At 62.6% G+C, this 56490-nt stretch carries 51 protein-coding genes and 2 pseudogenes (1 of these 53 only partly in view); 26 read left to right on the forward strand and 27 right to left on the reverse strand.

Annotated features, from left to right (window positions below; translation table 11 throughout):
* Both BLX42_RS19090 and BLX42_RS19095 read left to right on the forward strand, forming a co-directional pair.
* A partial coding sequence (locus tag BLX42_RS19090) for a hypothetical protein (protein WP_161872395.1) occupies nucleotides 1-246 on the forward strand: 246 nt, incomplete at its 5' end.
* A gap of 4 nt (nucleotides 247-250) precedes the next feature.
* A complete protein-coding gene (locus BLX42_RS19095; protein WP_119688056.1) occupies nucleotides 251-523 on the forward strand; it encodes a DUF3077 domain-containing protein in 273 nt (90 codons plus the stop codon).
* A gap of 159 nt (nucleotides 524-682) precedes the next feature.
* On the opposite strand, the gene BLX42_RS19100 is transcribed toward BLX42_RS19095, so the two are convergent.
* The 4 genes from BLX42_RS19100 to ycaC form a co-directional block, all read right to left on the reverse strand.
* Nucleotides 683-2524, reverse strand: a complete 1842-nt coding sequence (locus tag BLX42_RS19100; protein ID WP_161872432.1) for an amidohydrolase — start codon at nucleotides 2522-2524, stop codon at nucleotides 683-685.
* 306 nt (nucleotides 2525-2830) lie between these two features.
* Complete coding sequence (locus tag BLX42_RS19105; RefSeq protein WP_161872396.1) at nucleotides 2831-3649, reverse strand: alpha/beta fold hydrolase; 819 nt, start codon at nucleotides 3647-3649, stop codon at nucleotides 2831-2833.
* Between the two features lie 38 nt (nucleotides 3650-3687).
* A complete protein-coding gene (locus BLX42_RS19110) occupies nucleotides 3688-4254 on the reverse strand; it encodes an antibiotic biosynthesis monooxygenase (RefSeq protein ID WP_012312167.1) in 567 nt (188 codons plus the stop codon).
* A 115-nt stretch (nucleotides 4255-4369) separates the two neighbouring features.
* The gene (gene ycaC, locus BLX42_RS19115) at nucleotides 4370-4999 is read right to left on the reverse strand and encodes an isochorismate family cysteine hydrolase YcaC (protein ID WP_012312166.1); all 630 of its coding nucleotides are present in this window, start codon (nucleotides 4997-4999) and stop codon (nucleotides 4370-4372) included.
* A gap of 304 nt (nucleotides 5000-5303) precedes the next feature.
* On the opposite strand from ycaC, the gene BLX42_RS19120 reads away from it, so the two are divergent.
* Together BLX42_RS19120 and BLX42_RS19125 are read left to right on the forward strand one after the other, a co-directional pair.
* On the forward strand, nucleotides 5304-6701 hold the full coding sequence (locus tag BLX42_RS19120) for a PAAR domain-containing protein (protein WP_161872397.1): 1398 nt from the start codon (nucleotides 5304-5306) through the stop codon (nucleotides 6699-6701).
* Nucleotides 6702-7226: 525 nt separating this feature from the next.
* On the forward strand, nucleotides 7227-8654 hold the full coding sequence (locus BLX42_RS19125) for a mechanosensitive ion channel family protein (protein WP_125924383.1): 1428 nt from the start codon (nucleotides 7227-7229) through the stop codon (nucleotides 8652-8654).
* 155 nt (nucleotides 8655-8809) lie between these two features.
* Here BLX42_RS19125 and BLX42_RS19130 read toward each other — a convergent pair whose 3' ends face one another.
* On the reverse strand, nucleotides 8810-10096 hold the full coding sequence (locus BLX42_RS19130; protein WP_161872398.1) for an FAD-binding oxidoreductase: 1287 nt from the start codon (nucleotides 10094-10096) through the stop codon (nucleotides 8810-8812).
* A gap of 141 nt (nucleotides 10097-10237) precedes the next feature.
* Nucleotides 10238-11728: an aldehyde dehydrogenase family protein gene (locus BLX42_RS19135; RefSeq protein WP_039603927.1), complete on the reverse strand. Its 1491-nt coding sequence runs from the start codon at nucleotides 11726-11728 to the stop codon at nucleotides 10238-10240.
* A gap of 135 nt (nucleotides 11729-11863) precedes the next feature.
* Here BLX42_RS19135 and BLX42_RS19140 point away from each other — a divergent pair, with 135 nt between their 5' ends.
* Both BLX42_RS19140 and BLX42_RS19145 read left to right on the forward strand, forming a co-directional pair.
* Nucleotides 11864-12754 (forward strand): LysR family transcriptional regulator, encoded by an 891-nt coding sequence (locus tag BLX42_RS19140; protein ID WP_046786894.1) that lies wholly within the window; start codon nucleotides 11864-11866, stop codon nucleotides 12752-12754.
* 188 nt (nucleotides 12755-12942) lie between these two features.
* Nucleotides 12943-14337, forward strand: coding sequence for a VOC family protein (locus BLX42_RS19145; protein ID WP_161872399.1), 1395 nt, complete (start codon nucleotides 12943-12945; stop codon nucleotides 14335-14337).
* Nucleotides 14338-14424: 87 nt separating this feature from the next.
* Here BLX42_RS19145 and BLX42_RS27250 read toward each other — a convergent pair whose 3' ends face one another.
* The 3 genes and pseudogenes from BLX42_RS27250 to BLX42_RS19155 form a co-directional block, all read right to left on the reverse strand.
* Nucleotides 14425-15285 (reverse strand): methyl-accepting chemotaxis protein, encoded by an 861-nt coding sequence (locus BLX42_RS27250; RefSeq protein WP_371316822.1) that lies wholly within the window; start codon nucleotides 15283-15285, stop codon nucleotides 14425-14427.
* A pseudogene (locus tag BLX42_RS27255) lies at nucleotides 15283-16353 on the reverse strand (Cache 3/Cache 2 fusion domain-containing protein); the annotation flags it as partial. The pseudogene BLX42_RS27255 and the gene BLX42_RS27250, both read right to left, overlap by 3 nt.
* Nucleotides 16354-16541: 188 nt before the next feature.
* Nucleotides 16542-17468: a LysR substrate-binding domain-containing protein gene (locus BLX42_RS19155; RefSeq protein WP_161872400.1), complete on the reverse strand. Its 927-nt coding sequence runs from the start codon at nucleotides 17466-17468 to the stop codon at nucleotides 16542-16544.
* Between the two features lie 150 nt (nucleotides 17469-17618).
* On the opposite strand from BLX42_RS19155, the gene BLX42_RS19160 reads away from it, so the two are divergent.
* Nucleotides 17619-19007, forward strand: a complete 1389-nt coding sequence (locus BLX42_RS19160) for a NorM family multidrug efflux MATE transporter (RefSeq protein WP_161872401.1) — start codon at nucleotides 17619-17621, stop codon at nucleotides 19005-19007.
* A gap of 74 nt (nucleotides 19008-19081) precedes the next feature.
* Here BLX42_RS19160 and BLX42_RS19165 read toward each other — a convergent pair whose 3' ends face one another.
* Complete coding sequence (locus BLX42_RS19165; RefSeq protein ID WP_115273291.1) at nucleotides 19082-20746, reverse strand: bifunctional diguanylate cyclase/phosphodiesterase; 1665 nt, start codon at nucleotides 20744-20746, stop codon at nucleotides 19082-19084.
* Nucleotides 20747-21043: 297 nt separating this feature from the next.
* On the opposite strand from BLX42_RS19165, the gene rep reads away from it, so the two are divergent.
* Both rep and BLX42_RS19175 read left to right on the forward strand, forming a co-directional pair.
* On the forward strand, nucleotides 21044-23053 hold the full coding sequence (rep, locus tag BLX42_RS19170; protein ID WP_012312154.1) for a DNA helicase Rep: 2010 nt from the start codon (nucleotides 21044-21046) through the stop codon (nucleotides 23051-23053).
* 63 nt (nucleotides 23054-23116) lie between these two features.
* Nucleotides 23117-23689, forward strand: a complete 573-nt coding sequence (locus BLX42_RS19175) for a xanthine phosphoribosyltransferase (protein WP_012312153.1) — start codon at nucleotides 23117-23119, stop codon at nucleotides 23687-23689.
* Nucleotides 23690-23803: 114 nt separating this feature from the next.
* Here the strand turns inward: BLX42_RS19175 and BLX42_RS19180 are convergent, their stop codons facing one another.
* From BLX42_RS19180 to dadA, 5 genes are all read right to left on the reverse strand, one after another.
* Nucleotides 23804-25663: an acetyl-CoA hydrolase/transferase family protein gene (locus tag BLX42_RS19180; protein WP_161872402.1), complete on the reverse strand. Its 1860-nt coding sequence runs from the start codon at nucleotides 25661-25663 to the stop codon at nucleotides 23804-23806.
* Between the two features lie 118 nt (nucleotides 25664-25781).
* Nucleotides 25782-26186 carry a cytochrome c5 family protein gene (locus BLX42_RS19185; protein ID WP_046787067.1) on the reverse strand — a complete coding sequence of 135 codons (405 nt, stop codon included), beginning with the start codon at nucleotides 26184-26186 and terminating at the stop codon, nucleotides 25782-25784.
* 154 nt (nucleotides 26187-26340) lie between these two features.
* Nucleotides 26341-26889, reverse strand: a complete 549-nt coding sequence (locus BLX42_RS19190) for a cupin domain-containing protein (protein WP_039603621.1) — start codon at nucleotides 26887-26889, stop codon at nucleotides 26341-26343.
* A gap of 110 nt (nucleotides 26890-26999) precedes the next feature.
* Nucleotides 27000-28073: an alanine racemase gene (gene alr / locus BLX42_RS19195; RefSeq protein ID WP_161872403.1), complete on the reverse strand. Its 1074-nt coding sequence runs from the start codon at nucleotides 28071-28073 to the stop codon at nucleotides 27000-27002.
* Nucleotides 28074-28194: 121 nt separating this feature from the next.
* A complete protein-coding gene (gene dadA, locus BLX42_RS19200; RefSeq protein WP_046786885.1) occupies nucleotides 28195-29496 on the reverse strand; it encodes a D-amino acid dehydrogenase in 1302 nt (433 codons plus the stop codon).
* Nucleotides 29497-29649: 153 nt separating this feature from the next.
* Between dadA and dadR the strand changes: the two genes are divergently transcribed.
* A complete protein-coding gene (gene dadR, locus BLX42_RS19205) occupies nucleotides 29650-30138 on the forward strand; it encodes a transcriptional regulator DadR (protein WP_003258963.1) in 489 nt (162 codons plus the stop codon).
* A gap of 2 nt (nucleotides 30139-30140) precedes the next feature.
* Here dadR and BLX42_RS19210 read toward each other — a convergent pair whose 3' ends face one another.
* Nucleotides 30141-30494 (reverse strand): YkgJ family cysteine cluster protein, encoded by a 354-nt coding sequence (locus BLX42_RS19210; protein ID WP_125924395.1) that lies wholly within the window; start codon nucleotides 30492-30494, stop codon nucleotides 30141-30143.
* A 132-nt stretch (nucleotides 30495-30626) separates the two neighbouring features.
* Between BLX42_RS19210 and BLX42_RS19215 the strand changes: the two genes are divergently transcribed.
* Nucleotides 30627-31919 carry an FAD-binding oxidoreductase gene (locus BLX42_RS19215; protein ID WP_161872404.1) on the forward strand — a complete coding sequence of 431 codons (1293 nt, stop codon included), beginning with the start codon at nucleotides 30627-30629 and terminating at the stop codon, nucleotides 31917-31919.
* 41 nt (nucleotides 31920-31960) lie between these two features.
* Here the strand turns inward: BLX42_RS19215 and BLX42_RS19220 are convergent, their stop codons facing one another.
* Nucleotides 31961-32191: a DUF1127 domain-containing protein gene (locus tag BLX42_RS19220; RefSeq protein ID WP_046786882.1), complete on the reverse strand. Its 231-nt coding sequence runs from the start codon at nucleotides 32189-32191 to the stop codon at nucleotides 31961-31963.
* A gap of 178 nt (nucleotides 32192-32369) precedes the next feature.
* On the opposite strand from BLX42_RS19220, the gene BLX42_RS19225 reads away from it, so the two are divergent.
* Nucleotides 32370-33800: a PLP-dependent aminotransferase family protein gene (locus BLX42_RS19225; protein ID WP_161872405.1), complete on the forward strand. Its 1431-nt coding sequence runs from the start codon at nucleotides 32370-32372 to the stop codon at nucleotides 33798-33800.
* 60 nt (nucleotides 33801-33860) lie between these two features.
* Complete coding sequence (locus tag BLX42_RS19230) at nucleotides 33861-35411, forward strand: phospholipase D family protein (protein ID WP_046786880.1); 1551 nt, start codon at nucleotides 33861-33863, stop codon at nucleotides 35409-35411.
* A gap of 9 nt (nucleotides 35412-35420) precedes the next feature.
* Here the strand turns inward: BLX42_RS19230 and BLX42_RS19235 are convergent, their stop codons facing one another.
* Together BLX42_RS19235 and BLX42_RS19240 are read right to left on the reverse strand one after the other, a co-directional pair.
* Complete coding sequence (locus tag BLX42_RS19235) at nucleotides 35421-36560, reverse strand: MFS transporter (RefSeq protein WP_161872406.1); 1140 nt, start codon at nucleotides 36558-36560, stop codon at nucleotides 35421-35423.
* Between the two features lie 101 nt (nucleotides 36561-36661).
* A complete protein-coding gene (locus BLX42_RS19240) occupies nucleotides 36662-38155 on the reverse strand; it encodes an aldehyde dehydrogenase (protein WP_046786878.1) in 1494 nt (497 codons plus the stop codon).
* A gap of 196 nt (nucleotides 38156-38351) precedes the next feature.
* On the opposite strand from BLX42_RS19240, the gene BLX42_RS19245 reads away from it, so the two are divergent.
* The gene (locus BLX42_RS19245; protein WP_046786877.1) at nucleotides 38352-38711 is read left to right on the forward strand and encodes a cupin domain-containing protein; all 360 of its coding nucleotides are present in this window, start codon (nucleotides 38352-38354) and stop codon (nucleotides 38709-38711) included.
* A gap of 96 nt (nucleotides 38712-38807) precedes the next feature.
* Nucleotides 38808-39008, forward strand: a complete 201-nt coding sequence (locus BLX42_RS19250) for a hypothetical protein (protein WP_125924397.1) — start codon at nucleotides 38808-38810, stop codon at nucleotides 39006-39008.
* Between the two features lie 118 nt (nucleotides 39009-39126).
* On the opposite strand, the gene rpmG is transcribed toward BLX42_RS19250, so the two are convergent.
* Both rpmG and rpmB read right to left on the reverse strand, forming a co-directional pair.
* Nucleotides 39127-39282 carry a 50S ribosomal protein L33 gene (gene rpmG, locus BLX42_RS19255; RefSeq protein WP_003253507.1) on the reverse strand — a complete coding sequence of 52 codons (156 nt, stop codon included), beginning with the start codon at nucleotides 39280-39282 and terminating at the stop codon, nucleotides 39127-39129.
* Between the two features lie 10 nt (nucleotides 39283-39292).
* Nucleotides 39293-39529: a 50S ribosomal protein L28 gene (gene rpmB / locus BLX42_RS19260; RefSeq protein ID WP_012312138.1), complete on the reverse strand. Its 237-nt coding sequence runs from the start codon at nucleotides 39527-39529 to the stop codon at nucleotides 39293-39295.
* 360 nt (nucleotides 39530-39889) lie between these two features.
* Between rpmB and BLX42_RS19265 the strand changes: the two genes are divergently transcribed.
* A complete protein-coding gene (locus BLX42_RS19265) occupies nucleotides 39890-41479 on the forward strand; it encodes an ABC transporter substrate-binding protein (protein ID WP_161872407.1) in 1590 nt (529 codons plus the stop codon).
* 70 nt (nucleotides 41480-41549) lie between these two features.
* Here BLX42_RS19265 and radC read toward each other — a convergent pair whose 3' ends face one another.
* Nucleotides 41550-42230, reverse strand: a complete 681-nt coding sequence (gene radC, locus BLX42_RS19270; RefSeq protein ID WP_119688048.1) for a DNA repair protein RadC — start codon at nucleotides 42228-42230, stop codon at nucleotides 41550-41552.
* 130 nt (nucleotides 42231-42360) lie between these two features.
* Between radC and coaBC the strand changes: the two genes are divergently transcribed.
* From coaBC to argB, 4 genes and pseudogenes are all read left to right on the forward strand, one after another.
* Complete coding sequence (gene coaBC / locus BLX42_RS19275; protein ID WP_012312135.1) at nucleotides 42361-43572, forward strand: bifunctional phosphopantothenoylcysteine decarboxylase/phosphopantothenate--cysteine ligase CoaBC; 1212 nt, start codon at nucleotides 42361-42363, stop codon at nucleotides 43570-43572.
* A 5-nt stretch (nucleotides 43573-43577) separates the two neighbouring features.
* Nucleotides 43578-44033, forward strand: coding sequence for a dUTP diphosphatase (dut, locus tag BLX42_RS19280; RefSeq protein ID WP_012312134.1), 456 nt, complete (start codon nucleotides 43578-43580; stop codon nucleotides 44031-44033).
* Between the two features lie 135 nt (nucleotides 44034-44168).
* Nucleotides 44169-45542, forward strand: a pseudogene (locus BLX42_RS19285) (phosphomannomutase/phosphoglucomutase); the annotation flags it as partial.
* 30 nt (nucleotides 45543-45572) lie between these two features.
* Nucleotides 45573-46478, forward strand: coding sequence for an acetylglutamate kinase (gene argB, locus BLX42_RS19290; RefSeq protein ID WP_046786869.1), 906 nt, complete (start codon nucleotides 45573-45575; stop codon nucleotides 46476-46478).
* A gap of 104 nt (nucleotides 46479-46582) precedes the next feature.
* On the opposite strand, the gene pyrE is transcribed toward argB, so the two are convergent.
* On the reverse strand, nucleotides 46583-47224 hold the full coding sequence (gene pyrE, locus BLX42_RS19295) for an orotate phosphoribosyltransferase (RefSeq protein ID WP_161872409.1): 642 nt from the start codon (nucleotides 47222-47224) through the stop codon (nucleotides 46583-46585).
* A gap of 80 nt (nucleotides 47225-47304) precedes the next feature.
* Between pyrE and BLX42_RS19300 the strand changes: the two genes are divergently transcribed.
* Nucleotides 47305-48084 carry an exodeoxyribonuclease III gene (locus tag BLX42_RS19300; RefSeq protein ID WP_012312131.1) on the forward strand — a complete coding sequence of 260 codons (780 nt, stop codon included), beginning with the start codon at nucleotides 47305-47307 and terminating at the stop codon, nucleotides 48082-48084.
* 61 nt (nucleotides 48085-48145) lie between these two features.
* On the opposite strand, the gene rph is transcribed toward BLX42_RS19300, so the two are convergent.
* Nucleotides 48146-48868 carry a ribonuclease PH gene (rph, locus tag BLX42_RS19305; RefSeq protein ID WP_046786868.1) on the reverse strand — a complete coding sequence of 241 codons (723 nt, stop codon included), beginning with the start codon at nucleotides 48866-48868 and terminating at the stop codon, nucleotides 48146-48148.
* Nucleotides 48869-49095: 227 nt separating this feature from the next.
* Here rph and BLX42_RS19310 point away from each other — a divergent pair, with 227 nt between their 5' ends.
* Complete coding sequence (locus BLX42_RS19310) at nucleotides 49096-49959, forward strand: YicC/YloC family endoribonuclease (RefSeq protein ID WP_039604571.1); 864 nt, start codon at nucleotides 49096-49098, stop codon at nucleotides 49957-49959.
* Between the two features lie 13 nt (nucleotides 49960-49972).
* The gene (gene gmk, locus BLX42_RS19315) at nucleotides 49973-50593 is read left to right on the forward strand and encodes a guanylate kinase (RefSeq protein WP_161872410.1); all 621 of its coding nucleotides are present in this window, start codon (nucleotides 49973-49975) and stop codon (nucleotides 50591-50593) included.
* Between the two features lie 94 nt (nucleotides 50594-50687).
* Here gmk and BLX42_RS19320 read toward each other — a convergent pair whose 3' ends face one another.
* The 3 genes from BLX42_RS19320 to BLX42_RS19330 form a co-directional block, all read right to left on the reverse strand.
* Nucleotides 50688-52226 carry an APC family permease gene (locus tag BLX42_RS19320; protein WP_046786866.1) on the reverse strand — a complete coding sequence of 513 codons (1539 nt, stop codon included), beginning with the start codon at nucleotides 52224-52226 and terminating at the stop codon, nucleotides 50688-50690.
* 114 nt (nucleotides 52227-52340) lie between these two features.
* Entirely contained in the window at nucleotides 52341-53090 is a 750-nt protein-coding gene (locus tag BLX42_RS19325) for a gamma-glutamyl-gamma-aminobutyrate hydrolase family protein (protein WP_115273276.1), read from the reverse strand.
* A 4-nt stretch (nucleotides 53091-53094) separates the two neighbouring features.
* The gene (locus BLX42_RS19330; RefSeq protein WP_371316823.1) at nucleotides 53095-54438 is read right to left on the reverse strand and encodes a glutamine synthetase family protein; all 1344 of its coding nucleotides are present in this window, start codon (nucleotides 54436-54438) and stop codon (nucleotides 53095-53097) included.
* A 244-nt stretch (nucleotides 54439-54682) separates the two neighbouring features.
* Here BLX42_RS19330 and BLX42_RS19335 point away from each other — a divergent pair, with 244 nt between their 5' ends.
* The 3 genes from BLX42_RS19335 to spoT all read left to right on the forward strand — a co-directional run.
* Complete coding sequence (locus tag BLX42_RS19335; protein WP_046786863.1) at nucleotides 54683-55555, forward strand: LysR family transcriptional regulator; 873 nt, start codon at nucleotides 54683-54685, stop codon at nucleotides 55553-55555.
* A gap of 203 nt (nucleotides 55556-55758) precedes the next feature.
* Nucleotides 55759-56022 carry a DNA-directed RNA polymerase subunit omega gene (rpoZ, locus tag BLX42_RS19340; protein ID WP_012312123.1) on the forward strand — a complete coding sequence of 88 codons (264 nt, stop codon included), beginning with the start codon at nucleotides 55759-55761 and terminating at the stop codon, nucleotides 56020-56022.
* A gap of 59 nt (nucleotides 56023-56081) precedes the next feature.
* A protein-coding gene (gene spoT, locus BLX42_RS19345) for a bifunctional GTP diphosphokinase/guanosine-3',5'-bis pyrophosphate 3'-pyrophosphohydrolase (protein ID WP_046786862.1) crosses the window boundary here: on the forward strand, nucleotides 56082-56490 show its start. 1700 nt of this gene lie beyond the right edge of the window; the window shows 409 of its 2109 coding nt (coding positions 1-409); it begins with the start codon at nucleotides 56082-56084; its stop codon lies off the right edge, out of view.

Here is a 56490-nt window from a genome sequence, read left to right on the forward strand (position 1 = left end):
CCCAGCCGTAAACCCGTCACTACCCCATTCTTCACCGTCCAGTCCGACATGTACCCGCCCGACGCCCTGGCCCACGCCAGCGAGCTGTTGCGCGGCGTCATCGAAACCATCGACGAACACTGCCGCGCCCGCGCAGACGAACCTGGCCTGAACATGCTGAGCAATGCCATGCATGCCAGCGAGATCGCCCATTCGCTGGTCGAGCACGTGCACGCTCGGCTGTTTGGCCAACGGACCGAGGAGTGAAGCCATGGCAGACGAACCCAAGGTCCTGACCACCGTTGGCGTGGCGACCTTCCTCGATGTGGGTAACCCTCCGGTCGATCTGCTGCGTGTGCAGCCCGGCATTCCCATAGACGATGCCTACGAACAGGTGTCCGTGCTGCTCAGCTACATCAAGCACCTGGTGCGTGAAGGCGACATGGAGGATGACCACAAGCTGCTGGCAGCAGCCGACTATCTGAGCCTGTTGGCCAAAGCGCTGATGGACGATATCGAGATCGCCAAGAACAGACAGCGTTGATACCCGTCAGGTAAGCGATTGGAGGCCGCTTTGCGGCTCATCGCCGGCAAGCCAGCTCCTACAGGCCCTGTGGGAGTCGGCTTGCCGGCGATGGGCTGCGTAGCAGCCCTGATAACTAACTGACTGGCATTACCGCAGAGCGCCCTTTCTTACATCAGCTCAAAACGCAAAGCACGAACACCCCAAGGCTCCCCAGAAGCCCTGGAAGTCATTCACCGGCACACTCGAATGCCGCGCCTTTTCATGGCTGTGCGCATGCACCCCGCAAGGCCCGCTGCACTGGTGCACCGTTGCAGCCAGTGATGGCGTACCCACGCGCCAGTGCCCAGGCACCTTGGCCACCGGCGACCACTCCGGCAGCACCGGCACCTGTGGCGGGCCAAGCCTGTCGAATTCGCCAGCGCCGTACACCACCTTGCCGTCAACGATAGTCAGTACCGACTCGATGCCCTTGATCGCCTCTTCATCAACGCTGAAGAAATCCAGCGACAGGGCCGCCAGGTCCGCCAGCTGGCCAACCTTGATCTGGCCTTTCTTGCCCTGCTCGCTGGAGAACCAGGCGCTGCCCTGGGTGAACAGTTGCAGTGCGGTGTCGCGGCTCAGGCCTTCCGGGTACAGCTCCATACCGCCTACGGTCTTGCCGCTGACCAACCAGTACAGCGAAGTCCACGGGTTGTAGCTGGAGACCCGGGTGGCGTCGGTACCGGCGCCCACAGGCACACCCATTTCGAGCATGCGCTTGATCGGCGGGGTCTGCTCGGCGGCTTTCGCACCATAGCGATCGACGAAGTACTCACCCTGGAAGGCCATACGGTCCTGGATGGCAATACCACCGCCCAACGCACGCACGCGCTCGATGTTCTGCGGGGTAATGGTCTCGGCGTGGTCGAAGAACCATGGCAGCCCGTTGAAAGGGATGTCGCGGTTGACCTTCTCGAACACGTCGAGCATGCGCGTGATCGATTCGTTGTACGTAGCGTGCAGGCGGAACGGCCAGCGCTGCTCGACCAGGTGGCGCACCACCGGTTCCAGCTCTTCTTCCATGGTTTGCGGCAGGTCCGGGCGCGGTTCGAGGAAGTCCTCGAAGTCGGCTGCGGAGAACACCAGCATCTCACCGGCGCCGTTATGGCGCAGGAAGTCGGTGCCGCTGTGCAGCTTGACGCTGGAGGTCCACTTCCTGAAGTCGTCCAGCTCTTCCTTGGGCTTTTGGGTGAACAGGTTGTAGGCGATGCGCACGGTCAGCTGGTTATTGTCGGCCAGCTCCTGAATCACCGAGTAGTCGTCAGGGAAGTTCTGGTAGCCGCCACCTGCGTCAATGGCGCTGGTCAGCCCCAGGCGGTTGAGCTCACGCATGAACTGGCGGGTCGAGTTGACCTGGTATTCCAGCGGCAGCTTCGGCCCTTTGGCCAATGTTGCGTAAAGGATCATCGCGTTGGGGCGGGCGATGAGCATGCCGGTCGGGTTGCCGAACTTGTCGCGCTGAATTTCACCGCCCGGCGGGTTTGGCGTGTCCTTGCTGTAGCCCACGGCCTTGAGCGCGGCGCGGTTGAGCAGTGCGCGGTCGTACAGGTGCAGCAGGAACACCGGGGTATCGGGCGCAGCCTGGTTGATTTCTTCCAGCGTGGGCATGCGTTTTTCGGCGAACTGGAATTCGTTCCAGCCACCGACCACGCGCACCCACTGCGGGGTTGGCGTACGCGCCGCCTGGTCCTTGAGCATGCGCAGGGCATCGGCCACCGACGGCACACCTTCCCAGCGCAGTTCAAGGTTGTAGTTCAGGCCGCCGCGGATCAGGTGCAGGTGCGAGTCGTTCAGGCCCGGGATAACCGTGCGCTGCTTCAGGTCGATGATCTGCGTGGCAGCACCCTTGTGGGCCATGGCCTCGGCGTCGTTGCCCACGGCAATGAAGCGGCCATCCTTGATGGCTACGGCGGTGGCTGTGGGCTTTTCACGGTCGACTGTATGCAGCTTGCCGTTGAACAGGATCAGGTCGGCGGTCATGGAACCTCCTTGGATGGATGCGTGGGCGGAGCCGGCGGCGCCGGTGAAGGGCAATGCGGACCAGAGCGCGCCGGCGGCACCGAGCACGGTACTGGTGGCGAGGAACTGGCGACGGGTCTTGTCGTTGGGGGCCTGGGACATCTTCTTCTCCGTCTGGGTGCGGCGGTGGCTGAAGCAACTGCGGAGCATGCCGGTTCAAGCCTGGCCAGGGATTGCAGGGGTGTGCGGTGGGTTGATGAAGGTTAGCCCTGTTCACATTTTGTGCTGCCGGGGCCGGCGATGGGCCGCAACGCGGCCCCCGCTTATTCAGCGGCTCAGGAACGCCAACAGGTCTTCATTGAGCTGCTGCGCATGGGTCACTGCAAACCCGTGCGGCGCCCCGCTGTACACCTTCAGATCAGCCCCGCGAATCAACTCCGCAGCCCGCTTGCCGGTGGTCTCGAACGGTACGATCTGATCGTCGTCACCGTGGATCACCAAGGTCGGCACATCGATCTTGGCCATGTCCGGGCGAAAGTCGGTCTCGGAGAACGCACTCACACAATCCAGCGTGCCCTTGATCGAAGCCATCAGGGCAATGTTCAGGGTCTGCGTCTGCACACCCTGAGACACCTGCTGCCCATGGTTCAGCCCATAGAACGGCGTGGCGAAATCGGCGATGAACTGCGCCCGATCCGCCCGCAGTCCAGCCTTGATGCCGTCGAATACCGAGGTATCGACACCGTCCGGGTTGTCGTCACGCTTGCCGAACACCGGCGTCACCGCGCCCAGCAGCACCAAGCCGGCAACGCGTTCGCTGCCGTGGCGGGTAATGTAGCGGCTGACATCGCCGCCACCCATGGAGAAGCCCACCAGGGTCACGTCGCGCAGGTCGAGGTGCTCGATCAGCTGGGCGATGTCGTCAGCGAACGTGTCGTAGTCATAACCGTTCCACGGCTGGCTCGAACGGCCGAAACCACGACGGTCGAAGGCAATGGCGCGGTAGCCGCGGCTAGCCAGGTACTCCATCTGCGAGTCCCACATGTCGGCATCCAACGGCCAGCCATGGCTGAACAACACGGGCTTGCCGCTGCCCCAGTCCTTGTAATAGATCGAAGTGCCATCGCGGGTAACGAGCGTAGTCATGTCGGTATCTCCTTGAAAGTGTCGAGGTCAAAAACTGATCAGCTGCGCAGCCAGTTGGCGCAGCGACGGGTTACCCACGGCATGATGAAAAACACCACGGGCAGGATGACGAAAAGGTTGACGATCAGGTTGCCGGTGATCACCCCGCCCAGTTGTGGGAAGCGTGCGAAAAACGGCGCCAGCAGTTGCGGGATGATCATGGTCATCGGGCAGATCACCAGGTAGGTCAGCAGCGCCTGCTTCCAGCGCGGTGGTTGCGCGGAGGTAGTGCTGGGCGGTGTGAACCAGAACTCCGGGTCTTCGTGCACCTGGGTGTGGTCGCCGCCTTCGAGCAGCGGCAGTACTTCGTTGACCAGTGTCTGGCGCTCGCTGGAGTTGACCCAGGCCTGCAGCAGGCTGGCATCTGCGAAGCGCACCACGGTGGTGAAGTGCAGCCCGCCGTCGTCCGGGCGGATCACATTGACATCCAGGTGCCCCGGCTGCCGCCGTGCGGTGCTGACCGTACGCTTGAGCCAAGCCTCGTAGCTGGCCAGCGCCTGGGCGCGGACCTTGTGCTGGATGACCAGGGTCACCACGTTGCGGTTGTCTTGGAGTGCGGTGTTCATCGGCGTTCCTTGGGATGAGCTTGCCCGCATCCACTGTGCAACAACGGACGGGCGGAGGATTGGATGGGTGTGCTGCCCTGCGGGGGCACCGCTGTCGGTGCCCGGGGCGGTCGGCTTACTTGCCGGCGTTGAAGGCGTTGTAGCTGGTCATCAGGTTGCGGTAATCCGGGATGTGGTTGGAGCACAGCGCGGCCAGGCCTTCGACGTCGTTGCGCCAGTCGCGGTGCAGCTCACATGCCACGCCGAACCAGGTCATCAGCTGTGCGCCAGCCTGGCTCATGCGGTCGTGGGCGGCGTCGCGGGTCATGGCATTGAAGGTGCCGGAGGCATCGGTCACCACGAACACCTCGAACTCTTCTTCAAGTGCCGACAGCGCCGGGAACGCCACACACACCTCGGTCACTACACCGGCGATGATCAGCTGCTTCTTGCCGGTGGCCTTCACTGCCTTGACGAAGTCTTCGTTGTCCCAGGCGTTGATCTGGCCAGGGCGGGCGATGTATGGGGCGTCCGGGAACAGTGCTTTGAGTTCTGGTACCAGCGGGCCGTTAGGGCCTTGTTCGAAGCTGGTGGTGAGGATGGTCGGCAGGTTGAAGAACTTGGCCAGGTCAGCCAGGGCCAGCACGTTGTTCTTGAACGCATCCGGCTCGATGTCACGGACCAGGGACAGCAGGCCAGCCTGGTGGTCGACCAGCAGAACGGCGGCGTCGTCTTTGTTCAGGCGGTTGTATTTGAAGTTGGTCATGGTCGTGCTCCTAAGGGTTTTGATGTTCAGTAAGTTGGGTGTTTCGCGTTGATGGGAGAAGATTAAAACCATCACCTTTGGAGCGGTAGATAGTGGTTTTTGGCTTTAGCGTTCTATTTTGTGAACGATGATCTGGCCGTGGATTTGCCGGCACATTGAAGACGGGCAAGCTCTCGCAGGACTCCCCGAGAGCCGAAGGCGGAGAGTTTTCTCTAGTTTGCGTAGGACGTTTCCCAAAGCATCTTCAAGTGACCTCTAGGCCTATTGCGGGGTGCTAGCTTCCAGGTTTGCCTAGGACCTGGATATGAGTCGCATCAAGATGAATGGCAGAGGCCAAGCACTGGAGGGTGATCGCACCACGACGGGCGCTACCTGCCTTGCCAGCATCGGCAGCTTCCGCGTTGGTGGTCGCCGGGTACTGCGCGAAGGCGACATGACTACCCCTTGTCCGGCCTGCGACAAGAGCGGCACCATCGTGGAAGGGATGCCAGGGTTCGTGGTTGCTGGCCGGCTGGCCGCAATGGATGGAGCTCGAGTAGCCTGCGGTTGTCCGGATGGATGCCGGGTAATCGCGCCCTTGGGGGATTCCTCCCCGTCCAAGCCAACATCCGTGGCCAGGTCTGCTGAAGCAAGCCCAACACCACATGAAGCGGATTCACTGCCTACTCGCTTCAGACGAAATGTTGCAAGCTCCCCGGTGGATACCTTAGAGCCAGGTTTCTTCATCGTCCCGCGCTGCATGACCTACCAGGAAGTCCTGGTTGAACTCGGCGCTCCACAGGCCAATCTGCCGCGCTCCCTCCTGGAGCGCCTGAATCCTACCTATCAACAGGGTTTCAAAGCGGGCGAACTATTCATCATTGGCGACGGCCTCAGCCGACCGGTCTGTACGCGCGAAGAGCTGCATGCGATGAGCGCGGCGAAACAGGCGCGGGAGGCGTTGGCAAGCCTGACGCCGGAAGAGGCGGATTTCATGGTGCGGCATCAGGCTGAAATTGCAGGATGGCTCAGTGAAGTGAGCCTCTCAGTCGGAGTGAGCGAAGCGATGATGGCAAAGTCGGTGAGTGACATAAACCACATCTTGCGAAAGATCGAAGAGTTGCATCAGCAACAATTTGCCAAGCACGGGCACCTGCGCAGTCGTGAGTTTTTCGCTGAACGTATGAAACTCCTCAAGCAATTAGATACGACCCTGAAAGCGACTGTTCTGAATAAGCGCCTGAACCTTGGCAACTATGAAAGACTGCGTCGGGACTTGGGCATCTCATCAAAAAGCCTGGTTCATCATTGGAGCAAAGCAGGGATACCTGGCCAGATCCCCGGATATTCAACGCACCTGGATAAATTGGCAAGCATTTCCAAGTATTTGAAGGCAGGGGGACATATAGGCGTTGCTATTGGAGGTGTTGGCTCGATAGTGAAAATATCCGATGTATGCCGAGCGGGCGATGCCAGGGCCTGCGAAAAAGTCAAAGTCACTGAGGCAGGGAATTTTTCCAGCGGTTTAGCCGGGGGCTGGGTTGGAGGCCAGGCGGGAATTAGAGCTGCTTTAAAAGTTTGCTGGAGAGTCGGACATCCTAAAGGCGTATTCATATGCGGCATAGCCATGACCGGAGCTGGAGCTTACTACGGCAGCACTAAAGGGATGAAGTATGGCGAGGAACTTGCGGACCTGATCTTCGAGACTTTCCACGATGACTGAGACACTCGACGTCAACGTTAGGCTCTTTTTACTGGCAGCTCCATTCTGTCTTGGCTTGATCGGGCTCTCATTAGACCTCTATATTGCTTGCAGCCGGGACTTCAAAGTAATGACTTCAGCACTTCAAAGGAGTGATTGTCTACCCTTTGCGAAAGGCCTATGTGGACAGCAAGGCTTAAAATCCAGAGTTCTCATCGTCTCCGCGATATCGAGCGAACTCATGTTCCCTAACGCCAGAATTCGCCGAGGATCACTGGATGCTCAGGACTATCTAGAGTTCCCCAAAGGCCTGAGAACAAGGATGGTAATCGCCGCTTGGTTTAATATAGTTGGCTTCACTTGGCTGATTGTAAATGGCTTCATCCTATAACCTGTATAAATCGGGAGTGAAAAACATCGAGAACAAGGCAAGCCGTTGTCGAGACCGGTCAACGGCCTGGCACTTCGAATCGAGATCGCCCCATTGCCTGCCACCTCAACCTGCTCTATTACTACGCACAACTCTCCCCCCCCCCCGAGACCTCCATGCTGGCGTTCATCCAGTCGTCCCCGTTGTTGCTCGGCACAATCCTGATCCTGCTCGACCTCGTGCTCTGGCAACTGATCCCCCCACAGCGCCGGGCCTTGCGCATCGGCACGCGGTTGTTGACGTTCGTGCTGTTCAGCTGGGTACTGGTGGCCGCCGGCATGAGCCCGCTGCAGCCCCCACCCTGGGTCGACGATGTGTCGCGCAACCTGATGGCCACGGTGCTGGCGATCGGCTGGTGGCTGTTTGGCGCGCGTACGGTGACGGTGGTGTTCGGCCTGCTGCTAGTGGCGCGCGGCAGCCATGGCGGGCGGTTGCTGCAGGATGTGCTGGGGGCGTTGATCTTCCTCGCGGCCGTGGTGGCCGCTGCGGGCTATGTGATGCAGCTGCCGGTGAAGGGCCTGTTGGCCACCTCGGGGGTCATGGCCATCGTCATCGGCCTGGCGCTGCAAAGCACCTTGGCCGACGTGTTCAGTGGCATCGTGTTGAATACCACGCGGCCCTACCAGATCGGCGACTCGATCTCCATCGACGGTACCGAAGGCAAGGTGCTGGACATCGACTGGCGAGCAACGCGCCTGCTCACGGGCTCAGGCAGCCTGGCGGTGATCCCCAACTCGGTGGCGGCCAAGGCCAAGTTGCTCAACCACAGCCGCCCGGCCGATGTGCATGGGGTGTCGGTCAGTGTGGTGGTGCCGGCCAAAGTGCGGCCTAAACGGGTGTTCGATGCGCTGGAAAAGGCGTTGCAGGGCACCAGCGCCATTCTTGCCTCACCCAAGCCGAAGGTCACGGTGAAGGCCTCCACGCTGGAGTCGGTGGAGTACGAAGCCAGCGGCTTTGTCGCCGACATGGGTGGCAAGACCGAGGCGCGCAACCAGCTGTTCGACCTGGCACATCGGCACCTGGAGGCCAGTGGCGTGATGTGGAACGTTGACCTGGCCATGCCGCCGCGCAGCCGTCAGCGTGAAGTGCTGGACGAGGTACGGGTGTTCCGTTCGCTGACTGACGAGGAGCGCGATGCCTTGAGCCAGCGCATGACTGCCGTCGAGTACCTGGCAGACCAAGTGATTCTGGGCGTTGGCGAGCATTCCGATCATTTGCTGGTGATCGGTAGCGGGGTGGTTTCGGCGGCGATACGCGATGGCGACAAATTGCTGGAAGCCGGGCGCATGGGGCCGGGGGAGGTGCTGGGGATCGAGGGCATCATCGATGAGGATGACTCGTTTGCCGAATTCCGTACCCTGACCAGCTGCGTGCTGTATCGCATCGAAAAGGAGCAGGTGCGTACCTGCCTGGTACAGCGCGGCGAGGTGCAGACGGCGTTGACCAAATTGCAACGGTTCCGACGGCAGAGCCGGGAGTCTTTGTTGCTGCAGAAGCCGACCCTGATCAAGAAAGGTGGCTTCCTCAGCTGGTTGCACAGATAAACTGATTTCCCGCACGGCCTTATTTGGAGCGGCCTTGCGTCGCGAAAGGGCTGCATAGCAGCCCGGGCAATTGCTGCAGCGCCGCTGTATACCTGGGGCCGCTGCGCGACTCTTTCGCGACGCAAGGCCGCTCCAGTCAGTGTCGTGGGACAACCTTACAGCACTACCCGCAAACACTGCCCCGCGTGGTACAGGGAGAACCCGGACTCGTAGAACGCCGTGCGCAACGACGGCGCACTCACCCCGGTCATCGGCGAGAACGGGATCGGCAGGCTATCCGCCTCACCCTTGAGCAGAAACTCGGCGAACGCCCGACCAATCACGGTGCCCGTGGTATTGCCCCGCCCGTTGTAGCCCGTCACCGCGACCAACCCGGGCGCCGGCTCGAACAGGCGCATCAGGTGGTCGGGGGTGAAGTCGATGCAGCCGGTCCAGTGCATCTCCCACTCGACCTTGCCCAGCTCCGGGTAGTAATGGCTCTGGATACGGTCAGCCCAACTGCGCACGAACCACGCAGGCTTGTTGTCGACCCGTCCAAGGCTGCCGAGCAGCAGGCGGCCTCGATCGTCGCGGCGGATGCTGCTGAGCACCGTGCGGGTGTCCCACGAGCCCTGACCATGGGGCAGGACCTTGTCGGCTGCAGCGCCGTGCAGCGGTTTGGAGGCCACCTGATAGTAGTAACCGCGGAAAAACTGCTTTTGCAGGTTGCTCCAGTCGCCCTCGGTGTACGCGCCGGTGGAGATCACGACCTTGTCGGCGCGCACCGAACCGCGTGCAGTCTTGACCCGCCAGGCATCGCCGTCGCGCTCCAGGCCTTCGACGGCCGATTGCTGGAACAGTTTGCCACCCAGGCGCGCAACCGCAGCGGCCAGGCCCTGTGTGTAACCCATGGGGTTGATGGTGCCGGCGCGGCGGTCTAGCAGCGCGGCGGAAATCTTGTCGGTGCCGCAGTATTCCTGGCACTGGGCGCCGGTCAGCAACTCCACATCGGCACCGCGGCGGCGCCACTGTTCATGGCGTGCTTCGAGGTCAGCGATGCCTGTGGCGTTGTGCGCCATGTGCAGGGTGCCTTTGTGCTGTGCCTGGCAGTCGATGCCAAGGCGCTCGATCATGGCGAACACTTCACCAGGGGCCTCACCGAGCACCTTGTTCAGGCGGCTGCCCTGCTTCTGGCCCAGAGTCGCCTCGACATCGTCGGGGCGGATCCAGGTGCCTGCGTTGACCAGGCCGACGTTGCGCCCGGAGCCGCCGTGGCCGATCTTCCAGGCCTCCAGCAGGATCACCGACTTGCCCTGTTCGAGCAGGTGGGTGGCCGCCGACAGGCCGGTAATGCCGCCGCCGATGACGCAGACGTCGGCCTTGTGCTCACCGGCCAGGGCCTGGGCGGCGACGGTCGGTTGGCTGACGTGTTCCCACAAGCATTGTTGACGCAGTTCGGACATGGCCGGCTCCAGCGATATTGTTCTTGTTGGGGCTGCTGCGCAGCCCTGTCGCCGGCAAGCCAGCTCCCACAAGGATCGCACCGAACCCTGTGGGAACCGGCTTGCCGGCGAACCGGGGGCAAAGCCCCCGGCCATGCAGCATCAGTCGAACACGATACCCTGCGCCAGCGGCAGCTCGCGCGAGTAGTTCACGGTGTTGGTCTGGCGACGCATGTAGCCTTTCCAGGCATCGGAACCCGACTCACGACCACCGCCGGTTTCCTTCTCGCCACCGAATGCACCGCCGATCTCGGCACCGCTGGTGCCGATGTTGACGTTGGCGATGCCGCAGTCGCTGCCCGAGGCGCTCTGGAAGCGCTCGGCCTCACGGATGTCAGTAGTGAAGATGCACGACGACAGGCCTTGTGGCACTTCGTTGTTCAGGCGCAGGGCCTCTTCGAAGTCATCGTAGGCCAGCACGTAGAGGATCGGCGCGAAGGTTTCATGGCGCACCACATCGCTCTGCGCGGGCATCTCGGCGATGGCCGGCGAAACGTAATAGGCGTTCGGGAACTGGTCGGCCAGCTGACGCTCGCCACCGAATACCTGGCCACCCTCGTCGCGGGCCTTGGCCAGCGCGCCCTGCATGGCATCGAACGACAGCTTGTCGATCAGCGGGCCCACCAGGTTGTCTTTGCGTGGGTCACCGATGCGCACTTTGCCGTAAGCCGCTTTGATGCGGGCAACCACTTCGTCCTTGATCGAGCGGTGCACGATGAGGCGGCGCAGGGTGGTGCAGCGCTGGCCGGCGGTGCCAACAGCGGAGAACAAGATGCCACGCACGGCCAGGTCCAGGTCAGCGCTCGGCGCCAGGATCATGGCGTTATTGCCGCCCAGTTCCAGGATGCTGCGGCCGAAACGGGCAGCAACGCGCGGGCCGACTTCACGGCCCATGCGGGTGCTGCCAGTAGCGCTGACCAGCGGCACGCGCGGGTCATCCACCAGGGCTTCGCCGGCTTCGCGGCCACCGATGACCAGCTGTGCCAGGCCAGCCGGGGCATCGCCAAAGGCTTTCAGGGCTTTTTCGAACAGCGCCTGGCATGCCAGCGCGGTCAGCGGGGTCTTCTCGGAAGGCTTCCACACCACCGAGTTACCGGCCACCAAGGCCAGCGCGGTGTTCCAGGCCCATACCGCCACCGGGAAGTTGAAAGCGCTGATCACGCCGACCACGCCCAGCGGGTGCCAGCTTTCACGCATGTGGTGGCCAGGGCGCTCGGACGCGATGGTCAGGCCGTACAGCTGACGGGACAGGCCAACGGCGAAATCGCAGATGTCGATCATTTCCTGGACTTCACCCAGGCCTTCCTGAGTGATCTTGCCGGCTTCGATCGACACCAGTTCGCCCAGGTCGGCCTTGTGTTCACGCAGCACTTCACCGAACAGGCGCACCAGTTCGCCACGGCGCGGGGCCGGCACGCTGCGCCAGGCTTCGAAGGCACTCTGCGCCTGGTCGATGCGGGCGGTGGTCTCGGCCTTGCCAAGCAGTTTCACCGAGGCGATCTGGCTACCGTCGATCGGGGTGTGAACAGGGTAGTCGCCCTGGGTGTAAGCCGTGGCGGCAACGCCAAGGCGCTCGAGCAATCCAGCAACCATTGTGCTTCTCCTACATCGGGTGATGGGGTGGAAAAATGATGTGGATCAGTATTAATCCGATCACACCAGCGCAACAAACGACCTTTATTCCGCATATCATTCCGTCAGGTAATGATTTGAGCCGCAGAGACCGCTATGTCCAAACGCCTGGTGCCTTCCATGACCGCCCTGCAGTGCTTCGAAGCTGCAGCCCGCCACCTGAGCTTTACCCGCGCCGCCGAAGAGCTGCACCTGACCCAGAGCGCGGTCAGCAAGCAGGTCGCACAGCTCGAAGAGATGCTGCGCCACCACCTGTTCCTGCGTATCCGCCGGCGCCTGCAATTGACCCCCGCCGGCAGCCTGTACCTGGCCGAGGTCAACAAGATCCTCACGCAGGTGGACATGTCCAGCCGCTACGTTCTGACCTATGGCGAGCAGACCGAGATATTGAAGGTAGCCACTCAACCGAGTTTTGGCGTGCGCTGGTTGATCCCGCACCTCAAAGGCTTCGGCAAGCGCCACACGAATATCCACCTGGACATCCGTAACGAGATGGAGCCGTTTGCCTTGCTGCAGGGCTCGGCGGATGTGGTGTTTTTCTATGGGCAAGGCACCTGGCCGGGGGCGACCTGCGTGGAGCTGTTCCGTGAGGAAGTGGTGCCGGTGTGTGCGCCGGAGCTGCTGGCCGGGCGCACGCTGGGCGATGCTGCAGAACTGGCCGACCTGGTGCTGCTGCAAAGCACCTCGCGGCCGGAGGCCTGGCATGAGTGGTTCCTGGAGCTGGGTTTGCAGAGCGTCAGCGCCTATCACGGGCCGCGCTTCGATACGTTCTATATGGCGTTGAGCGCAGCGCAGTCCGGGTGCGGGGTGGCGCTGGTGCCGCGCTATCTGGCGGCGAAAGAGTTAAGCGAGGGTAGCCTGGTCATTCCTTGGAATCATGCGATGAACAGTGCCGGGGCGCATTACTTGGCGTATGCCGAGCATGCGGCGGAGGTGCCCAAGGTGCGGGCATTGGTGGAATGGATTCATGAGCAGCTTCAGGCTTGAGATTGCCGGGGCCGCTTTGCGGCCCATTCGCGACACAAGGCCGCTCCAAACAGCAGGAGCGGCCTTGTGTCGCGAATGGCCCTGAAGGTCGATCAAAAAAGGAATGACACACCCACTTTTTTTCGCTTGTGGCCATAGTGCATTCCCAGCTTTCATGTAAGCGTCCGAACCCAACCAGGAAGCTAGCGATGCCCGCCCACGATTTCGTCAGCCCCGACAGCATCCGCGCGCAGTTCTCTGCCGCCATGTCGCTCATGTACAAACAGGAAGTGCCGCTGTACGGCACGCTGCTGGAGCTGGTGAGCGAAATCAACCAGCAGGTCATGGCCCAGCAGCCAGAGGTGGCCCAGGCCCTGCGCTGGACCGGCGAGGTCGAGCGCCTGGACCAGGAGCGCCACGGCGCCATACGCGTCGGCACAGCACAAGAGCTGGCCACCATCGCCCGGTTGTTCGCGGTCATGGGCATGCAACCGGTCGGGTATTACGACCTCAGCAGCGCCGGCGTGCCTGTGCACTCCACTGCGTTTCGCGCCGTGCACGAACAGGCACTGCACATCAGCCCGTTCCGCGTATTCACCTCACTGCTGCGCCTGGAACTGATCGACAATCCCACACTGCGTGAGTTGGCACAGACCCTCCTGGCCAAGCGCAAGATTTTCACCGCCCGCGCCCTTGAGCTGATCGCCCAGTGCGAGCGCGATGGCGGCCTGAACGCGGCCGACGCCGAAGCGTTCGTGCAGCAAGCCCTGCATACCTTCCGCTGGCACCAGGATGCAACGGTCACCGCCGAGCAGTACCAGCAGTTGCACGACCAGCACCGCCTGATCGCTGACGTGGTGGCGTTCAAGGGGCCGCACATCAATCACCTGACCCCGCGCACGCTGGACATCGATGCGATCCAGTTGGGCATGCCGGCCAAGGGTATCCCGCCCAAAGCCGTTGTCGAAGGCCCGCCCACTCGCCGCCACCCGATCCTGCTGCGCCAGACCAGCTTCAAGGCACTGCAGGAGAAGGTTGCGTTCAGTGACCAACACGGTAGCGAAGGCAGCCACACCGCACGTTTCGGCGAGATCGAGCAGCGCGGCGCGGCACTCACGCCCAAAGGCCGGCAGCTGTATGACAAGCTGCTCGACGCTACCCGTGCAGCCTTGGGCGGTGCACCGGCCGAGGCCAATGCCGAGCGCTACATGGCACTGCTAAAAGAGCAGTTTGCCGAGTTCCCGGATGACCTGGCGCAGATGCGTGAGCAAGGGCTGGCGTACTTCCGCTATTTCGCGACCGAAAAGGGCCTGGCTGCACGCGAGCAGGCTGATCGCCCGACCACTTTGGAGGGTTTGATCGAGGCGGGCCATGTGCACTTCGAGGCGCTGGTCTACGAGGACTTTCTGCCAGTGAGCGCGGCGGGGATCTTCCAGTCCAACCTGGGTGACGATGCCCAGGCGGAGTATGGCAGCAACGCCAACCGCGAGGCCTTCGAGGCGGCGTTGGGGCTGCAGGTGCAGGATGAGCTGGCGTTGTATGCGCAGAGTGAGCAGCGCTCGTTGCAGGCTTGTGCGCAGGCGTTGAACCTGGCGTTGGGGTAAGGGTCAGGATTGTTGGGGGCGCCTTGCGCCCCTTTCGCGACACGAGGCCGCTCCTACCGGGGGGGTGTAGCAGCGGCCCCTGGGGTTTCAACGAAACCGATCGACTTCCTGGCGCAACTGCGCCGCCAGCCCTTCCAGCTCCTTGGCGGTAAAGGCCAGCTCATTGGCCACGTCGCGCTGTTCGCTATTGGCCTGGGCAATGCTCTGCAGGTTGCGGCTGAGCACGGTTGCGGTGCTGCTTTGTTCCTGGGTGGCAGTGCTGATCACGGTAAACTGCTCACCCGCGACGCGGCTTTGCTCGTCAATACGCGCCAGCGCCTCGGCCACCTTGTCGTTGCGTGCCAGGCCCTCCTGCATCAACTGATTGCCCTGCTCCAGGGTGCTGATGGCATGGCCGGTCTGCTGCTGGATGCTGGCGATCATCACGGAGATTTCATCGGTCGCTTGACGCGTACGGGCTGCCAGGCCACGTACCTCGTCAGCCACCACGGCAAATCCACGGCCCTGCTCCCCTGCGCGCGCCGCTTCGATGGCCGCGTTGAGCGCCAGCAGGTTGGTCTGTTCGGCAATGGCGGTAATCACCCCGACAATGCCGCCAATTTCCTGGGAGCGTGCACCCAGTGTGTCCATCACGGTTGCAGTGCCACCGAGAGCCTCGGCGATCTGGCGCAACGAACTCGACGCTTCATCCATCGCGCTACGGCCAATACGGGTCTGCTGGGCATTGTCACGGGCCATGCGCTCGGTGCCCGCCATGTTGTCAGCGATGTTCATCGAGGTGGCGCTGAACTCCTCTACCGCACCGGCCATGCTGGTGATTTCGCCGGACTGCTGGTCCATGCCTTCGCAGGCACCGGCCGACAGGCCAGACAGCGAGCGGGCGCGGCCGCTGACCTGCTCGGAGGCCCCGCGAATGTGTTCGACCATGGTCGCCAACGCTTCGCCCATCTTGTTGAAGCTGCGTGCCAGTTGGCCGATCTCGTCATGGCTGGTCACGGCCAGGCGGGCGCTCAGGTCGCCTGCGCCCAGCGCCTCGGCCTGGCGCACCAGGTCATCCAGCGGGCGCAACTTGCGGCGCAACAGCCACAGCGTGGCGGCCACTGCCAGCAACATCGCCAGCAAACTGCCGATGGCCAGGCGCAAGCCAACATCCCAGGTCACCGCGCGGATTTCTTCCAAGGGCATGCTGGCGACTACCGTCCAGGGGCCTTCGGCAAAGGGCGCAGAAGCGCTGTACAGAGGCTGGTCGGCATTGGCCGGGGGTACCAGCCACTTGCCCTGCTCGTCGCGCAAGGCCAGCGAGCCGGTATCGCCAATACGGAAGCGCTTGAGGTTGGCGAACTGCGCGTTCTGCGCGTCGGTATAGTCGAAGCCAACGAACAGCACCGCGATCACCCGCCCGCTGCCATCGGTCACCGGCACATAGCGGGTCATGTAATTGCGCTCGAACAGCAGGGCACGGCCGACGTAGGTCTGCCCAGCCATCAGTTTCGCGTAGGCCGGGTGCTGGCGGTCGAGCTGGGTGCCGATGGCCCGGCTGCCATCCTGCTTTTTCAGGTTGGTGCTGATGCGTACAAAGTCGTCGCCGCTGCGTACGAACAGGGTCGCTACCCCTGCGGTCATCTGCTGGAACTCGTCGACCTGCTGGAAGTCGTTGTTGAGCAGGTGATCCCCCAGGTACAGCGCCGGTGTGGCCTGGCCGGCCACCTGCACGGTTTCGCCGGCATGCAGCGACAGCCCCGAAGCGAAGCGGCGCTCGAACAGGCCGCTCAGGCGCTGGGTGTTGTCCTTGAGCGAACCGTGGAAGGTTTCAAGCTGATCGGCCAACAGTCGCGCTTCACTGGCCAGGTGTTCCTGGCGAGTGGTGAGGTTGGCGTCGTCCAGGGAACGCAGGGCGAACAGAGTACTGCCGGTGATCACCAGTGCCAGCACGATGGCGAGGGCGATACCAAGCTGCGAGGCGATTCGGGCACGCGGTTGAGACATGGGAAGCTCCTGGCAGGCGGCCCGGATCATCCTGATCACCCCGACCGACCGCTGTTGTCAACGGAGAATCGCGCCCTCTTCCGGGACGCTGGTGCAACTAGATCGGCGTCGCTGGCAAATACTTGAGTGTCGGACCCGGATATTCGCAAACGTTTTCTTCGTCTGCACCGCCCCACCTGTAGGAGCCGGCTTGCCGGCGATAGGGCCAGTGCAGGCAATCAAATAGCCGGCAGGATCTGCACAGCCGGCAAATTCACCGCCTGCGCCTCTTCCTGCAAAAACACGCTCAACCGCCGCAACCGCTCACCACCCGGCCGGGTCCGCGGCCACACCAGGTAATAATCCATGCCGCTGGGCACCGCCGTCGGCCATGGCAGGCTCAAACGACCATGCGCGACATCTTCGGCGACCATCAGCAGGTCACCCATGGATATCCCGTAACCACGCGCCGCCGCGATCATCCCCAGTTCCAGCGTGTCGAACACCTGCCCACCCTTGAGTGAAACAGTGTCTGCCAGCCCCATGCGCTCCAGCCATTCGCGCCAGTCACGCTTGTCGGGGGTCGGGTGCAACAGTTCGATCCCGGCCAGCCGGCGTTCGTCCAAAGGGCCTTCCTTGAGCAGGTCGGGCGCGCCCACCGGGATCAGTAGCTCGGAAAACAGCCGGCGTACCTCCCAGTCCGGCGGAAAAACGCCGTCACTGAGCAATACCGCGCAGTCGAAAGGTTCCTGGTTGAAGTCCACGTGGTCGACGTCCATCCAGGCGCTGGTCAATTGCACTTCATTGCCCGGCTGCAAGTGCCGGAACTGGCTCAGGCGCGCCAGCAGCCAACGCATGGTCAGCGTCGACGGCGCCTTCATGCGCAATATGTCGTCCTCTCCGCGCAAGGTGTCGCACGCGCGCTCCAGCGCGGCAAAGCCCTCACGCACGCCGGGCAGCAGCACCCGCGCGGCTTCGGTCAATTGCAGGCTGCGGCCGCTGCGGATGAACAGGCGGCAGGCAAAGTGCTCCTCCAGGGTACGGATGTGTCGGCTGACCGCACTCTGGGTGATCGACAGCTCCTGGCCGGCACGGGTGAACGAGCTGAGCCGGGCGGCGGCTTCGAATGCGCGCAGCGCATACAGCGCAGGCAGCTGACGGGACATATGGCACCTGCATACGGGGCAGAGAAGGAATGCGTAGAATCATATATGCATGAGTTCAACTCATGCCAATCATCGTTTTTATCCTTTTGTGCAAAGTTGACCGAAGCCTCAGAATCGTCCCTCGCTCACAGAGTCGGAAGGACCGCCCCCATGCACGTTGCGCCCACCACAGAACTCAAGGCTTTGCTGCGCCTGGCCGGGCCGCTGGTTGCCTCGCAGTTGGCGCACATGCTGATGGTGCTGACCGACACCCTGATGATGGCCCGCATCAGCCCCCAGGCGCTGGCCGGCGGCGGGCTGGGGGCGGCGAGCTATTCGTTCGTGTCGATCTTCTGCCTGGGGGTAATCGCCGCGGTCGGTACCTTGGTGGCGATCCGCAAGGGTGCCAATGACATCGAGGGCGCCACCCGGCTGGCGCAAAACGGTTTGTGGCTGGCCTGGGGGCTGGCGCTGGTGGCCGCACTGGCGCTGTGGAACCTGAAACCGGTGTTGCTGCTGTTCGGCCAACAACCTGAAAACGTTGCTGCGGCCACCGAGTTCCTTACCCTGTTGCCACTGGCGTTGCCGGGCTACCTGACTTTCATGGCCCTGCGCGGCTTCACCAGCGCCTTGGGCCGCTCGACCCCGGTGATGGTCATCAGCCTGGTCGGCACGGTGCTCAACTACCTGTTCAACGTCGCACTGATCGAAGGCATGTTCGGCCTGCCCAAGCTTGGCCTGATGGGCATCGGCCTGGTCACCGCCGTGGTGTCGATGGGCATGGCCATCGCGCTGGCCTTGTACATCCGCTGGCACCCGGCTTACGCGGCCTACCCACTGCGCAAGGGCCTGTCGCGCCCTTCGCTGCCGGCCTTGCGCGAGCTGTGGCGCCTGGGCTTGCCGATTGGGGGCACCTACATGGTGGAGGTCGGCCTGTTCGCCTTTGCCGCCCTGTGCATGGGTGTGCTTGGCAGCACCGAGCTTGCGGCCCACCAGATTGCCCTGCAGATCGTTTCGACCGCGTTCATGGTGCCGACCGGGCTCTCGTATGCAGTGACCATGCGGGTAGGGCTGTATTACGGTGCCGGCGACCTGCTGGCGGCGCGCAGTGCCGGGCGGGTAGGCATCAGCTTTGGCGCGCTGATCATGTTCGCCTTCGCGGCACTGTTCTGGCTGCGCCCGGAGATGCTGGTGAGCCTGTTCATCGATGGCGATGATCCGGCGTTCGCGCCGATCTACCAGTTGGCGGTGAGCTTGCTGATGGTGGCGGCCTGGTTCGAGCTGTTCGATGGCGTGCAGACCATAGCCATGGGCTCGATCCGTGGGTTGAAAGATGCCAAGACCACCTTCCTGATCGGGCTTTGCTGCTACTGGCTGGTCGGAGCGCCGAGTGCGTGGTTGCTGACCTTCAACCTGGGTGGCGGCGCGGTCGGTGTGTGGTGGGGCCTGGCGTTGGGGCTGGCGTGTGCTTCGGTGGCGCTGACCCTGGCCTTTGAATGGCGGATGAAGCGGATGCTGGGGAAAGCAGGTGTAACTGGAAAAGCGGTGATACCTGCATGATTGCCGGTGCTGTCTTGCACTGCTTGTGAGCGGCCTTGCGTCGCGAAAGGAGGGCAAAGCCCTCCCCTACAGCTTCAAAGACTCACCACCTGAGCCGGGGTGCTTCTCGACAGATACTCCACCAGCTCATCCACCGGCAGTGGCTTGCTGACCAGAAACCCCTGCACCTGGTCACAGCCAAACTCACGTAGCAAAGCCATCTGCTCAGGGCTTTCAACGCCCTCGGCCACCACCTCGAGGTTGAGGTTGTGCGCCAGGTTGATCATCGCGTGCACCAGCTTGCGGTTTTCCTCGCGCATCTCCATTTCGGCGACAAAGCTGCGATCGACCTTCAGCAAGGTGATCGGCAGGCTGTTCAGGTGCACGAAGGATGAGAAGCCGGTCCCGAAGTCGTCGAGCGAGAAGCGCACGCCCAGGCGCCCGAGGGCATCCATGGTCTGGCGGACCAGCTCATTGCGGCGCATCACCGCCGTCTCGGTCAGCTCGAACTCCAGCCAGCGGGCATCGACGCCATGCTCGATGATCAGCCGGCTCAGGGTGGCCAGCAGCTGGCTGTCCTGGAACTGACGAAAGCTCAGGTTGACCGCCATGTGCAGGGGTGCCAGGCCGCTCTCGCGCAAGGCCTGCATGTCACGCAGGGCACGGGAGATAACCCAGTAGCCCAACGGTACGATCAGCCCGCTCTGCTCGGCCAGCGGCACGAACTCGCTCGGCGGCAACAGGCCGCGCTCGGTATGACGCCAGCGCACCAGCGCCTCAAGGCCGACGATGCTGCCATCGGCCAGGTTCAGTCGCGGCTGGTAGTGCAGCTCCAGTTCATCACGGCGCAGCGCCCTGCGCAGCTCGCCTTCCAGGTCGGCAAGGCTGCGGGCGTTGCGGTTGATCCGCTCATTGAACACATGAAAGGTACAGCCCTGGCTGCTCTTGGCCTGGCGCATGGCGATGTGCGCATGCCACATCAACGGGTCGGCGCCACTTTGCGCGCGGGCGTGGGCCAGGCCCAGGCTGCAGCCAAGCAACAGGCTTTCGCCGTCGATCCAGTAAGGCTCGGCCAGGGCTTCGACGATGCGTTCGGCGATGCGCTCGGCCCGGCCGGTGTCGCGACGGGTGTCGATCAGCAGGGCAAATTCATCACTGCCCAGGCGCGCCAGCTGGTCGCCGGCCTCCAGTTGCTGCTTCAGGCGTGACACCACCTGCAGGATCAGCCGGTCGCCACCCTGGTGGCCGAGGGCATCGTTGACATGACGAAAGTTGTCCAGGTCCAGGTGCCCGAGGGCTACCCCGCGCCCGTCATTCTCAGCCAGCCGTGCCGTCAACAGGGCCTGAAAACCCTGGCGGTTGGCGATACCGGTCAGCGGGTCCTGCTCGGCCAGGCGCTGCAAGGTGGCCACCAGCACGCCACGTTCGCGCACGTGGCGCAGCGAACGGCGCAGCGCATCGGCATTGAGCTGGCTGCGCACCAGCCAGTCGCTGACGCCCGTGGGTGGGGCCACCGGCTCATCGTCGAGCAACAGGATGGTTGGCAGCTCGCAGCGCCCCGGCGCGGGTTGCAGGGCCTGGGTGGCCAGGATCACGGCCTGGCGGTCTTGGCTGAACAGGCTGTCGACTGCTGCCCAGTTGGGCGCAGTCAGCAGTACCGCCGCACCGTTCAGCGGCAGCAGGCATTCGCGCAACACGGCGGCCCATTCCGGCTCATCAGCCAACAACAGCAAACGCAAAGGTTCGACAGGCGTGGACAAGCGGGCTCCTTAAAGCGGGGACGGTGGCACGAGGGAGGCCGGGTATGCTACTGCAGAAATGAAAATGATTTTCACTTTTAGACATATCCTTGCCCACAGCGCGTCCCGACACATTTTGACGTGCATCCTGCTCGAAAGTGGTTAAACCAGCAAATACGATTTTTTCCATGAATAGCATGAGCCTGACTAATGCTATGCGCGATACAAAGTCTGACTCAGACGTCAGACGGTCGCGCCACAATGGCCCCATGCCTGTTAGAATGCGCGGCTATTTTCTGGCGACCCCCGGTTTCTAGCATGTCCCGACTCAATCCCAGGCAACAGGAAGCCCGTGACTACGTCGGCGGCCCTCTTTTGGTGCTCGCCGGTGCAGGCTCCGGCAAGACCAGCGTGATCACGCGCAAGATTGCCCACCTGATCCAGAACTGCGGCATCCGTGCTCAGTACATCGTCGCGATGACCTTCACCAACAAGGCTGCGCGTGAGATGAAGGAGCGGGTCGCCACCCTGCTGCGCCCGGGGGAAGGCCGGGGCCTGACGGTATGTACCTTCCACAACCTGGGCCTGAACATCATCCGCAAGGAGCACGACAAGCTGGGCTACAAGCCGGGCTTTTCGATCTTCGACGAATCCGACATCAAGGCGCTGCTGTCGGACATCATGCAGAAGGAATACTCCGGCGACGACGGCATCGACGAGATCAAGAACATGATCGGTGCCTGGAAGAACGACCTGATTCTGCCCGCCGAAGCCCTGGAAAAAGCGCGAAACCCGCGCGAGCAGACCGCCGCCATCGTCTATACCCACTACCAGCGCACGCTCAAGGCGTTCAACGCGGTGGACTTCGACGACCTGATCCTGCAGCCGGTCAAGCTGTTCCAGGAGCACCCCGAAGTGCTGGAGCGCTGGCAGAACCGCGTGCGCTACCTGCTGGTGGACGAATACCAGGACACCAACGCCAGCCAGTACCTGCTGGTGAAAATGCTGATCGGCATGCGCAACCAGTTCACCGTGGTAGGTGACGATGACCAGTCGATCTACGCCTGGCGTGGTGCGCGCCCCGAGAACCTGATGCTGCTCAAGGAGGATTACCCTTCCCTGAAAATCGTCATGCTCGAACAGAACTACCGCTCCACCAGCCGTATCCTGCGCTGCGCCAACGTGCTGATCGCCAACAACCCGCATGCGTTCGAGAAGCAGCTGTGGAGCGAGATGGGCGTGGGCGACGAGATCCGTGTGATCCGCTGCAAGAACGAGGAAGCCGAGGCCGAGCGTGTGGCCATGGAAATCCTCACCCTGCACCTGCGCACCAACCGCCCTTACAGCGACTTCGCCATCCTCTACCGCGGCAACTACCAGGCCAAGCTGATCGAGCTGAAACTGCAGCATCACCAGGTGCCGTATCGCCTGTCGGGCGGCAACAGCTTCTTCGGCCGTCAGGAGGTCAAGGACCTGATGGCCTACCTGCGCTTGCTGGTCAACCCGGATGACGACAACGCCTACCTGCGGGTGATCAACGTACCGCGCCGCGAGATCGGCTCGACCACCCTGGAAAAGCTCGGCAACTACGCCACCGAACGGGGCGTTTCGATGTATGCCGCCAGCGAGGAACTGGGCCTGGGCGAGCACCTGGACGCGCGTTATACCGAGCGTCTGCAGCGTTTCAAACATTGGCTCGACGGCGTGCGCCACAAGGTCGCCCTGGAAGATCCGATTGCCGCGCTGCACGAGATGATCCGCGACATCGACTACGAAAACTGGATCCGCCAGCAAACGGCCAGCGACAAAGCTGCTGAGTTCCGCATCAGCAACGTCTGGTTCCTGGTCGAAGCGCTGAAGAACACCCTCGAGAAGGACGAAGAGGGTGACATGACCATCGAGGACGCCATCGGCAAGCTGGTGCTGCGCGACATGCTCGAGCGCCAGCAGGAAGAGGAAGAAAACGCCGAGGGCGTGCAGATGATGACCCTGCATGCGTCCAAAGGCCTGGAATTCCCTTACGTATTCATCATGGGCATGGAGGAGGAAATCCTCCCCCACCGCTCGAGCATCGAAGCCGACACCATCGAAGAGGAACGCCGCCTGGCCTACGTGGGCATTACCCGCGCCCGCCAGACCCTGGCCTTCACCTTCGCTGCCAAACGCAAGCAGTACGGCGAAATCATCGACTGCACGCCCAGCCGGTTCCTCGACGAACTGCCCCCGGACGACCTGGCCTGGGAAGGCCTGGACGATGCGCCAGTGGAAGTCAAAGCCGCGCGTGGCAACAACGCACTGGCCGATATCCGGGCAATGCTCAAACGCTGATCAACCATTACTCTTTAACTCTGCCGCTCTTTGCGGCCACCTTTGCTACATCGGAGATACACAGTGGAAGCACTGCAGCAGAAGATTCGCGACGAAGGCATCGTGCTTTCCGATCAGGTTCTCAAAGTCGATGCGTTTCTCAACCACCAGATCGACCCTGCGCTGATGCAGCTGATCGGTGACGAGTTCGCCCGCCTTTACGCCGATGCCGGTGTGACCAAGATCGTCACCATCGAAGCCTCGGGTATTGCGCCGGCGGTGATGACAGGCCTGAAGCTGGGCGTTCCGGTGATCTTCGCACGCAAGCATCAGTCCCTGACCCTGACCGAAAACCTGCTGACTGCGTCGGTGTATTCCTTCACCAAGCAGACCGAGAACACCGTGGCGATCTCGCCGCGCCATCTCAACAGCAGCGATCGCGTGCTGGTGATCGATGACTTCCTGGCCAACGGCAAAGCCTCGCAGGCGCTGATCTCGATCATCAAGCAGGCCGGTGCCACCGTGGCCGGCCTGGGTATCGTCATCGAGAAGTCGTTCCAGGGCGGCCGTGCCGAGCTGGACGGCCAGGGTTACCGCGTTGAATCGCTGGCCCGGGTGAAGTCGCTGGAAGGTGGCGTGGTCAGCTTCATCGAGTGACAGCCATTGGGGCCGCTATGCGGCCCATCGCGACGCAAGGCCGCTCCTACAGGACCACCGAGCTTCTGTAGGAACGGCCTTGCGTCGCGATGGGCTGCAAAGCAGCCCCGGCAATCACCGCGTCGCCGCCAATCCTGCCAGTATCAACCGCTGATATAGCTCGTCTTTGAGCCCTCGTGGCTCATCCAGCTGCATGCGCGCCAACTGCGCCGCATACCCCTCCGGCCCCGGCGCATCCAGCGCTGCCTTGCCCAGCTCCAGCACCTCGCTCAACCTGAACTTGCTTTTGAGCCAGTTCAAAGCCCGCAACAAGTCCCGTTCCTCGGCCGTGAAATCAGTCCCCAACGGATACTCCGGGAACAGCCGCGCATGCCGTGCCCTGATTTGCTCAAGTCGCTCAGGCGTATTGTCGGTAAACCGCGCATCCAGCTGAAAGTCTTTTGCGAGCTTGCCGGCTTTCTTGGCCTGCTCGATCAGCTCGCCCTGGAACCTCGAATCACTGATCGCCAGCAGCCGTGCGATCACTTCGCTGTCGCTCTGCCCACGCAAGTCGGCGATGCCGTACTCGGTCACGACGATGTCGCGCAAGTGCCGGGGGATGGTGCAATGGCCGTAGGCCCAGAGCAGGTTTGAGCTGACCTCGCCTCGCGCCTCGCGCCAACTGCGCAGCAACAGGATGGATCGTCCACCCTCCAGCGCGTGCCCCTGTGCAACGAAGTTGTATTGCCCGCCCACGCCGCTGAGCACGCGGCCATCCTCCAGCTGGTCGGCTACACCCGCGCCGAGCAGGGTCATGGTGAACACTGTGTTTATGAAGCGGGCATCACGCCGCTGGCGGCGCTTCGTTTCTTCCTGGCCATACAGCTCGTTGATGAAGCTGATGCGCGTCATGGCAAACTGAGCGCGCTGCTCCAACGGCATCTCCCGCAAGCGTTGATAGAACGCCTGCGGGCCGAGGAAGAAGCCGCCGTGTACCAGCACGCCTTGCTCGTCAGCAGGGCGCCGCACCACCCCGGCTTCGGCGAGAGCCAGCAGGCCGTTGACGAACATCTCACTGCAACCGTAGAGGCCTTGGCCGAAAGCATCGAGCCCACCTTCCCGCTCGATCAGGGTTTGCCATGGCCCTACATCCAGCTCACCCATCAGTGCCCGGTAACCAGAATTGTCGCCTTGGCGCGCCAGCAACGCAGCGGCCACGGCATCACCCATAGCGCCGATGCCGATCTGCAGGGTGCCGCCATCGCGCACCAGGGTACTGGCGTGCAGGCCGATGCAATGGTCCTGGGTGGTAACCGGCATGTTCGGTGTGGAGAACAGCCGACGTTGCTCCACCTGATCGATCAGCAGGTCGAACGCTTCCATGCCCAACTCCGAATCACCAGGCATGTAGGGCAGTTCGGCATGCACCTGCCCGAGCATGAGGATGGTTTCACCGGCCTCGCGGCGCTTGGCGATCATCGGCAGCAGGTCGAGGGTGATGTCGGGGTTGCAGGCCAGGCTCAAGTGCACCGGCTTTTCCGGCGTGGCGGCTACCAGTTGCGCAATCAGGTTGAGGCCCTTGGCGTTGATATCGCGGGCTGCGTGGCTGTAGTTGCTGCTGACGTAGTCTTGCTGCGCGCAATCACTGTGCAGCAGGCCGCCGGGCTGCATGAAGAACTGCTCGACGCGGATGTTCGGCGGCAACTGGTCGTTGCGCAGGTCGGCGAGATAGGTGAGCTCCTGGTAATCGGCGAACACACGTTCGATGAAGGGCTCGAGCAAGCGCCGTTGCAAGCCGTCGCCCAAAGGTGGGCGGCCAAGCGACAAGGCCGTGTAGATCGTCAGCCGGCGCTCTGGCAGGTCACGCACCCGGGCGTACAACGCATTGACGAAGGCATTGGGTTTGCCAAGACCCAGCGGCAGGCCCATGTGGATATGCGCGGGCAAGCGCGACAAGACCTGCTCGACTGCCTGGTCGATGGAGCATAGGTGCATCGTGGCCTCCTGAGTCTTCCGTGGGTTCAGGGGTTGGACATGAACCGGCGCGGGTTCGTTGCCTGCGCAAAGACAAAGCCCGCCATGCAAGGCGGGCTATTGGCAACTCAACCCAGGCTCAAAGCCCGGACATCTTCTGGATGGCCGCTTTGAGGTCTTCATCCGAACAATCGGCGCAGGTGCCCTTGGGGGGCATGGCGTTGATCCCGGTGATGGCCTTGGCCAGGATGCCGTCAAGGCCGCCCTGGTGATCGGCGCGCTCTTTCCAGGCGGCGGTGTCGCCAATTTTCGGCGCGCCGAGCAGGCCGCTGCCATGGCAGGCGTTGCAATGCTTGGCGATGATTTCATCCGGTGTCTTGGCACCGCCACCGCCAGCCGAAGCGGCCACCTCCATGCCCTTGCATTCCTGGCCCTGGACGCACACTTGGCCAACCGGCTCAAGGCGTTTGGCAATGTCATCATTGGTCGCAGCGGTTGCGCTCATTGCCCAAAGGGCGAATACGGCTGCTGGTACGGCCAGCATCTTCTTGATTTGGTTCACGCGAACACCCTCATGGTGGCTAATCACGCCCGCGGCCACGGTAATGCGAGCGTTGAAAAGTATAGCGGGAACCCGGAAGCCGTGAAACGACCCTACTCAGGAAAGGGGTATTGCCGAATCAATGCACTGCGCTGGATCAAAAGTTCGACGGCGTTGCAGCACTGATCAGCCGCGCCGGTTCATCGAAAGGGTTGCGAAAACGGTGCGGGCGGGTGCTCTCGAAGTAGTAGCTGTCACCTTCTTCGAGGATGAAGGTCTCGGTGCCCACCACCAGTTCCAGCCGGCCTTCAAGGAGGATGCCGGTTTCTTCGCCATCGTGGGTGAGCATCTCGGCTCCGGTGTCGGCACCCGGCGGGTAGACCTCTGTCAGGAAGGCAATGGCACGGTTGGGATGCGACTTGCCCACCAGCTTCATGGTCACCGCACCGTCGGAAATGTCGATCAGTTCGTGGGCCTTGTAGACAATCTGGGCGTGGCTTTCAGCTTCCAGTTCCACGGAGAAAAACTCGACCATGGACATGGGAATACCGCTTAGCACCTTGCGCAGCGAGCTGATCGAGGGGCTCACACTGTTCTTCTCGATCATCGAGATGGTGCTGTTGGTCACGCCCGCACGCTTGGCGAGTTCACGCTGGGACAGGCCCTTGAGCTTGCGGATGGCTTGCAGTCGTTCGCCGACGTCCAAAGCTGGAGCCTCCTGAAACGGTGAGATGGCGGGGTGAATGTGAACGATATCATGGCAATGCCGTTCAGTATTTACAACACACCGCCCCTCAGGCTGTCCGCTTCAGCGTGTCATTCGCCGAAGTAGTCCAGCGGCACGCGTTTGAGGTTGCAGAAGATCTGGTAGGGGATGGTCCCTGCGTGCATGGCGACTTCACTGGCCAACACGTGCTTGCCCCACAGCTCGACCGGGCTGCCGATGTTCGCTTCGGGCACGTCGGTCAGGTCGATGCACAGCATGTCCATGGAAACGCGGCCAATCAGCTGGCTGCGCTTGCCGGCGACCATCACCGGCGTACCGGTCGGGGCCTGGCGGGGGTAGCCATCGGCGTAGCCCATGGCAACCACGCCCACCCGGGTGGGGCGTTGGCTGATGAACTTGGCGCCATAGCCCACCGGCTCGCCAGCAGGCAACTCTCGCACGCTGATCACCCGCGATTGCAGGGTCATTACCGGCTGCAGGCGCTCGGCCTGGGCTTGCGCCACCTCGAACGGTGTTGCGCCATACAGCATGATGCCAGGGCGCACCCAGTCGCTGGGGGCATGCGGCCAGGCCAGCACGCCGGGCGAGTTGCGCAGGCTGCATTCGGCAGCCAAACCCTGCCGGGCGGCCTCGAACACGGCAATCTGTTGCGCAGTGGCGTCGGCATCCAGTTCGTCGGCACGGGCGAAATGGCTCATCAGCACGATGCGCGCAACCTTGCCGCTGGCCAGCAGGCGTTGGTAAGCCTCGTGATAGTCCTTGGGGTGCAGGCCGACACGGTGCATGCCGCTGTCGAGCTTGAGCCAGAGGGTCAATGGCTTGTGCACGGGCGTCTTTTCGATGGCCTCCAGCTGCCACAACGAATGCACCACGCACCACAGGTCATGCTCGGCGATCAGCGAAAGCTCGCTGGCTTCGAAGAAACCTTCAAGCAGCAGCATCGGAGCCTTGATACCCGCCGCACGCAACTCCAGCGCCTCTTCGATACACGCAACGGCAAAGCCATCGGCTTCGGCTTCCAGCGCGAGGGCGCAACGCACGGCGCCGTGGCCGTAGGCGTCGGCCTTGATCACGGCGAGGGCCTTGGCGCCGGTCAGTTCACGGGCAAGGCGGTAGTTGTGGCGCAGGGCTTGGAGGTCGATCAGGGCACGGGCGGGACGCATGGCGGCAGCCTTATGGTGGTTCAGGTTGAAAACAGTGTTGGATTCATCGCCGGCAAGCCGGTTCCCACAGGGTCAGTGTAGGAGCCGCCGTACCAGCGATGAGGCCGGTATAGCAGGCCGATTACTGATGCACTGGCGCCGTATGGCCTTGCTTGGCGACTTCCCGGGTTTTGCCATACCGTGAAATATCCAGCCCTTCAGCGCTGATTTGCGGCTTTTTGCGCGCAATCAGGTCAGCCAGCAGGCGCCCGGAACCACAGGCCATGGTCCAACCCAGGGTACCGTGGCCGGTGTTGAGGAACAGGTTACGGAATGCGGTGCCACCCACAATCGGGGTTCCATCCGGGGTCGCCGGGCGCAGACCGGTCCAGAAACTGGCCTGGCTCAGGTCACCGCCGCGAGGATAAAGGTCGTTGACGATCATCTCCAGTGTTTCGCGCCGGCGCGGGTTAAGCGACAGGTCAAAACCGGCGATCTCAGCCATGCCACCGACACGGATACGGTTGTCGAAGCGGGTGATGGCGACCTTGTAGGTCTCATCGAGAATGGTCGAGGTCGGCGCCATGTCGGCGTTGGTGATCGGCACGGTCAGCGAATAACCCTTGAGCGGGTACACCGGCGCCTTGATGCCCAGCGGTTTGAGCATCTGCGGCGAGTAGCTGCCCAGCGCCAGCACGTAGCGATCGGCGGTTTCCAGCTTGCCGTCGACCCATACGCCATTGATTCGGTCACCGGCGAAGTCCAGGCGCTGGATGTCCTGGCCAAAGCGGAATTCGACACCCAGCTTGAGGGCCATTTCTGCAAGCTTGGTGGTGAACAGCTGGCAGTCGCCGGTCTGGTCGTTGGGCAGGCGCAGGGCGCCGGCAAGAATGTCCTTGACCCCAGCCAGGGCCGGTTCGACGCGGGCAATGCCATCACGGTCCAGCAGCTCGTAGGGCACGCCCGACTGCTCGAGCACAGCGATATCCTTGGCAGCAGCATCAACCTGAGCCTGGGTGCGGAACAGCTGGGTAGTGCCCAAAGTGCGGCTTTCGTAAGCGATACCGGTTTCGGCGCGCAGTTCGTCGAGGCAATCGCGGCTGTACTCGGACAGGCGCACCATGCGCTCCTTGTTCACTGCATAGCGGCTGGCGGTGCAGTTGCGCAGCATTTGTGCCATCCACAGGTACTGGTCGACGTCGCCGGTCAGCTTGATGGCCAATGGCGCGTGGCGCTCCAGCAGCCACTTGATGGCTTTGAGCGGCACACCTGGAGCAGCCCAGGGCGAGGCGTAGCCGGGCGAGATCTGGCCTGCGTTGGCGAAGCTGGTTTCCATCGCCACCGCCGGTTGGCGATCGACCACAGTCACTTCAAAACCTTGCCGGGCCAGGTAATAGGCACTGGCGGTTCCGATTACACCGCTACCAAGTACCAGAACTCGCATCGTTGATCCCTCGCACGCGGCGCACCGCATTTTTGTTGATATGGCATGGATGCGCGCAGTATAAAAATTACAGCCCAGTGCAATTCACTATATAAAAGCCTATATTTGGCGAGAATTCTCGGCAAAATCGCCTTTCACGGAGGGGCATCCCCTATGAGAACCCAGCACCAGAGCAAGCGTGAACTGGACAAGATCGACCGCAACATCCTGCGGATCCTGCAGAATGACGGGCGCATTTCCTTCACCGAACTGGGCGAGAAAGTTGGGCTTTCCACCACCCCTTGCACCGAGCGCGTGCGCCGCCTGGAGCGTGAGGGCATCATCATGGGCTACAACGCCCGGCTCAACCCTCAGCACCTGAAGGGCAGCCTGCTGGTGTTCGTGGAAATCAGCCTGGACTACAAGTCGGGCGACACGTTCGAGGAGTTCCGCCGCGCGGTACTCAAGCTGCCACACGTGCTGGAATGCCACTTGGTGTCGGGCGATTTCGATTACCTGGTGAAGGCACGCATTTCGGAGATGGCCTCGTACCGCAAGCTGCTGGGCGACATCCTGCTCAAGCTGCCGCACGTGCGCGAGTCCAAGAGCTACATCGTGATGGAGGAGGTGAAGGAAAGCCTCTGCCTGCCGATCCCGGACTGACGCTACACCAGCACCTGCCGGGTGGTGGCGATGAACCGGTGGACGAGCTGCTCGGCTTGCGGCTCGATCATCTGTTGCGGGCCACGGCCGCGTGGGCAGGCCATGCGCGGGGTGGTGCCGAACAGGCGGCAGATCATCGGCCTTTCTTCATACACGGTGCAGCCATTGGGCCCCAGGTGCACACAGTCCAGGCGCTGCAGCGCCGCATCCTGCTCAGCCTGCGACTTGCGCGGCAGACGGGCCATCTCTTCGGCTGACGTGGTAACCGGGCCACAACAGTCGTGGCAACCGGGCTCGCATTCGAAGGAAGGGATGAGTTCACGCAGGAACTGGATCTTGTGGCGGTTGCAGGACATGGCGAGGAATACATTGAAGATTGAGACTGAATTATAGGCCTCATCGCCGGCTTGCCGCGAATGAGGCCGGTTGCCCGACCCCGAAAGCCCGGCTTATCCTCCCACTTCTGTCTCGATACCCAGGACCCGCCAATGATCCACAGCGCGCAGCACGCCGCCTCCTACTACGCCGCCAGCAGCGCGCCACACCCCGATCACCCGTTCCTGCAAGGCGAGCACAGCGCCGACGTGTGCATCGTTGGCGGCGGCTATTCGGGCCTGAACACCGCCATCGAGCTGGCCGAACGCGGCCTGTCGGTGATCCTGCTGGAAGCGCGCAAGCTCGGCTGGGGGGCCAGCGGGCGCAATGGCGGCCAGCTTATCCGGGGCGTCGGCCACGGCCTGGAGCAGTTCCAGGCGGTGATCGGTGAAGAAGGCGTACGCAGCATGAAGCTGATGGGCCTGGAAGCCGTGGACATCGTCCGTGAACGGGTCGAGCGCCACGCCATCGCCTGCGACCTGGCCTGGGGTTACTGCGACCTGGCCAACAAGCCCGGCGAGCTGCAAGGCTTCGCCGAAGACGCCGATGAACTGCGCAGTCTGGGCTACCGTCACGAACTGCGCCTGGTGCATAAAGACGATATCCACAGCGTGGTCGGCTCCGACCGTTATGTCGGCGGCCTGATCGACATGGGCTCAGGGCACCTGCACCCGCTCAACCTGGCGCTTGGCGAAGCGGCCGTGGCCAGCCGCCTTGGTGTGCAGCTATACGAGCAATCGGAGGTCAGCCGCATCGAGTACGGCCCCGAAGTGAAGGTGCACACCGCCCAAGGCCGGGTGCGCGCCAAAACCCTGGTGCTGTGCTGCAACGCCTATCACAACGGCCTCAACCGCGAATTGGGCGGCAAAGTGCTGCCAGCCGGCAGCTACATCATCGCCACCGAACCGCTGGGTGAGGAACGCGCGCGCCAATTGCTGCCGCAGAACATGGCGGTGTGCGACCAGCGCGTGGCGCTGGACTACTATCGCCTGTCCGCCGACCACCGTCTGCTGTTCGGCGGTGCCTGCCATTACTCCGGGCGCGACCCACAGGACATTGCCGCCTACATGCGGCCGAAGATGCTCAAGGTGTTCCCGCAACTGGCCGATGTGCGCATCGATTACCAGTGGGGTGGGATGATCGGCATCGGCGCCAACCGCCTGCCACAGGTCGGCCGCCTGGCCAGCCAGCCGAATGTTTATTACGCCCAGGCCTACTCTGGCCATGGGCTCAACGCCACTCACCTGGCAGCGCGCCTGCTGGGTGAAGCCATCAGTGGCCAGCAAAGCGGGCGCTTCGACCTGTTCGCCAAGGTGCCACACATCACCTTCCCTGGCGGCAAACACCTGCGCTCGCCGCTGCTGGCGTTGGGGATGTTGTGGCACAGGCTCAAAGAGCTGACTTGAGACCTGAACGGTCCTGCATGGACCGCGCAGTGTCATGTTGATCAGTCTTTCCAAAAGGGTTTACGCCCCTCGGTCAAGGCCTGCTCCCAGCTCAGCCCAACATCGCGCAACTGCTCATCGGTCAACTGCAGCAACGCCCTGCGGGTGTGCCAGCGATGCAGCATCAGGCCCCAACGCCCCATCCCTTGCGGGGCGTTGAACACCTTGGCCTGCTGCCCGGCTTCCAGTTCCCTGGCCAACAGTTGCAAGCGCACATCGCTCATGCCACCCATCGCTGCGTTCTCCCATTCAGTGATTACTGTGGAGAAAGCATGCGCGCTGCCAGCACCGGCAATACAGATTCAATACAGGCTTATTATTCCCATACAGAATTGGCGGATCTGCGGCTGAATGCTGTATTTTCTACGCAACTGTACTGGTCGTGCTTGCAATCGCGCACAGGAGTATGCCGTGACGCTCTACCTGAACCTCGCCGAGCTGCTCGGCACCCGTATCGAGCAAGGCCTGTACCGCCCCGGCCAGCGCCTGCCATCGGTGCGCGCCCTGAGCGTGGAACATGGGGTCAGCCTGAGTACGGTGCAGCAGGCCTACCGCCTGCTGGAAGACAACGGCATGGTGTCGCCACGCCCCAAGTCCGGCTACTTCGTCAACGACCATCGCCACCTCGCCGCACTGCCCGCCGTCAGCCGCCCTGCCCAGCGACCCGTGGACATTTCGCAGTGGGAACAAGTATTGGAGCTGGTGCGCAGCACACCTCGTCAAGACGTCATACAGCTCGGCCGCGGCATGCCCGACATCGACAGCCCGAGCCTCAAGCCCTTGCTGCGCAGCCTCGCCCAGCTCAGCCGGCGCCAGGACATGCCGGGGCTGTATTACGACAACATCCATGGCAACCTCGCTTTGCGTGAGCAGGTTGCCCGCCTGGTGCTGGACTCTGGCTGCCGCCTGGGCCCGGCGGACCTGGTGGTGACGACTGGCTGCCACGAAGCGTTGTCGTGCAGCATCCGCGCGGTGTGCGAGCCGGGCGACATTGTCGCGGTCGATTCGCCGAGCTTTCACGGCGCCATGCAAACACTCAAAGGCCTGGGCATGAAGGCGCTGGAGATCCCCACCGACCCGATCACCGGCATCAGCCTGGAAGCCCTGGAACTGGCGCTTGAGCAGTGGCCGATCAAGCTCATCCAGATCACGCCAAGCTGTAATAACCCGCTTGGCTACATCATGCCCGAGGCACGCAAGAAGGCGCTGCTGAACCTGGCCCAGCGCTATGACGTCGCCATCCTCGAAGACGATGTGTATGGCGACCTGGCCTACACCTACCCCCGCCCGCGCACCCTCAAGTCGTTCGACGACGACGGTCGCGTGCTGCTGTGCAGTTCGTTTTCCAAGACGCTAGCCCCGGGCCTGCGCATTGGCTGGGTGGCGCCAGGGCGCTATCTAGAGCGGGTGCTGCACATGAAGTACATCAGCACCGGCAGCACGGCCACCCAGCCGCAGCTGGCGATCGCCGATTTCATCGCCAGCGGCCACTACCACCCCCATGTGCGGCGCATGCGCAGCCAGTACCAGCGCGGCCGCGACCTGATGAGCGACTGGGTAAACCGTTACTTCCCACCTGGCACGCGCGTCAGCCGGCCTCAGGGTGGCTTCATGCTGTGGGTGGAGCTGCCAGAGCATTTCGACACGTTGCGGCTGAACCGCGCTTTACTGGAACAGGGCGTGCAGGTTGCCGTGGGCAGCATCTTTTCCGCCTCAGGCAAGTTCCGCCACTGCCTGCGGATGAATTTCGCCGCGCGGCCAACACCACAGATCGAGGACGCGGTGCGCAAAGTGGGAGAAACCGCCCTTCGTCTACTGGATCAAAGTAACACCGACGGGTAACTTTGCGCCGCCCTATACGGTCCAACCTCTCAAGCCTTTGCCGCACAGGACGATCCACACTTGAGACTCCAGCGAGCTCTGCCCCTGCTGCTGGTGCTGCTAGGCCTTGCAGGCTGCGCCAGCGTCGGTACACCCCGCGAGACCAGCCAGGCACTGCCGGCTAAAGATTCAGCCTTCGGCCGCTCGGTGCTGCGCCAGGCCGCACCCTATGAAGGACGGTCCGGTTTCCGTCTGCTGCCCAACAGCAACGAGGCCTTCCGTGCCCGCGCCGAGCTGATCCGCAACGCGCAGGCCAGCATCGACTTGCAGTACTACATCGTCCACGACGGCCTGAGCACCCGGGCCCTGGTCCATGAACTGCTGCGCGCCGCCGACCGAGGCGTACGCGTGCGTATCCTGCTGGACGACACCACCAGCGACGGCCTGGACACCATCATGGGCACCCTCGACGCCCATCCGAACATCCAGATCCGCGTATTCAACCCACTGCATCTGGGCCGCAGCACGGGGGTGACGCGCGCGGTGGGCCGCCTGTTCAACCTGTCGCGCCAGCACCGGCGCATGCACAACAAGCTGTTCCTGGTGGACAACAGCATGGCCATCGTCGGCGGGCGCAACCTGGGCGATGAGTATTTCGATGCTGAGCCCAACCTGAATTTCACTGACATCGACATGCTCGGCGTGGGCCCGGTGGCCGAACAGCTCGGGCACAGCTTCGACCAGTACTGGAACAGTGCCCTGAGCCGGCCCGTGACTGACTTCCTCTGGCAACTGCCGGATGCCGCCGACCTGCGCGCCAGCCGCCACCGCCTGGAAGTGTCGCTGGCCGAGGCGCGGGTGCAGCGCAAGGCGCTGTATGACCGCCTGATGGCCTATCAGTCGGAGCCTCGGCTGGATGTTTGGCGCAATGAGCTGATCTGGGCCCACAGCCAGGCCTTGTGGGATGCACCGAGCAAGGTGCTGGCAGACGATGAGCCAGACCCGCACCTGCTGATGAGCCAGCAGTTGGCCCCTGACCTGGCAAACGTGCACCACGAGTTGATCCTGGTTTCGGCCTATTTCGTCCCTGGCGAGCCTGGGCTGCTGTACCTGACCGGCCGTGCGGACGCCGGAACGTCGGTCAAGCTGTTGACCAACTCGCTGGAGGCCACCGATGTACCGGCCGTGCATGGCGGGTATGCGCCCTACCGCCGGGCGCTGCTCGAACACGGCGTGCAGCTGTTCGAGTTGCGCCGCCAGCCGGGTGACCCCAGTGCCGGGCGCCTGAATTTCCACGGCGGTTCGGATTCCAGCCTGCACAGCAAGGCGATCGTGTTCGACCGACACAAGACTTTCATCGGCTCGTTCAATTTCGACCCGCGTTCGGTGTTGTGGAATACCGAGGTCGGGGTGCTGGTGGACAGCCCGGAGCTGGCCGAATACACCCGCGAGCTGGCCGTTCAGGGCATGGCGCCTGCGCTGAGTTATCAGGTCAGGCTAGAGAATGACAAGCTGGCCTGGGTGACCGAGGACAACGGCCAACTGCACACCCTGACGGCAGAGCCCGGCGGGCTCTGGCGGCGGTTCAATGCGTGGATCAGCAAGGCCGTCGGGCTGGAGAAAATGCTGTAGCGCAGGGCCTCAGGCGGCAGCAGGCTCGAAGGCACCGCGCCGCTGGGTCAACACCACCAACCCGGCCGCCCCAACTGCCATCAGCAGCGGCAACGCATGGCCACTGAGCCACTGGCTACCCGCACCGGCCAGCAACGGCCCCAGCAGGCAGCCGATACCCCACAGCTGCGCCACATGGGCATTGGCCCGCACAAGTGCATCATCCCGATAACGCTCGCCGATCAGTATCAGCGACAACGTGAACAGGCCACCGGCACTGGCCCCGAACAGCACCCACAATGGCCAGATCGCCGGCGTGTGCACAAGCAACGGAATCGCCAGGCTGGAACACAGCAAGGTCACCGCACAACCGGTGAACAGGGCGCGCCGCGACATGTGGTCGGCCAAGGCGCCAATCGGCAACTGCAGCACCGCGTCGCCAACCACCACGGTACTGACCATGAACAGCGCCAGCTCGGTGGTGAAGCCCTGCTGCAGGCAGTACACCGGCAACAGGGTGAGGATCATCGCCTCGAAGGCAGCAAACAGCGCGATGGCCCAGGCGATCACCGGCAGCCGGCGACAGAAGGCGAACAGGTCGCTGAAGGTTACGCTGCAGGCCTCGGTACTCGGCGCGCCGCCACGACCCAACAGCAGCAAGGGCGAGAGCAGCAGCAGGCCGGTCGCAGCCCAGAAGCCAAAGTCATCGTCGGAGCCGAGAAAGCCCAGCACCAGCGGCCCTGCCAGCTGGCTCAAGGCATAGCTGCTGCCATACAGCGCCACCAAGCGCCCACGCCACTGCTCGACCACCAACTGGTTGATCCAGCTCTCGCCAAGGATGAACACCACGGTCAACGACATGCCGATCAGCAAGCGCAGCGCCAGCCACAGCGGGTAGCTGGGCAGCACCGCCAGCAGGCCAATCGACAATGCCCCGCCCCACAGGCACAGGCGCATAGCCGAAGGCACGCCGACCCAGCCGGCCAGGCGGCTGGCCAGGCTGGCACCAATCAGCACGCCCAGCGCGGGCATCGCAGCCATTACGCCGATGGCGAAGCTGCCGTAGCCCCAGGCCTCCAGGCGCAGGGACACCAGCGGCATGCTCACGCCGAGCGCGAGCCCGACGCTCAGCACCGATGCCAGCACGGCAAAGTAGGTTCCCCAGCGCATAGCAGCCTCCCAGGCACAATTCTTGAATGGCAGAAACGACACAGCCGGGACGGTGTGAACCGGCCCGGCTGTCATTGGGGCTGTAGCGCAGCCCCCTGGATTTACAGCTTGATCCAGGTCGCTTTCAGCTCGGTGTACTTCTCCAGCGCATGCAGCGACTTGTCACGGCCGTTGCCCGACTGCTTGAAACCACCGAACGGCGCGGTCATGTCGCCGCCATCGTACTGGTTGACCCAGACGCTGCCGGCGCGCACGGCACGGGCAGTCTTGTGGGCCTTGGAAATATCCGACGTCCAGATGCCAGCGGCCAGGCCATACGGCGTGTCGTTGGCAATGGCGATGGCTTCTTCGGCAGTATCGAAGGCGATGACCGACAGCACGGGGCCGAAGATTTCTTCCTGGGCGATCTTCATGGCGTTGGTCACGCCGTCGAAGATGGTCGGCTCGACGTAGGTGCCGCCAGTCTCTTCCAGGGTGCGCTTGCCACCGGCCAGCAACTTGGCGCCGTCCTTGTGGCCGGCGTCGATGTACGACAGCACGGTATTCATCTGCTGGGTGTCGACCAGCGCACCGACGGTGGTCTGCGGATCGAGCGGGTTACCTGGCTTCCAGCCCTTGAGCGCTTCGACCACCATGGGCAGGAACTTGTCCTTGATCGAACGCTCGACCAGCAGGCGCGAACCTGCGGTGCAAACTTCGCCCTGGTTGAAAGCGATGGCGCTGGCAGCAGCTTCGGCGGCGGCTTGCAGGTCCGGTGCGTCGGCAAAGACGATGTTCGGGCTCTTGCCACCGGCTTCCAGCCAGATACGCTTCATGTTCGACTCGCCCGCATACACCATCAACTGCTTGGCGATCTTGGTCGAGCCGGTGAACACCAGGGTGTCTACGTCCATGTGCAGGGCCAGGGCCTTGCCGACGGTGTGGCCGTAGCCTGGCAGCACGTTCAGCACACCGGCCGGGATACCGGCTTCGATGGCCAGCTGGGCGATGCGGATGGCGGTCAGCGGCGACTTCTCGGATGGCTTGAGTACCAGCGAGTTACCGGTGGCCAGGGCTGGTGCGATCTTCCAGCAGGCCATCAGCAGCGGGAAGTTCCACGGTACGATGGCACCGACCACGCCAACTGCTTCGCGGGTAACCAGACCCAGCTGATCACTAGGGGTCGGCGCGACTTCGTCGTAGACCTTGTCGATGGCTTCGGCGGTCCAGTGGATGGCATTGGCCGCGCCCGGCACGTCGATGCTGGAGGAGTCGCCGATCGGCTTGCCCATGTCCAGGGTTTCGAGCAGCGCCAGCTCTTCGACGTTCTTGCGCAGCAGGTCGGCGAAGCGGATCAGCTTGGCCTTGCGCTTGGCCGGGGCCAGCTGCGACCAGACGCCGGAATCGAACGTTGCGCGGGCGTTTTCCACAGCGCGATTGGCATCGGCCAGGTCGCAGCTGGCAACCTTGGCCAGGAAGCGTCCGTCGACCGGGCTCAGGCAGTCGAAGGTTTCACCGGATGCGGCGTCGGTGTATTCGCCGTTGATGAAGGCACGTCCTTCGATCTTCAGTTGCTGGGCACGTTGCTCCCAGTCTGCACGAGTCAGGGTGGTCATACGAAACTCCTCCTCTTGTTTAGGTGCAACGCCGCACTGAGGACTCACAGGCGTTGTCAGAATTCTGGCCGGGCGACAAGCGCACACTGGCAAGCGATACCCTAAACCAGCCAGTGCAAACTATCAATATATTTGACACATAAGGCCTAAAAGCCTACTGATGTGCATTTTATTAAACAAAAATAGGAGCTGCACCATGAACATCGCCAGCATCATCGACTTCGCCCAAGTCCTCACCGAGGCTGAACGCTACCGTCCCGCGGCAGAAAAAATCCTCAAGGGCGAGCCGGACCAGGCTGTCTACAACCATTATTCCACCCCGTGCGGACAGTTCGCCGCAGGTGTCTGGGAAGGTGAGGTCGGGCAGTGGACAGTGAACTACACCGAGCATGAATACTGCGAGATCGTGCAGGGCGTTTCGGTACTGCGCGACCCGGATGGCGGCACCAAGACCCTGCGTGCCGGTGATCGGTTTGTCATCCCGGCCGGCTTCAAGGGCACCTGGGAAGTGCTGGAGCCGTGCCGCAAGATTTATGTGATGTTCGAGCAGAAATGAGTGCGACGCCGGCGTGGTGATTAATTACCACAGCCCGGCAAGCCAAGAGCGTGATCCTTGCAGCGTCCAATTCAGGACAATCCAAGGAGAATCATCATGACTACCGACATCCTCGGCGCCGCTCGTCACGTGATTGGCTCGCAGTATGTAGAAAGCGTCAAGCCCTACATCGTCGAACTCACTGGCCTGATGAGCGCCGCAGGCCCACGTGACATCACCACCAAGGACATACGCTCCGACAGGGTGATGATCAGCGTCGATACCGCCGGCACCATCGACGGCCTGCACATCAGCTGATCCCCACTGCTGATCGCTACAAGAAAGGGGCTCCAGACGGAGCCCCTTTCTTGTTGGCATCCACGTAAAAAAAAACCCGCGTCCTTTCGGATGCGGGTTTTTTCAGGTCGCCGATCAATTACTTGATCTTGGCTTCCTTGTACACCACGTGCTTGCGAACAACGGGATCGTATTTCTTGATCTCGATTTTGTCCGGGGTGGTGCGCTTGTTCTTGTCGGTGGTGTAGAAGTGGCCAGTGCCAGCACTCGAAACCAGACGGATCAATTCACGCATGACGTTCTCCTTAGAACTTTTCGCCGCGAGCACGCAGCTCGGCCAGCACTACGTCGATACCACGCTTGTCAATGACGCGCATGCCTTTGGCAGATACGCGCAGACGCACGAAACGGTTCTCGGATTCAACCCAGAAACGGTGGTGCTGCAGGTTCGGCAGGAAACGACGACGGGTTTTGTTGTTTGCGTGGGAAATGTTGTTCCCGGTTACTGGACCCTTACCAGTAACTTGACAGACTCTCGACATGACTCAGCCCTCTAAAACCACATGCCCAACCCGGCATGGGTTGGCCGCTTAATCTCTCAGTCTTTGGCGCCAGGCGCCGTGATTCTGGAGGTCTTACCGACCGGATCCGCTGATGCGACAGGCCGAGCCCCTAGAAAAGAGCGCTGCTTTATACCAGAAAGACTGCATTGCAACAACTGCTGATGAGCATCTGTCGGAGACAAATCGTGCGCGAGCAGCATAGCGGCTAGCCCGGCGAACTGTCGACCACTCGTCGCCAGCCGGTAGAAAAAGAGGGTGGTCATTTCCTGATGCGCACACTAGGGTAGGACGTTTCCAGACTGCACTGGCAGATGGGCCACTGACAGCCAAGGAGTCACGATGCGTGCCGCCGCCCTTTCCTTAATGCTCACCTCCCTGCTTGCTGCCGGCATCGCCCAGGCCGCGCCACTGAGCGTCTGCAGCGAAGCCAGCCCCGAGGGCTTCGACGTGGTCCAGTACAACTCGCTGACCACCACCAACGCCTCGGCCGACGTACTGATGAACCGCCTGGTCGAGTTCGACGCAGGCCAAGGCAAGGTCGTCCCCAGCCTGGCGCAAAGCTGGACAGTGTCGGCTGACGGCCTGGTGTACGACTTCAAGCTGCGTGAAGGGGTCAAATTCCACTCCACGCCTTATTTCAAGCCAACCCGCGCCCTCGATGCCGACGATGTGCTATTCAGCTTCCAGCGCATGCTCTACCCCGCCCACGCCTGGCACAAGACCGCACCGGGTGGCTACCCGCACGCCCAATCACTGCAACTGGGCAGCCTGATCAAGTCGATAGAGGCGCCGGAGCCGAGCAGCGTACGCTTCACCCTGACCCACCCCGATGCGACCTTCCTGGCCACCTTGAGCATGGGCTTTGCTTCGATCTACTCCGCCGAGTACGCCGACAAACTGCTCAAGGCAGGCACCCCGGAGAAGCTCAATAGCCAGCCGATCGGCACCGGCCCGTTCGTCTTCCAGCGCTACCAGAAGGACGCCGTGGTGCGCTACCGCGCCAACCCGGACTACTTTGATGGCAAGCCTGCGGTCGATCCGCTGATCTTCGCCATCACTACCGATGCCAACGTACGCCTGCAGAAGCTCAAGCGTGGTGAATGCCAGGTGGCCCTGTCACCCAAGCCCCTGGACGTTGCCGAAGCAGGCAAGGACGGTAACCTCAAGGTCGTCACGACACCGGCCTTCATGACCGCTTTCGTTGCCATCAACAGCGAGCACCCGCCGCTGGACAAACCCGAAGTGCGCCAGGCGATCAACCTGGCCTTCGACAAGCAGGCCTACCTCAAGGCCGTTTTCGAAGGCACCGCCACCGCCGCCAACGGCCCCTACCCGCCCAACACCTGGAGCTATGCCAAGGACCTGCCCGGCTACCCGCTGGATCTCAAGCGAGCCAAGGCGCTGCTGAGCAAGGCCGGTTACGCAGATGGGTTCAGCACCACGATCTGGACCCGCCCGTCAGGCAGCCTGCTCAACCCCAACCCAAGCCTGGGCGCGCAGATGCTCCAGGCAGACCTGGCCAAGATCGGCATCAAGGCCGAAATCCGCGTGATCGAATGGGGTGAGCTGATCCGTCGGGCCAAGGCTGGCGAGCATGACCTGCTGTTCATGGGCTGGGCCGGCGACAACGGCGACCCGGACAACTTCCTCAGCCCGCAGTTTTCCTGTGCGGCGGTAAAGTCGGGGACCAACTTCGCGCGGTTCTGCGACAGCCGGCTGGACCAGTTGATCAGTGCAGGGCGTACCACCAACGACCAGAGTGTACGCAGCCGGTTGTACCAGCAGGCGCAGACGCTGATCCAGCAGCAGGCGCTGTGGGTGCCGCTGGCGCACCCGACGGCGGCAGCGCTGTTGCGCGAGGGCGTCGAGGGTTATCAGGCAAGCCCGTTCGGGCGGCTGGATTTCAGCAAGGTTTCGGTGAAGCGCTGAACCCTGGCTTTGCAGGCTCGACCAAATGCCGGCTTGCCGGCGACTGGTCGAGCCTGCAAACAGGCAGCCACTAAGCGACAATCCATCCCTGCTCCACCATCGACAGCGGCTCCCCATCACCCACGATGATGTGATCGAGCACCCGCACATCGATCAGCGCCAACCCCTGCTTCAATGCAAGCGTCATGTGCACGTCGTCCTGGCTCGGCTCACTATTGCCCGAAGGATGGTTGTGGCAAAGGATCAACGCCGCAGCGTTGTGCATCAACGCACGGCGCACCACTTCCCGCGGGTAGATGCTGGCCCGGTCGATCGTCCCTCTGAATAGGATTTCGAAAGCCAACGGCCGGTGTTTGCTATCCAGAAACAGGCAGCCAAAAACTTCGCTAGGCTCATGACGCAGCATGGCTTTCAGGTATCTGCGCACCGCAAAAGGGCTCTCCAGAGCGCAGTCGCGCTCGATCGATGTGGCAAGGTTGCGCCGCCCGATCTCCAGCAGCGCCTGCAATTGGCCATACCGCACCGGCCCAAGCCCGAGCGCCCCCACGAATGCGTCCCTGTCAGCTTCAAGCAACTGGCGCAAGCCGCCGAACTTGACGAGCAACCCCCGCGCCAGCTCCACGACGTTGTGGCCCCGCACGCCAGAGCCGAGAAACACGGCCAGCAATTCGGCATCCGAAAGGCTGCCCACCCCGCGCTGCATCAACTTTTCCCTGGGCCGCTCCTCGGCTGGCCACTCGCTTATCTTCATTGCATCTCCTTTGCGCCCTGCTGCGACACGTTTAGGCCCTGTGTTAATCTATTTCGCCTCGTACATGCGACGTTCTGCCGCAGGCAATCCTGTTCGTCGCTGCCCGCTCTCTCTGGAAAAAGGCAAGCCTATGCAGCGGCTGTATCGCAAGCGCATCGTTCTCGGCGTCGGGGGCGGCATTGCCGCCTACAAGAGCGCCGAGCTGATTCGCCGACTCCTGGAGCACGGCGCGCAAGTGCGCGTCGTCATGACCCGTGGTGGTGCTGAATTCATCACCCCGCTGACCCTGCAGGCGCTGTCCGGCCACCCGGTACACATGGATCTGCTCGACCCTGCCGCCGAAGCGGCCATGGGCCATATCGAACTGGCCAAATGGGCCGACCTGGTGCTGATCGCCCCCGCCACCGCCGACCTCATGGCGCGCATGGCCCAAGGCATGGCCGACGACTTGCTGACCACCCTGGTACTGGCCACCGACGCCACTGTGGCAGTGGCCCCGGCCATGAACCAGGCCATGTGGCGCGACCCGGCGACCCAGGCCAATCTCGACCTGCTCAAGACCCGTGGCATCCAGGTGTTCGGGCCGGCTTCCGGCAGCCAGGCCTGCGGCGACGTGGGCCTTGGCCGCATGCTCGAAGCCACCGACCTGGCCTGGTGCGCCGCCGAGAGCTTCAAGCGCCAGGCGCTTACCGGCAAACATGTGCTGATCACCGCCGGGCCAACCCAGGAAAACATCGACCCGGTGCGTTACATCACCAATCATAGCTCCGGGAAGATGGGCTTCGCGCTGGCCGAGGCGGCCGCAGAAGCGGGTGCCCGGGTGACCCTCGTCACCGGCCCTGTGCACCTGCAGACCCCTGACCGGGTCAACCGGATCGACGTGGTCAGCGCGCGGGACATGCTCGCAGCCTGCGAGGCGGCCATGCCGTGCGACCTGTTCATCGCCTCGGCAGCGGTCGCGGACTACCGCCCGGAGGTCGTTGCCACACAGAAGCTCAAGAAAGATCCTACGACCGGCGACGGCATGCTGCTGCAGATGGTGCGCAATCCCGATATCCTTGCCACCATCGCTGGCCGCACCGACCGCCCGTTCAGCGTCGGCTTCGCCGCCGAGACCGAACATTTGCTCGATTACGCCACGCGCAAGCTCAAGGACAAGAACCTCGACCTGATCGTCGCCAATGATGTGGCCAACCCCAGCATCGGCTTCAACAGCGAGGAAAATGCCCTGACCGTGATCGACCGCCAGCAGCATCAAACCCTCTTCGCGCAGACCAGCAAAGGCAAGATTGCCCGGCAACTGGTCGCCTTCATCGCCGAACGGCTCAACCAGGTTCAATAAGTTACATGCACGCTCTTCAAGCCAAGATCCTCGACCCACGCCTGGGCAGTGAATTTCCGCTGCCGCAATACGCCACCCCTGGCTCCGCCGGCCTGGACCTGCGCGCCCTGCTCAAAGAGGACACCGTCCTGGAGCCGGGCCAGACCCTGCTGATTCCTACCGGCCTGTCGATCTACATCGGCGACCCGGGCCTGGCAGCGATGATCCTGCCGCGCTCGGGTCTGGGCCATAAGCATGGCATCGTGCTGGGCAACCTGGTCGGCCTGATCGACTCGGATTACCAGGGCGAGCTGATGGTGTCGTGCTGGAACCGTGGCAACACGCCATTCACCATCGCCGTTGGCGAGCGCATCGCTCAGCTGGTGCTGGTACCGGTAGTGCAAGCGCATTTTGAAGTCGTCGAGGCCTTCGATGAAAGCCAGCGCGGCACCGGCGGCTTCGGCCATTCCGGCAGCCACTGAGCCGACCGGCGACCGTTCAGGCCATGGATGGCGAACTCTCTGATGAAACCACCGTCCAAGCGTTCAGTTTGCGCCTGCCCAGAAAGCCTTTGACTAATGGAGCTTCCAGAGATGAACGACATGGCCCACCTGGTCCCCGCACTGCCCGACAGCATCTTCCGCGCCTATGACATCCGCGGCGTGGTCGGCAAGACCCTGCACGCCGAAACCGCCTACTGGATCGGCCGCGCCATTGGCGCGCAGACGCTCGCCCAAGGCGAGCCGCAGATTTCCGTCGGCCGCGACGGCCGCCTGTCCGGCCCGATGCTGGTCGAGCAATTGATCAAAGGCCTGGCCGATGCCGGTTGCCAGGTCAGCGACGTCGGTCTGGTGCCGACCCCGGCGCTGTATTTCGCTGCCAATGTCCTGGCCGGCAAGTCCGGCGTGATGCTCACCGGTAGCCACAACCCTTCGGATTACAACGGTTTCAAGATCGTGATCGCTGGCGATACCTTGGCCAACGAACAGATCCAGGCCCTGCTGACTCGCCTGAAAACCAACGACCTGACCCGTGGCGAAGGCAGTGTGGAAAAGGTCGAGATCCTCGAGCGCTACTTCCAGCAGATCGTCGCTGACGTGAAGCTGGCGAAAAAGCTCAAGGTGGTGGTGGACTGCGGCAACGGCGCTGCCGGCGTTATCGCGCCGCAGCTGATCAAAGCCTTGGGCTGCGAAGTCATCCCACTGTTCTGCGAGGTGGATGGCAACTTCCCCAACCACCACCCGGACCCGGGCAAGCCTGAAAACCTTGAAGACCTGATCGCCAAGGTCAAGCAAACCGGTGCCGATATCGGCCTGGCCTTCGACGGCGACGGTGACCGCGTCGGTGTGGTGACCAACACCGGCAGCATCGTTTACCCCGACCGCCTGCTGATGCTGTTCGCGCAGGACGTGCTGGCGCGTAACCCGGGGGCCGAGATCATCTTCGACGTCAAATGCACCCGCCGCCTGACACCGCTGATCGAACAACACGGCGGCCGCGCCTTGATGTGGAAGACTGGTCACTCGTTGATCAAGAAGAAGATGAAGCAGACAGGTTCGCTGCTGGCCGGCGAGATGAGCGGGCACATCTTCATCAAGGAGCGCTGGTACGGTTTCGACGACGGTATCTACAGCGCCGCACGCCTGCTGGAGATCCTCAGCAAGGCTGGCCAGGACGCCGAAAGCCTGTTTGCCGCATTCCCGAACGACATTTCCACGCCGGAAATCAATATTGATGTGACCGACGAGGGTAAATTCAGCATCATTGATGCACTGCAACGCGACGCCGACTGGGGCCAAGCCAGCCTGACCACCATCGACGGTGTGCGGGTCGACTATGCCCAGGGCTGGGGCCTGGTTCGCGCCTCCAACACCACGCCGGTGCTGGTGCTGCGCTTCGAGGCCGAAAGCGACGCCGAGTTGCAACGTATCAAGGATGTTTTCCGCGCCCAGTTGCTGCGGGTTGCCCCTGAGCTGCAACTGCCGTTCTGACCGACTATCTGTTCCTTACAGGAGCCCTGCATGACCCTCGATCGCGATGCCGCTTCCCATGTAGCCGAGGTTTTGTCCGAAGCACTGCCTTACATTCGCCGTTTTGTCGGCAAGACCCTGGTGATCAAGTACGGCGGCAACGCGATGGAGAGCGAGGAGCTCAAGACCGGGTTTGCCCGTGACATCGTGCTGATGAAGGCCGTGGGCATCAACCCGGTGGTCGTGCACGGTGGTGGCCCTCAGATCGGCGACCTGCTCAAGCGCCTGTCGATCGAAAGCCACTTCATCGACGGCATGCGTGTCACCGACGCGGCGACCATGGACGTGGTTGAAATGGTGCTGGGTGGCCAGGTCAACAAGGACATCGTCAACCTGATCAACCGCCACGGCGGCAGCGCCATCGGCCTGACCGGCAAGGACGCGGAGCTGATCCGCGCCAAGAAGCTCACCGTGAGCCGCCAGACGCCGGAGATGACCCAGCCGGAAATCATCGACATCGGCCACGTCGGCGAAGTGGTCAGCGTCAACACCGACCTGCTGAACATGCTGGTCAAAGGCGACTTCATCCCGGTGATCGCGCCAATCGGCGTGGGTGCCAACGGTGAGTCGTACAACATCAACGCCGACCTGGTGGCCGGCAAGGTGGCCGAAGCACTGAAAGCCGAGAAGCTGATGCTGCTGACCAACATCGCCGGCCTGATGGACAAGCAAGGCCAGGTCCTGACCGGCCTGACCACCGAGCAGGTGAACGAACTGATCGCCGACGGCACCATCTACGGCGGCATGCTACCGAAGATCAAGTGCGCGCTGGAAGCGGTCCAGGGTGGCGTGAACAGCTCGCACATCATCGACGGCCGCGTGCCGAATGCGGTGCTGCTGGAGATCTTCACCGACAGCGGCGTGGGCACCTTGATCAGCAACCGCAAGCCACGCTGATCGCCTGCACTGGCCCTATCGCCGGCTTGCCGACGATAGGGCCGTAAAAGGCAACAGATAAAAAAGGCGACCCGAAGGTCGCCTTTTTCATTACCGAGCCGCAATCAGATCCCGTACTGCGCCCGATAGGCATCGACCGCCGGCAGATGCTGCTTGAGCTGCGGATCATCGGCCAGGAACTCCAGCACCTGGGTCAGCGAAACGATGCTGACTACCGGGATACCGAAGTCACGCTCCACTTCCTGGATCGCCGACAGTTCGCCATTGCCGCGCTCTTCGCGGTTGAGCGCGATCAGCACGCCAGCGGCCTTGGCCTGCTGGGCATTGATGATCTGCATGACCTCGCGGATGGCAGTGCCAGCGGTGATCACGTCATCGATGATCAGGACGTCACCGGCCAGTGGCGCGCCGACCAGGCTGCCGCCTTCGCCGTGATCCTTGGCTTCCTTGCGGTTGAAGCACCACGGCACGTCCAGCTGATGTTGCTCGGCCAGGGCCACGGCGGTGGCCGCAGCCAGCGGGATACCCTTGTAGGCCGGGCCGAACAGTACGTCGAACGGGATCTTGCTGTCGACGATGGCCGCCGCGTAGCAACGCCCCAGCTGAGCCAGGGCAGAACCTGTGTTGAACAGGCCGGCATTGAAGAAATACGGGCTGGTACGCCCCGATTTCAGGGTGAATTCACCGAAGCGCAGAACGCCGCGATCGATGGCAAAACGGATGAAGTCGCGCTGATACGGCTGCATGGAAAGTCCCGGACACCACGGATTTAGCTAAATGGGTTGAGCTCGGGTATCATACACGCACGAGATTTTTGGGGCCATTTATGCGGATCATCAGTGTGAACGTAAATGGCATTCAGGCTGCAGCCGAGCGTGGATTGCTCAGCTGGTTGCAAGCCCAGAATGCCGACGTCATCTGCCTTCAGGATACCCGCGCCTCGGCCTTTGAACTCGACGACCCAGCTTTCCAGCTCGATGGCTATTTCCTTTATGCCTGCGACGCGGAGGTACCCGCCCAAGGTGGCGTGGCACTGTACTCGCGCATGCAGCCCAAGGCAGTCATCACCGGCCTGGGCTTCGAGACAGCCGACCGCTACGGGCGTTATCTGCAAGCAGATTTCGACAAAGTCAGTATTGCCAGCCTGCTATTGCCTTCGGGCATGAACGGCGACGACGACTTGAACCAGAAGTTCAAGTTGATGGACGACTTCGCCAAGTACCTGGACAAGCAGCGGCGCAAGCGTCGTGAGTACATCTATTGCGGCTCGTTCTACGTGGCGCAGCAGAAGCTCGACATCAAGAACTGGCGTGACAGCCAGCAGTCGCCAGGCTTCCTGCCGCCTGAGCGTGCCTGGATGGATGCGATCACTGGCGACATGGGCTACGTGGATGCCCTGCGCGAAGTCAGCCGTGAAGGTGACCAGTACAGCTGGTGGCCGGACAACGAGCAGGCCGAGATGCTCAACCTGGGCTACCGGTTCGACTACCAGATCCTCACCCCGGGCCTGCGCCGCTTCGTGCGCAATGCCCGCCTGCCGCGTCAGCCGCGCTTCTCGCAGCATGCGCCGCTGATCGTCGACTATGACTGGACGTTGACCATCTGAGCACTGTTCAGATATGAAAAAGCCGACATTGAAGTCGGCTTTTTCATACCTGCAGGATCAATCAGTCGGCCAGAGCGACCTGCTGCAGTTCGAAGATCTCGTTCATGCCCTTCTGCGCCAGCGCCAGCATGGCGTTGAAGTCTTCGGGCTGGAACGGCGCACCCTCTGCAGTGCCCTGCACTTCGATGAAACCACCGGCACTGGTCATGACCACGTTCAGGTCGGTCTCGGCAGCGGAGTCTTCCAGATAGTCCAGGTCGAGTACGGCTTCGCCCTGGTACATGCCCACCGATACGGCGGCGATCATGTGCTTGAGCGGATTGCCGCCCTTCAGGCCACCCCGTTTCTTGATCACTGCCAGGGCATCGACCAAGGCGACCATGGCGCCGGTGATCGACGCGGTGCGGGTGCCGCCATCGGCCTGGATCACATCGCAGTCGACGTACAAGGTGATGTCACCCAGCTTGCTCATGTCCAGCGCGGCGCGCAGCGAGCGGCCGATCAGGCGCTGGATTTCCAGGGTGCGACCACCCTGCTTGCCACGGCTGGCTTCGCGCTGGTTACGCTCACCGGTGGAGCGCGGCAGCATGCCGTACTCGGCGGTCAGCCAGCCTTGGCCCTGGCCTTTGAGGAAGCGCGGTACGCCGTTTTCAACGCTGACCGTGCAGATGACCTTGGTGTCACCGAACTCGACCAGTACCGACCCTTCGGCGTGCTTGGTGTAGTTGCGGGTGATGCGGATCGAGCGGAGCTGATCGGCGGCGCGACCACTTGGACGTTTCATCTGGGATACCTGTACTGGGACTTTGAATCTGCCCGGCATTATAAAGCCCGTAGCCCGGTGAGGACATGCTTATTGTCGGGCCGCGCACAGCCTGTCGCCTTTTCCCACCGACCGATGAGGGCTCTGTAACATGGGCGGATTGGGCGCCAAGGGCGCACTGCGCTACAATCCTGCGCCTTGCAGCCGAAAGGCTTTCCCGTTCACATCATCTACGCGAGGTACTCCCCATGGTGCACAGCATGACCGCTTTTGCTCGTGTCGAGCGCGCAGGCAGCCAAGGCACCCTGGTCTGGGAACTGCGCTCGGTCAACCACCGCTACCTTGAACCTCACCTGCGCCTGCCCGACGCCCTGCGCGACCTGGAAGGCGCGGTGCGTGAGGGTCTGCGCCAAGGCTTGTCGCGCGGCAAGGTCGAATGCACCTTGCGCCTGCACGAAGACAGCAACGGCAAACCACTGAAGGTCGACCGCGAGCGTGCCGCACAACTGGTCGCCGCCGCCGAAGAAGTGGCCGGCCTGATCAAGCAGCCGGCGCCGCTCAACCCGCTGGAAGTGTTGTCCTGGCCGGGCGTGCTGGTGGCCGACGCCAGCGACCCGCAGGCGCTCAATGCCGAAGCCGTGGCACTGTTCGACGAGGCTCTGGCCGAATTGAAGGCCGGGCGCCTGCGCGAAGGCCAGGAGCTGGCACGCCTGATCAACGAGCGGCTGGACAGCATGGCCACCGAGGTCACCACCCTGCGTGCCCTGGTACCGCAGATGCTGGCCGCACAACGGCAGAAGATCATCGACCGCTTCGGCGACCTCAAGGCCGAGCTCGACCCACAACGGCTTGAGCAGGAGATGGTGCTGCTGGCACAAAAAAGTGACGTTGCCGAAGAGCTGGACCGCCTCAGCACCCACGTCAATGAAGTACGCCGGGTGCTCAAGTCCGGGGGGGCCGCTGGCCGGCGCCTGGACTTCCTCATGCAGGAGCTCAACCGCGAGGCCAATACCCTGGGCTCCAAGGCCTTCGACCCGCGTAGCACGCAAGCGGCGGTCAACCTGAAGGTACTGATCGAACAGATGCGTGAACAAGTACAGAACATCGAGTAAGGCCACCCCTACCATGAACCACAGCAGCGGCACCCTATATATCGTCTCGGCCCCGTCAGGTGCCGGCAAGACCAGCCTGGTCAACGCCCTGATCAAGGACGACAAACGCGTCAGCGTTTCTGTCTCGCACACCACGCGCGGCAAACGCCCGGGCGAGGAGCACGGCATCAACTACCACTTCGTCAGCCATGACGAATTCAAGGCGCTGATCGACAAGAACGACTTCCTTGAACACGCCGAAGTGTTCGGCAACTTCTACGGCACCTCGCGTAGCACGCTGCAGCAAGTGCTGGACCGGGGCGATGACCTGATTCTGGAAATCGACTGGCAAGGCGCCCGTCAGGTGCGCGAGCTGATGCCCGAAGCCCGTTCGATCTTCATCCTGCCACCCAACCTGGAGGCGCTGCGCCAGCGTCTGGACGGGCGTGGGCAGGACAGCGATGAGATCATTGCCGGCCGCATGAAAGAGGCCGTCAGCGAGATGCAGCACTACGACGAGTACGAGTACGTCATCATCAACGACGACTTCGATGTGGCGCTGGAGGAGTTGAAGGCCGTGTTCCGCTCGAACCGTTTGCTGCTGTGCAAGCAGCAGGAACGGCACGGGGCATTGCTCAAGCAGTTGATCGGCTGAAGATAGAGACAGTTGGGGCCGCTTTGCGGCCCTTTCGCGACACAAGGCCGCGCCTACCGCGGGGTTGTTGGGGCGCAACGCGCCCCACCCAGCATTATTCCTGCAGCTGCAGAGTCGCCTGCTGTCGCAGGGTAGCCCCCAGGAAGTAAGCCGGCGCGCGCATCCGCGACAGCATCATCAGCACTATCCCCAGTGCCGAAATGATCGCCGCAATCACGAACACCAATCCTACGCCAGCGACATGCGAGCCACTGCCGAAATCCGGCGACGCGCTGTCGATGGCGGTGCGCACGAAGATCACCGACAGGATCACACCACCCAACAGGGGGCACAGGCCGCGCATGCAGAAGTGGCGCAGGCTGTCGAACAGGCTGTGGCGGAAATACCACACGCAGGCAAACGCGGTCAGCGAATAGTAGAAGCAGATCATCATGCCCAGGGCGGTGATGGTGTCCGCCAGCACGTTTTCGCTGAGGGTACGCATGGTCACGTAGAACAGGCCTGCGGCAACGCCGGCACAGATGGTTGCGTAACGTGGCGTCTGCGAACGCGGGCAAACCTTGGCAAAGCGCTCTGGCACCGCACCGTAGTAACCCATGGCGAGCAGCGTGCGCGCCGGAGAGACGAAGGTCGACTGCAGCGAAGCGGCGGTGCTGGCCAGCACGGCGATGGACATCAGGATCGCCAGCGGCCCCATGACTGGCCCGGCCAGGTGGGCAAAGACGTTCTCCTGGATACGCGGGTTGTTCAGTCCCAGCCCTTGCTCGCTGATCCCCGCGAATTGCAGGGTGGCGATGGCGGTGAGCAGGTACAGACCAAGAATCAGCAGCACGGTCCAGGTCGCCGCTTTGCCCGGCACCTCGTCGCTGCCGATCGATTCCTCACTGACGGTCAGGCACACGTCCCACCCCCAAAAGATGAAGATCGACAACGACAGGCCAGCGGCAAAGGCCGAGAACGACTCCACGCCGAAGGGGTTGAACCAGGCCAGGTCGAACTCCAGCGGCGCTGGCGCGGTGGTCTCACTGAAGGCGGCGAAGGCAAAGCCGATCAGCACCAGCAGTTGCAAGGCCACCAAACCATATTGCACGGTCATGGTGGTGGCCATGCCGCGACAACAGATCCACACCGCCATGGCGATGAACACGCAACAGGTGGTGATGTTGATCAGCAGGTTATCCGCCAAGGCAGCCAACGCCTGGTTACCGGTGATCTGAGCCAGGAACAGATAAAAGAAATCAACGGCCACCCCGGCCAGGTTGGACAACACGATGGTGGTGGCAACGACCAGCCCCCAGCCACCGATCCAGCCGATCATCGGGCCGAAGGCGCGGGCCGACCAGGTAAAGGAAGTACCGCTGTCCGGCTCCGCCGCGTTCAGCTCACGGTAGCCCAGGGCGACCAGCAGCATGGGCAGGAAGCCGACGATGAAGACGGCCGGAAGGTGCTCGCCGACCTCCCGCACGGTGGGGCCAAGGGCGCCGGTCAGGGTATAGACCGGGGCGATAGTCGAAATGCCCAGCACCACGCTGGCCAACAGGCCAAGACGGCCTTTGGCCAAACCTTTGCTGCGCTGAGTACTGCCTGAATCGGCCACATCGGGTGGGCGGCCAGCTTCTGTGTAATCGCTCATGAGTATTTGCCGTAACTATTGGAATTGTTGTCACAGGCCCTGCGAACAAGGCGCTTTCACTCATTGAAAGCTTGCGTATCGGTATCAGTCATCCAAGACCTTCGGGTAACGACCCTACCGTGCAGCATGGGCAATGCAGGCCTCGCGGAACGCCTGGAACAGGCGTGTGGAGACCGGGTTGTCGGCAAAACGCCATTCCGGGTGCCACTGCACGCCAAGCACAAAGCCAGGCGCGTCAGGCATCGACACCGCTTCGATCAGGCCATCCGGGGCCCTTGCCTCGACGCGCAGGCCCGGGGCCAGGCGGTCGATGCCCTGACTGTGCAGCGAGTTGACCTCGAACTGCGCAGCCAGGCCCAGGCGCTCGAATACCCCGCCAGGCGCAATGCCGACGGGATGACGAGGGCCGTATTGCACCTCCAGGGGTGCGTCCTCAGGTTCACGGTGGTCCAGGTAGCCCGGCAGCTCGTGCACGCGCTGGTGCAAGCTGCCGCCTAGGGCCACGTTCAATTCCTGGAAACCACGACAGATACAGAACACCGGCACGCCGGCGGCAATGGCCGCCTGCAACAGCGGCAAGGTCAGGCGGTCACGTGCAAGATCGTGCCGGGTACCTTCCGCGCTGGGGGCGCCATTGTAATGATGCGGCTCGACATTTGAAGGCGAGCCGGTAAAAAGAATGCCATCGAGCCGTGCCAGCAACGCCTGCGTGTCGCTGCCCCCGTCGCGGGCCGGCAGGATAAGCGGGAGCCCGGCAAAGCCGGCCGCCTCGACATACTTGTCGCCCACCGTGTGCGACGAGTTCTTCCCCACCTGCTGACGGCAGGCGCTGACACCGATCAAGGGGACCGCAATTGCGCTCATGGGCTTACACCGTGTGCAGGTACCAGTTGTACTCGAGGTCGGAGATCGATACTTCGAACTCGGCCAGCTCACTTTCCTTGCAGGCCACGAAGATATCGATGTAGTCCGGGCTTATGTATTGGTTGAGGACTTCGCTGTCATCCAGCGCGCGCAGGGCATCGCGCAGGTTGTTCGGCAGGCTTTGCTCCAGCTGTTCGTACGAGTTGCCTTCAATCGGCGCGCCAGGCTCGACCTTGCTGGTCAAACCATGGTGGATCCCCGCGAGAACTGCCGCGAGCATCAGGTAAGGGTTGGCGTCGGCGCCCGCTACACGGTGCTCGATGCGCACGTTTTCACTGCTGTCGGTCGGCACGCGAACCGCTACGGTACGGTTGTCCAACCCCCAGCTCGGCGCATTCGGCACGTAGAACTGGGCGCCAAAGCGACGGTACGAGTTGACGTTCGGGCACAGGAAGGCCATCGACGCCGGCATGGTCTCCAGCACGCCACCAATGGCATGGCGCAGAGCATCGCTTTGCAGTGGGTCTTCATGGGCAAAGATGTTCTTGCCGGTCTTCTTGTCGAGCAGCGAAATGTGCACGTGCAGGCCGTTGCCCGCCTGGCCTGGGTAAGGCTTGGCCATGAACGTGGTGTCCATTTCATGGTCGTAGGCGACGTTCTTGACCAGGCGCTTGAGCAGGATCGCGTAGTCGCACGCCTTCAGCGGATCGGCAACGTGGTGCAGGTTGACTTCGAACTGCGCGGGCGCGCTTTCCTTGACGATGGCATCGGCCGGCAGGCCCTGCTCCTTGGCCGCTTCCAGCATGTCCTGCAGGCAGTCGACATATTCGTCGAGGTCGTCGATGAGGTAGACCTGGGTCGACTGCGGACGCTTGCCCGAAGTGGGCGAGCGCGGCGGCTGCGGACGACCGTTGAGGTTGTCCTGGTCGATCAGGTAGAACTCCAGCTCGAACGCGGCGCAGATGTCCAGGCCCAGGTCATCGAACTTGCTCACCACCTGGCGCAGCACTTCGCGCGGGTCGGCGAAGAACGGCTCGCCCTCGAGCTCGTGCATGGTCATCAGCAACTGGGCGGTCGGGCGCTTCTGCCAGGGTTCGTTGCAGAGCGTGCCGGGGATCGGGTAGCAGATCCGGTCGGCATCGCCGATGTCCAGCCCAAGCCCTGTGCTTTCCACGGTCGAGCCATTGATATCCAGGGCGAACAGCGATGCCGGCAGGTTGATCCCCTTTTCGTACACCTTGTGCAGGCTGGCCCGCTCGATGCGCTTGCCACGTACCACGCCATTCATGTCGGAGATCAGCAGATCGACGTACTGAGTGTCCGGATGGGCCTGGAGGAAGTCTTTCATCTCGCTGGAAGAACTGGCGCACGGGGTGACCGACGTCATGGTGTACATCCTTTGATGTGCTGCGGCGATGTGGGGATACGGCTGGCGCCTCACGGGCGACGATGGTTGCAGCTGTTGTTTTTTTAACTTTCCCATCGTGGGGATTGGTTACCCGACCGGGCGCATTGATTCCCGGGGGCAGTTCCACTATAAAATGGCCTCAACGCAACAGACATTGGCATTTCGGCAAGTAGAGCGTGCACCAATGCAATATCAGATCACCCACGCCGACCTCTCCCTGGTCCTGGCCCTGGAGCGCGGGCGCTCACTGGCCAAGGCCGCCGAACTGCTCAAGGTCGATGTTTCGACCGTGTTCCGTTCGATTCGCCGGCTTGAGTCGGCACTGGGCACCGCACTGTTCGTCAAGAGCCGCAAGGGCTACCTGCCGACCGACACCGCCCAGGCCCTGGCCGAGCAGGCCGAACGGGCCGAGCAGGCGCTGGATGCTGCGCGCATCGCCATGACCAGTGGCGAGCAGGTGGTGAGCGGCACCGTTCGTCTGACATGCACTGAGGCGGTAATGCACAGCCTGCTGCTGCCGGCGCTGGCCGAGTTCATGCCCAATTACCCGGCTCTGTCGCTGGAGATGGGCACGTCCAACACCTTCGCCAACCTCAGCAGGCGCGATGCCGACATCGCTCTGCGCCTGACCAATACGCCGCCCGAGCACCTGGTCGGCCGTTGCCTGGGTTCGACGTCCTATGTGATCTGTGGCCAGCCGCAATGGCGCGAGCGCCTGGACGAGTCCCACAACAGCGTGCCATGGATAGCCCCGGACGACTCCATGCAGGACCACCCCACCGTGGTCTGGCGCAATCAGCAGTACCCCGGGCTGAGCCCGCGCTACCAGTGCAGCAGCATGTCGACCATTGCACAGCTGGTAAGCACGGGGCTGGGCGTTGCGGCGCTGCCCGACTACATGGTCCATGCACTGCCTGGGGTCGAGGCGCTGAGCGGACCGCTGGCCGGTTGCGACACCCAACTGTGGCTGCTGACCCGGCCCGATTGCCGGGCCTTGCGCTCGGTGCAGACATTGTTCGAAGAGCTGACCCCAAGGTTGCGCGGCGCGATGTTGTGAGATACAAGATGAAGGTGTCTGTCGCGGCCCTTTGGCGGTGGTTCGGCGCCCCGGCAAGCCCGCGTCCACAGGGTGAGGGATGCAGGCCTGATGGGGTATCCGGCAAAACAGCGCTTCCCTATTGGCTGGTGATTTTTTAAACTATCGAGTCCGCCTGCCCATATTGGGCTGCACGCCCATCGCATTTGCTACTGAGGAAGACCATGGCCCGCGTAACTGTTGAAGACTGCCTGGAACACGTGGATAACCGTTTTGAGCTGGTCATGCTCTCGACCAAGCGCGCCCGTCAGCTGGCTACCGGCGGCAAAGAGCCACGCGTAGCGTGGGAAAACGACAAGCCGACCGTCGTTGCCCTGCGTGAAATCGCAGAAGGCATCGTCACCAACGAATTCATTGCCGCTGAAGAGATCGTCACCGAGGATCCGGTCTTCGCCGCGTTCGAGGACGAGTCCAACGAGGCTGTCTGATCGATGCCTGGTCGACGTCGCGCGGCGCAAGGCCCTCTTCCTCGGCAAGAGGTGAAACCATGCCGGGCATAGAAGCCTTAGCCGAACGGCTGTCGACCTACCTGGGCCCCGAACAGGTCAACCTGGTTCGCCGGGCCTATTTCTACGCCGAACAGGCACACGATGGGCAGCGCCGCCGCAGCGGCGAGCCCTATGTGACCCATCCGCTGGCCGTGGCCAGCATCCTCGCCGACATGCACATGGACCATCAGAGCCTGATGGCGGCCATGCTGCACGACGTGATCGAAGACACCGGCATCGCCAAGGAAGCCCTCAGCCAGCAGTTTGGCGAAACGGTTGCCGAGCTGGTCGATGGGGTCAGCAAACTGACCCAGATGAACTTCGAGACCAAGGCCGAAGCGCAGGCTGAAAACTTCCAGAAGATGGCCATGGCCATGGCCCGCGATATCCGCGTGATCCTGGTCAAGC

It is taken from the genome of Pseudomonas sp. SG-MS2, from assembly GCF_009933855.1.
Lineage (GTDB): Bacteria > Pseudomonadota > Gammaproteobacteria > Pseudomonadales > Pseudomonadaceae > Aquipseudomonas > Aquipseudomonas putida_E.

Bases quoted from the DNA above. Each gene is read 5' to 3' on its own strand.
- BLX42_RS19095 (WP_119688056.1), top strand. From the start codon at position 251: ATGGCAGACGAACCCAAGGTCCTGACCACCGTTGGCGTGGCGACCTTC.
- BLX42_RS19100 (WP_161872432.1), bottom strand. From the start codon at position 2,524: ATGACCGCCGACCTGATCCTGTTCAACGGCAAGCTGCATACAGTCGAC.
- BLX42_RS19105 (WP_161872396.1), bottom strand. From the start codon at position 3,649: ATGACTACGCTCGTTACCCGCGATGGCACTTCGATCTATTACAAGGAC.
- BLX42_RS19110 (WP_012312167.1), bottom strand. From the start codon at position 4,254: ATGAACACCGCACTCCAAGACAACCGCAACGTGGTGACCCTGGTCATC.
- ycaC (WP_012312166.1), bottom strand. From the start codon at position 4,999: ATGACCAACTTCAAATACAACCGCCTGAACAAAGACGACGCCGCCGTT.
- BLX42_RS19120 (WP_161872397.1), top strand. From the start codon at position 5,304: ATGAGTCGCATCAAGATGAATGGCAGAGGCCAAGCACTGGAGGGTGAT.
- BLX42_RS19125 (WP_125924383.1), top strand. From the start codon at position 7,227: ATGCTGGCGTTCATCCAGTCGTCCCCGTTGTTGCTCGGCACAATCCTG.
- BLX42_RS19130 (WP_161872398.1), bottom strand. From the start codon at position 10,096: ATGTCCGAACTGCGTCAACAATGCTTGTGGGAACACGTCAGCCAACCG.
- BLX42_RS19135 (WP_039603927.1), bottom strand. From the start codon at position 11,728: ATGGTTGCTGGATTGCTCGAGCGCCTTGGCGTTGCCGCCACGGCTTAC.
- BLX42_RS19140 (WP_046786894.1), top strand. From the start codon at position 11,864: ATGTCCAAACGCCTGGTGCCTTCCATGACCGCCCTGCAGTGCTTCGAA.
- BLX42_RS19145 (WP_161872399.1), top strand. From the start codon at position 12,943: ATGCCCGCCCACGATTTCGTCAGCCCCGACAGCATCCGCGCGCAGTTC.
- BLX42_RS27250 (WP_371316822.1), bottom strand. From the start codon at position 15,285: ATGGGCGAAGCGTTGGCGACCATGGTCGAACACATTCGCGGGGCCTCC.
- BLX42_RS19155 (WP_161872400.1), bottom strand. From the start codon at position 17,468: ATGTCCCGTCAGCTGCCTGCGCTGTATGCGCTGCGCGCATTCGAAGCC.
- BLX42_RS19160 (WP_161872401.1), top strand. From the start codon at position 17,619: ATGCACGTTGCGCCCACCACAGAACTCAAGGCTTTGCTGCGCCTGGCC.
- rep (WP_012312154.1), top strand. From the start codon at position 21,044: ATGTCCCGACTCAATCCCAGGCAACAGGAAGCCCGTGACTACGTCGGC.
- BLX42_RS19180 (WP_161872402.1), bottom strand. From the start codon at position 25,663: ATGCACCTATGCTCCATCGACCAGGCAGTCGAGCAGGTCTTGTCGCGC.
- BLX42_RS19185 (WP_046787067.1), bottom strand. From the start codon at position 26,186: ATGCTGGCCGTACCAGCAGCCGTATTCGCCCTTTGGGCAATGAGCGCA.
- alr (WP_161872403.1), bottom strand. From the start codon at position 28,073: ATGCGTCCCGCCCGTGCCCTGATCGACCTCCAAGCCCTGCGCCACAAC.
- dadA (WP_046786885.1), bottom strand. From the start codon at position 29,496: ATGCGAGTTCTGGTACTTGGTAGCGGTGTAATCGGAACCGCCAGTGCC.
- dadR (WP_003258963.1), top strand. From the start codon at position 29,650: ATGAGAACCCAGCACCAGAGCAAGCGTGAACTGGACAAGATCGACCGC.
- BLX42_RS19210 (WP_125924395.1), bottom strand. From the start codon at position 30,494: ATGTCCTGCAACCGCCACAAGATCCAGTTCCTGCGTGAACTCATCCCT.
- BLX42_RS19215 (WP_161872404.1), top strand. From the start codon at position 30,627: ATGATCCACAGCGCGCAGCACGCCGCCTCCTACTACGCCGCCAGCAGC.
- BLX42_RS19220 (WP_046786882.1), bottom strand. From the start codon at position 32,191: ATGGGTGGCATGAGCGATGTGCGCTTGCAACTGTTGGCCAGGGAACTG.
- BLX42_RS19235 (WP_161872406.1), bottom strand. From the start codon at position 36,560: ATGCGCTGGGGAACCTACTTTGCCGTGCTGGCATCGGTGCTGAGCGTC.
- BLX42_RS19240 (WP_046786878.1), bottom strand. From the start codon at position 38,155: ATGACCACCCTGACTCGTGCAGACTGGGAGCAACGTGCCCAGCAACTG.
- BLX42_RS19245 (WP_046786877.1), top strand. From the start codon at position 38,352: ATGAACATCGCCAGCATCATCGACTTCGCCCAAGTCCTCACCGAGGCT.
- BLX42_RS19250 (WP_125924397.1), top strand. From the start codon at position 38,808: ATGACTACCGACATCCTCGGCGCCGCTCGTCACGTGATTGGCTCGCAG.
- rpmG (WP_003253507.1), bottom strand. From the start codon at position 39,282: ATGCGTGAATTGATCCGTCTGGTTTCGAGTGCTGGCACTGGCCACTTC.
- rpmB (WP_012312138.1), bottom strand. From the start codon at position 39,529: ATGTCGAGAGTCTGTCAAGTTACTGGTAAGGGTCCAGTAACCGGGAAC.
- BLX42_RS19265 (WP_161872407.1), top strand. From the start codon at position 39,890: ATGCGTGCCGCCGCCCTTTCCTTAATGCTCACCTCCCTGCTTGCTGCC.
- radC (WP_119688048.1), bottom strand. From the start codon at position 42,230: ATGAAGATAAGCGAGTGGCCAGCCGAGGAGCGGCCCAGGGAAAAGTTG.
- coaBC (WP_012312135.1), top strand. From the start codon at position 42,361: ATGCAGCGGCTGTATCGCAAGCGCATCGTTCTCGGCGTCGGGGGCGGC.
- dut (WP_012312134.1), top strand. From the start codon at position 43,578: ATGCACGCTCTTCAAGCCAAGATCCTCGACCCACGCCTGGGCAGTGAA.
- argB (WP_046786869.1), top strand. From the start codon at position 45,573: ATGACCCTCGATCGCGATGCCGCTTCCCATGTAGCCGAGGTTTTGTCC.
- pyrE (WP_161872409.1), bottom strand. From the start codon at position 47,224: ATGCAGCCGTATCAGCGCGACTTCATCCGTTTTGCCATCGATCGCGGC.
- BLX42_RS19300 (WP_012312131.1), top strand. From the start codon at position 47,305: ATGCGGATCATCAGTGTGAACGTAAATGGCATTCAGGCTGCAGCCGAG.
- rph (WP_046786868.1), bottom strand. From the start codon at position 48,868: ATGAAACGTCCAAGTGGTCGCGCCGCCGATCAGCTCCGCTCGATCCGC.
- BLX42_RS19310 (WP_039604571.1), top strand. From the start codon at position 49,096: ATGGTGCACAGCATGACCGCTTTTGCTCGTGTCGAGCGCGCAGGCAGC.
- gmk (WP_161872410.1), top strand. From the start codon at position 49,973: ATGAACCACAGCAGCGGCACCCTATATATCGTCTCGGCCCCGTCAGGT.
- BLX42_RS19320 (WP_046786866.1), bottom strand. From the start codon at position 52,226: ATGAGCGATTACACAGAAGCTGGCCGCCCACCCGATGTGGCCGATTCA.
- BLX42_RS19325 (WP_115273276.1), bottom strand. From the start codon at position 53,090: ATGAGCGCAATTGCGGTCCCCTTGATCGGTGTCAGCGCCTGCCGTCAG.
- BLX42_RS19330 (WP_371316823.1), bottom strand. From the start codon at position 54,438: ATGAAAGACTTCCTCCAGGCCCATCCGGACACTCAGTACGTCGATCTG.
- BLX42_RS19335 (WP_046786863.1), top strand. From the start codon at position 54,683: ATGCAATATCAGATCACCCACGCCGACCTCTCCCTGGTCCTGGCCCTG.
- rpoZ (WP_012312123.1), top strand. From the start codon at position 55,759: ATGGCCCGCGTAACTGTTGAAGACTGCCTGGAACACGTGGATAACCGT.